This window comes from Atopobium deltae (assembly GCF_001552785.1).
Taxonomy (GTDB): domain Bacteria; phylum Actinomycetota; class Coriobacteriia; order Coriobacteriales; family Atopobiaceae; genus Atopobium; species Atopobium deltae.
In genome coordinates this window covers 1-57,671 of sequence record NZ_KQ959484.1, presented here as the reverse complement: position 1 = coordinate 57,671, position 57,671 = coordinate 1, and the positions used below count along the sequence as shown (strand labels likewise).

At 52.2% G+C, this 57,671-nt stretch carries 54 protein-coding genes and 4 tRNA genes; 49 read left to right on the top strand and 9 right to left on the bottom strand.

Translation table 11 applies throughout. The features are described from left to right. Positions 1-3: 3 nt before the first annotated feature. From aroA to HMPREF3192_RS00745, 3 genes are read right to left on the bottom strand one after another with little or no spacing between them, the layout of a single operon-like run. Complete coding sequence (aroA, locus tag HMPREF3192_RS00755; protein ID WP_066304506.1) at positions 4-1,326, bottom strand: 3-phosphoshikimate 1-carboxyvinyltransferase; 1,323 nt, start codon at positions 1,324-1,326, stop codon at positions 4-6. A gap of 35 nt (positions 1,327-1,361) precedes the next feature. Further along, positions 1,362-2,519 carry a 3-dehydroquinate synthase gene (gene aroB / locus HMPREF3192_RS00750; protein WP_082715510.1) on the bottom strand — a complete coding sequence of 386 codons (1,158 nt, stop codon included), beginning with the start codon at positions 2,517-2,519 and terminating at the stop codon, positions 1,362-1,364. After that, on the bottom strand, positions 2,519-2,779 hold the full coding sequence (locus HMPREF3192_RS00745; RefSeq protein WP_066304504.1) for a hypothetical protein: 261 nt from the start codon (positions 2,777-2,779) through the stop codon (positions 2,519-2,521). Before HMPREF3192_RS00745 ends, aroB begins: the two co-directional genes overlap by 1 nt. A gap of 253 nt (positions 2,780-3,032) precedes the next feature. On the opposite strand from HMPREF3192_RS00745, the gene HMPREF3192_RS00740 reads away from it, so the two are divergent. The 16 genes from HMPREF3192_RS00740 (at position 3,033) to rsfS (ending at position 17,937) form a co-directional block, all read left to right on the top strand. Further along, a tRNA-Arg gene (locus HMPREF3192_RS00740) sits at positions 3,033-3,108 on the top strand. A 70-nt stretch (positions 3,109-3,178) separates the two neighbouring features. Beyond that, on the top strand, positions 3,179-4,453 hold the full coding sequence (locus HMPREF3192_RS00735; RefSeq protein ID WP_269447669.1) for a zinc ribbon domain-containing protein: 1,275 nt from the start codon (positions 3,179-3,181) through the stop codon (positions 4,451-4,453). 110 nt (positions 4,454-4,563) lie between these two features. After that, positions 4,564-5,112, top strand: coding sequence for a peptidylprolyl isomerase (locus tag HMPREF3192_RS00730; protein ID WP_066304500.1), 549 nt, complete (start codon positions 4,564-4,566; stop codon positions 5,110-5,112). Between the two features lie 117 nt (positions 5,113-5,229). Next, positions 5,230-6,684 carry a tetratricopeptide repeat protein gene (locus tag HMPREF3192_RS00725; protein ID WP_066304498.1) on the top strand — a complete coding sequence of 485 codons (1,455 nt, stop codon included), beginning with the start codon at positions 5,230-5,232 and terminating at the stop codon, positions 6,682-6,684. 56 nt (positions 6,685-6,740) lie between these two features. After that, entirely contained in the window at positions 6,741-7,787 is a 1,047-nt protein-coding gene (gene mreB / locus HMPREF3192_RS00720; RefSeq protein ID WP_066304494.1) for a rod shape-determining protein, read from the top strand. A 26-nt stretch (positions 7,788-7,813) separates the two neighbouring features. Continuing rightward, a complete protein-coding gene (gene mreC / locus HMPREF3192_RS00715; RefSeq protein ID WP_066304493.1) occupies positions 7,814-8,758 on the top strand; it encodes a rod shape-determining protein MreC in 945 nt (314 codons plus the stop codon). Between the two features lie 14 nt (positions 8,759-8,772). Further along, positions 8,773-9,393 (top strand): rod shape-determining protein MreD, encoded by a 621-nt coding sequence (gene mreD, locus HMPREF3192_RS00710; RefSeq protein WP_066304492.1) that lies wholly within the window; start codon positions 8,773-8,775, stop codon positions 9,391-9,393. Positions 9,394-9,401: 8 nt separating this feature from the next. Beyond that, positions 9,402-11,441, top strand: coding sequence for a penicillin-binding protein 2 (gene mrdA / locus HMPREF3192_RS00705; protein ID WP_066304491.1), 2,040 nt, complete (start codon positions 9,402-9,404; stop codon positions 11,439-11,441). A 98-nt stretch (positions 11,442-11,539) separates the two neighbouring features. Continuing rightward, the gene (locus tag HMPREF3192_RS00700; protein ID WP_066304488.1) at positions 11,540-12,775 is read left to right on the top strand and encodes an FtsW/RodA/SpoVE family cell cycle protein; all 1,236 of its coding nucleotides are present in this window, start codon (positions 11,540-11,542) and stop codon (positions 12,773-12,775) included. A 12-nt stretch (positions 12,776-12,787) separates the two neighbouring features. After that, a complete protein-coding gene (locus HMPREF3192_RS00695; protein ID WP_066304487.1) occupies positions 12,788-13,723 on the top strand; it encodes a DUF697 domain-containing protein in 936 nt (311 codons plus the stop codon). A gap of 224 nt (positions 13,724-13,947) precedes the next feature. Then, positions 13,948-14,322, top strand: a complete 375-nt coding sequence (rplU, locus tag HMPREF3192_RS00690; protein ID WP_066304485.1) for a 50S ribosomal protein L21 — start codon at positions 13,948-13,950, stop codon at positions 14,320-14,322. Positions 14,323-14,360: 38 nt separating this feature from the next. Next, the gene (gene rpmA, locus HMPREF3192_RS00685; RefSeq protein WP_066304484.1) at positions 14,361-14,615 is read left to right on the top strand and encodes a 50S ribosomal protein L27; all 255 of its coding nucleotides are present in this window, start codon (positions 14,361-14,363) and stop codon (positions 14,613-14,615) included. 185 nt (positions 14,616-14,800) lie between these two features. Continuing rightward, positions 14,801-16,192, top strand: coding sequence for a GTPase ObgE (gene obgE / locus HMPREF3192_RS00680; RefSeq protein WP_066304479.1), 1,392 nt, complete (start codon positions 14,801-14,803; stop codon positions 16,190-16,192). 11 nt (positions 16,193-16,203) lie between these two features. Further along, entirely contained in the window at positions 16,204-16,866 is a 663-nt protein-coding gene (gene nadD / locus HMPREF3192_RS00675) for a nicotinate-nucleotide adenylyltransferase (protein ID WP_066304477.1), read from the top strand. Positions 16,867-16,873: 7 nt separating this feature from the next. Then, positions 16,874-17,590, top strand: coding sequence for a bis(5'-nucleosyl)-tetraphosphatase (symmetrical) YqeK (yqeK, locus tag HMPREF3192_RS00670; protein ID WP_231723319.1), 717 nt, complete (start codon positions 16,874-16,876; stop codon positions 17,588-17,590). Next, positions 17,587-17,937: a ribosome silencing factor gene (gene rsfS / locus HMPREF3192_RS00665; protein ID WP_066304472.1), complete on the top strand. Its 351-nt coding sequence runs from the start codon at positions 17,587-17,589 to the stop codon at positions 17,935-17,937. The genes yqeK and rsfS overlap by 4 nt, the downstream gene beginning before the upstream one ends. On the opposite strand, the gene dinB is transcribed toward rsfS, so the two are convergent. The 3 genes from dinB to HMPREF3192_RS00650 all read right to left on the bottom strand — a co-directional run bounded on the left by dinB (position 17,924) and on the right by HMPREF3192_RS00650 (position 21,349). Continuing rightward, complete coding sequence (gene dinB / locus HMPREF3192_RS00660) at positions 17,924-19,225, bottom strand: DNA polymerase IV (protein WP_066304471.1); 1,302 nt, start codon at positions 19,223-19,225, stop codon at positions 17,924-17,926. The genes rsfS and dinB overlap by 14 nt on opposite strands. Before the next feature lie 90 nt (positions 19,226-19,315). Further along, on the bottom strand, positions 19,316-20,572 hold the full coding sequence (locus HMPREF3192_RS00655; protein ID WP_066304470.1) for a sensor histidine kinase: 1,257 nt from the start codon (positions 20,570-20,572) through the stop codon (positions 19,316-19,318). Positions 20,573-20,668: 96 nt separating this feature from the next. After that, the gene (locus HMPREF3192_RS00650; RefSeq protein WP_066304469.1) at positions 20,669-21,349 is read right to left on the bottom strand and encodes a response regulator transcription factor; all 681 of its coding nucleotides are present in this window, start codon (positions 21,347-21,349) and stop codon (positions 20,669-20,671) included. Between the two features lie 389 nt (positions 21,350-21,738). On the opposite strand from HMPREF3192_RS00650, the gene rpsP reads away from it, so the two are divergent. The 13 genes from rpsP to HMPREF3192_RS06555 all read left to right on the top strand — a co-directional run bounded on the left by rpsP (position 21,739) and on the right by HMPREF3192_RS06555 (position 36,010). After that, positions 21,739-22,056 (top strand): 30S ribosomal protein S16, encoded by a 318-nt coding sequence (rpsP, locus tag HMPREF3192_RS00645; protein ID WP_066304468.1) that lies wholly within the window; start codon positions 21,739-21,741, stop codon positions 22,054-22,056. A gap of 110 nt (positions 22,057-22,166) precedes the next feature. After that, entirely contained in the window at positions 22,167-22,514 is a 348-nt protein-coding gene (locus HMPREF3192_RS00640; protein WP_082715521.1) for a KH domain-containing protein, read from the top strand. Positions 22,515-22,523: 9 nt separating this feature from the next. Next, entirely contained in the window at positions 22,524-23,141 is a 618-nt protein-coding gene (locus HMPREF3192_RS00635) for a ribosome maturation factor RimM (RefSeq protein WP_066304461.1), read from the top strand. A gap of 54 nt (positions 23,142-23,195) precedes the next feature. Beyond that, on the top strand, positions 23,196-24,056 hold the full coding sequence (gene trmD, locus HMPREF3192_RS00630; RefSeq protein ID WP_066304458.1) for a tRNA (guanosine(37)-N1)-methyltransferase TrmD: 861 nt from the start codon (positions 23,196-23,198) through the stop codon (positions 24,054-24,056). A gap of 2 nt (positions 24,057-24,058) precedes the next feature. After that, positions 24,059-25,033 (top strand): signal peptidase I, encoded by a 975-nt coding sequence (lepB, locus tag HMPREF3192_RS07060; protein ID WP_331696481.1) that lies wholly within the window; start codon positions 24,059-24,061, stop codon positions 25,031-25,033. 81 nt (positions 25,034-25,114) lie between these two features. After that, positions 25,115-25,993: a glycine--tRNA ligase subunit alpha gene (locus tag HMPREF3192_RS00620; RefSeq protein ID WP_066304456.1), complete on the top strand. Its 879-nt coding sequence runs from the start codon at positions 25,115-25,117 to the stop codon at positions 25,991-25,993. A 4-nt stretch (positions 25,994-25,997) separates the two neighbouring features. After that, a complete protein-coding gene (gene glyS / locus HMPREF3192_RS00615; RefSeq protein ID WP_066304454.1) occupies positions 25,998-28,145 on the top strand; it encodes a glycine--tRNA ligase subunit beta in 2,148 nt (715 codons plus the stop codon). Between the two features lie 41 nt (positions 28,146-28,186). Then, complete coding sequence (locus HMPREF3192_RS00610; protein ID WP_197414518.1) at positions 28,187-29,068, top strand: pyruvate, water dikinase regulatory protein; 882 nt, start codon at positions 28,187-28,189, stop codon at positions 29,066-29,068. 348 nt (positions 29,069-29,416) lie between these two features. Then, positions 29,417-32,188, top strand: coding sequence for a pyruvate, phosphate dikinase (gene ppdK, locus HMPREF3192_RS00605; RefSeq protein WP_066304453.1), 2,772 nt, complete (start codon positions 29,417-29,419; stop codon positions 32,186-32,188). A 150-nt stretch (positions 32,189-32,338) separates the two neighbouring features. Further along, on the top strand, positions 32,339-33,454 hold the full coding sequence (locus HMPREF3192_RS00600; RefSeq protein WP_082715506.1) for a deoxyguanosinetriphosphate triphosphohydrolase: 1,116 nt from the start codon (positions 32,339-32,341) through the stop codon (positions 33,452-33,454). A 123-nt stretch (positions 33,455-33,577) separates the two neighbouring features. Beyond that, on the top strand, positions 33,578-34,558 hold the full coding sequence (locus HMPREF3192_RS00595) for a DUF6273 domain-containing protein (RefSeq protein ID WP_066304452.1): 981 nt from the start codon (positions 33,578-33,580) through the stop codon (positions 34,556-34,558). A gap of 196 nt (positions 34,559-34,754) precedes the next feature. Continuing rightward, entirely contained in the window at positions 34,755-35,096 is a 342-nt protein-coding gene (gene rplS, locus HMPREF3192_RS00590; RefSeq protein ID WP_066304449.1) for a 50S ribosomal protein L19, read from the top strand. Positions 35,097-35,728: 632 nt separating this feature from the next. Continuing rightward, on the top strand, positions 35,729-36,010 hold the full coding sequence (locus HMPREF3192_RS06555; protein ID WP_082715505.1) for a DUF4230 domain-containing protein: 282 nt from the start codon (positions 35,729-35,731) through the stop codon (positions 36,008-36,010). Between the two features lie 200 nt (positions 36,011-36,210). Here the strand turns inward: HMPREF3192_RS06555 and HMPREF3192_RS00585 are convergent, their stop codons facing one another. Then, complete coding sequence (locus HMPREF3192_RS00585; RefSeq protein WP_197414516.1) at positions 36,211-37,170, bottom strand: tetratricopeptide repeat protein; 960 nt, start codon at positions 37,168-37,170, stop codon at positions 36,211-36,213. 818 nt (positions 37,171-37,988) lie between these two features. Here HMPREF3192_RS00585 and HMPREF3192_RS00580 point away from each other — a divergent pair. The 16 genes from HMPREF3192_RS00580 to HMPREF3192_RS00505 all read left to right on the top strand — a co-directional run bounded on the left by HMPREF3192_RS00580 (position 37,989) and on the right by HMPREF3192_RS00505 (position 55,506). Beyond that, positions 37,989-38,927 carry a ribonuclease HII gene (locus tag HMPREF3192_RS00580; RefSeq protein WP_082715504.1) on the top strand — a complete coding sequence of 313 codons (939 nt, stop codon included), beginning with the start codon at positions 37,989-37,991 and terminating at the stop codon, positions 38,925-38,927. A gap of 202 nt (positions 38,928-39,129) precedes the next feature. After that, positions 39,130-39,636 (top strand): YraN family protein, encoded by a 507-nt coding sequence (locus HMPREF3192_RS00575; protein WP_066304447.1) that lies wholly within the window; start codon positions 39,130-39,132, stop codon positions 39,634-39,636. A 1-nt stretch (position 39,637) separates the two neighbouring features. Continuing rightward, on the top strand, positions 39,638-41,278 hold the full coding sequence (locus HMPREF3192_RS00570; protein ID WP_066304445.1) for a YifB family Mg chelatase-like AAA ATPase: 1,641 nt from the start codon (positions 39,638-39,640) through the stop codon (positions 41,276-41,278). Next, positions 41,275-42,192 (top strand): DNA-processing protein DprA, encoded by a 918-nt coding sequence (locus HMPREF3192_RS00565; protein ID WP_066304443.1) that lies wholly within the window; start codon positions 41,275-41,277, stop codon positions 42,190-42,192. The genes HMPREF3192_RS00570 and HMPREF3192_RS00565 overlap by 4 nt, the downstream gene beginning before the upstream one ends. 31 nt (positions 42,193-42,223) lie before the next feature. Beyond that, positions 42,224-43,603 carry a methylenetetrahydrofolate--tRNA-(uracil(54)-C(5))-methyltransferase (FADH(2)-oxidizing) TrmFO gene (gene trmFO, locus HMPREF3192_RS00560; protein WP_066304580.1) on the top strand — a complete coding sequence of 460 codons (1,380 nt, stop codon included), beginning with the start codon at positions 42,224-42,226 and terminating at the stop codon, positions 43,601-43,603. Further along, a complete protein-coding gene (locus HMPREF3192_RS00555; protein WP_231723317.1) occupies positions 43,596-44,657 on the top strand; it encodes a tyrosine recombinase XerC in 1,062 nt (353 codons plus the stop codon). The genes trmFO and HMPREF3192_RS00555 overlap by 8 nt, the downstream gene beginning before the upstream one ends. A 271-nt stretch (positions 44,658-44,928) precedes the next feature. Beyond that, positions 44,929-45,741, top strand: coding sequence for a 30S ribosomal protein S2 (gene rpsB, locus HMPREF3192_RS00550; RefSeq protein WP_066304441.1), 813 nt, complete (start codon positions 44,929-44,931; stop codon positions 45,739-45,741). A gap of 76 nt (positions 45,742-45,817) precedes the next feature. Then, positions 45,818-46,693 (top strand): translation elongation factor Ts, encoded by an 876-nt coding sequence (gene tsf / locus HMPREF3192_RS00545; protein WP_066304440.1) that lies wholly within the window; start codon positions 45,818-45,820, stop codon positions 46,691-46,693. Between the two features lie 154 nt (positions 46,694-46,847). Next, positions 46,848-47,576, top strand: coding sequence for a UMP kinase (gene pyrH, locus HMPREF3192_RS00540; RefSeq protein WP_066304439.1), 729 nt, complete (start codon positions 46,848-46,850; stop codon positions 47,574-47,576). A gap of 102 nt (positions 47,577-47,678) precedes the next feature. Continuing rightward, positions 47,679-48,224: a ribosome recycling factor gene (gene frr / locus HMPREF3192_RS00535; RefSeq protein WP_066304438.1), complete on the top strand. Its 546-nt coding sequence runs from the start codon at positions 47,679-47,681 to the stop codon at positions 48,222-48,224. 1 nt (position 48,225) lies between these two features. Beyond that, positions 48,226-49,008, top strand: coding sequence for an isoprenyl transferase (locus HMPREF3192_RS00530; RefSeq protein ID WP_082715501.1), 783 nt, complete (start codon positions 48,226-48,228; stop codon positions 49,006-49,008). Then, the gene (locus HMPREF3192_RS00525; RefSeq protein ID WP_231723316.1) at positions 49,008-49,913 is read left to right on the top strand and encodes a phosphatidate cytidylyltransferase; all 906 of its coding nucleotides are present in this window, start codon (positions 49,008-49,010) and stop codon (positions 49,911-49,913) included. Before HMPREF3192_RS00530 ends, HMPREF3192_RS00525 begins: the two co-directional genes overlap by 1 nt. Further along, positions 49,910-51,199, top strand: a complete 1,290-nt coding sequence (gene dxr, locus HMPREF3192_RS00520) for a 1-deoxy-D-xylulose-5-phosphate reductoisomerase (RefSeq protein ID WP_066304436.1) — start codon at positions 49,910-49,912, stop codon at positions 51,197-51,199. Before HMPREF3192_RS00525 ends, dxr begins: the two co-directional genes overlap by 4 nt. After that, a complete protein-coding gene (locus HMPREF3192_RS00515) occupies positions 51,196-52,605 on the top strand; it encodes a M50 family metallopeptidase (RefSeq protein ID WP_066304435.1) in 1,410 nt (469 codons plus the stop codon). Before dxr ends, HMPREF3192_RS00515 begins: the two co-directional genes overlap by 4 nt. Positions 52,606-52,619: 14 nt before the next feature. Further along, positions 52,620-53,744: a flavodoxin-dependent (E)-4-hydroxy-3-methylbut-2-enyl-diphosphate synthase gene (ispG, locus tag HMPREF3192_RS00510; protein WP_066304434.1), complete on the top strand. Its 1,125-nt coding sequence runs from the start codon at positions 52,620-52,622 to the stop codon at positions 53,742-53,744. 46 nt (positions 53,745-53,790) lie between these two features. Then, complete coding sequence (locus HMPREF3192_RS00505) at positions 53,791-55,506, top strand: proline--tRNA ligase (protein WP_066304430.1); 1,716 nt, start codon at positions 53,791-53,793, stop codon at positions 55,504-55,506. A gap of 84 nt (positions 55,507-55,590) precedes the next feature. Here the strand turns inward: HMPREF3192_RS00505 and HMPREF3192_RS00500 are convergent. Together HMPREF3192_RS00500 and HMPREF3192_RS00495 are read right to left on the bottom strand one after the other, a co-directional pair. Next, positions 55,591-55,666, bottom strand: a tRNA-Ile gene (locus tag HMPREF3192_RS00500). 111 nt (positions 55,667-55,777) lie between these two features. Then, positions 55,778-55,853: transfer RNA gene (locus HMPREF3192_RS00495), tRNA-Ala, on the bottom strand. A gap of 398 nt (positions 55,854-56,251) precedes the next feature. Between HMPREF3192_RS00495 and HMPREF3192_RS07080 the strand changes: the two genes are divergently transcribed. The 4 genes from HMPREF3192_RS07080 to HMPREF3192_RS00485 all read left to right on the top strand — a co-directional run bounded on the left by HMPREF3192_RS07080 (position 56,252) and on the right by HMPREF3192_RS00485 (position 57,494). Further along, positions 56,252-56,413, top strand: coding sequence for a TM2 domain-containing protein (locus HMPREF3192_RS07080; protein WP_082715500.1), 162 nt, complete (start codon positions 56,252-56,254; stop codon positions 56,411-56,413). A 320-nt stretch (positions 56,414-56,733) separates the two neighbouring features. Further along, positions 56,734-56,856 carry an LPXTG cell wall anchor domain-containing protein gene (locus HMPREF3192_RS06695; RefSeq protein WP_156422804.1) on the top strand — a complete coding sequence of 41 codons (123 nt, stop codon included), beginning with the start codon at positions 56,734-56,736 and terminating at the stop codon, positions 56,854-56,856. Positions 56,857-56,927: 71 nt separating this feature from the next. After that, positions 56,928-57,365, top strand: a complete 438-nt coding sequence (locus tag HMPREF3192_RS00490) for a Dps family protein (RefSeq protein ID WP_066304429.1) — start codon at positions 56,928-56,930, stop codon at positions 57,363-57,365. Between the two features lie 54 nt (positions 57,366-57,419). Further along, a tRNA-Val gene (locus HMPREF3192_RS00485) sits at positions 57,420-57,494 on the top strand. Positions 57,495-57,671 lie beyond the last annotated feature (177 nt).

Sequence of the window (57,671 nt, the reverse complement as noted above, 5' to 3'; positions counted from 1 at the left end):
CTCCTACGACTCGTCGATGACGTGCACTTGTCCGCCCAGCGCCTGATAATCCTCAAAGAACTGCGGATACGATTTACTGACGCACGAAGCATTTTTGATAATAACGTCTTGCATACAACGAGTCGCCGCAATAGCAGTCATCATTGCGATGCGATGATCATGCGCCGCGTCAACCACACCACCTGTGAGCTGCGGCACTCCTTGAATTACAAGGCTGTCATCCACGATGCGAATGTCAGCGCCCAAAGCCGTGAGCCCCGCGCACACGGTTTGCAAACGATCCGACTCTTTAATGCGCAGGCGTGCTGCGCCGCTAATGGTTGTAGTGCCTTCACCGACAGAGGCAACCACCGCCAAAGGAGGTACCAAATCGGGAAAGTGTGCCACGTCAATATCACAGGCACTAATGTGATCATGCACGGCTGTTGCCTGGTGTTTTTTGCGAGAAATGCGTGTGCCAAAGCGGGCAAGCGCTGCCATAATGGCGCGATCGCCCTGAGCACTCGTGAGATTAAGACCATCAACGGTGAGACCGCTGCCGCCAACGGCGCCTGCACAAAGCCAGAAGGCCGCATTAGACCAATCGCCTTCGACCGAAACCTCCTCGCAGGAACAAAAACATGCATCTTTGTCGACGGTATAGACCACGACGGGGTTCTTGTCAGCATCGAGCTCTTCTGTTTCTTGCACGATTACCCCAAACTGCTTCATGGCTTGCAGCGTGAGCTGGATATACGGGCGTGATTCGACGGGCTTCGTCACTACCACACGCACCTCTTCCTTGAGCAAAGGCGCTGCCATGAGCAGGCCACTGATGTACTGCGAGGAAATATTGCCAGGCATATAAAACGTTTGGGGGCGTATCGAACCTGCTACGACCAGCGGATTATTACCTTGTGGGCTTAAACGTGCGCCCGCCAGCACCAACTGTTCGTACAAGGGCGATAAGGGCCGCTTTGGAAGCTTACCCTGCATATACAGGGCGGCGGGGGTCCCGAGTGCGCAGACAACAGGAAGCATAAAGCGCAGGGTAGAGCCTGATTCATTGCAGTACAGCTGCGCGGTTGGATGCCAGAGGTGGCGTGCAAGGCCGTGAGGGCGCTTTAAGGGGATGACGCGAAAGCCCGTTTTGGTTTGCGTAATGCGCGCTCCGAGCGCTCGCAAGCAGCTCACCGTTGCCATAATGTCGTCGGATGTGTGGGCGCAGTCAATGACGCAGGGCTTATCGGCCAGCGCCGCACACACAAGTAGGCGATGCGCGATCGATTTAGAGGCAATGGCACAAACGGTGCCAGCAAGCGGTTGTGGGGTTATGCGTACGTCCATAGTGCTTTCCTTTGTTGTGCGTTATACGTTGTGCATTATGCGTTTGTGCTGCTGGGTGCGCTCGCACTCAAACAGCCCTTGTCTATAACTTGTTTAAGTATATCGGTACCGACGGTTTTTATTGTCACGTGGCCAATCTTGGTGGGCACAACCAGATGAGCCTTGTCAGAGAGGCGCTTTTTGTCTCGACAGGCATAGGTAAAGAGCACGTCGTGATCCAGCGCTGTGTCCGTGGGAAGTCCGTGAGCGGCCACGACTGTCTCGATAGTGTCTAGCAGCTGTGGTGTGCACCAACCCAAGCCCACGGCTCCGCGAACCATGCAGCATAGGCCCGCTGCAACGCAACTTCCATGTCCCAATTCAAAATGGCTGGCTGCCTCAATAGCATGTCCGATGGTGTGCCCCAGATTGAGCACTTGCCGCAGACCCTCTTCGGTCTCGTCAGCTTGGACGACGTCTCGCTTGATCGTAATATTGCGTGCGATGATGTCGATAAGTTCATCGTGCGTGTAATTATGTTGCGTCAGCGCTTTGGCGCTGAGCTGCGAGAAGAGCGTCGGGTCGGCAAGTACGGCATGCTTGATGACTTCGCCGCAGCTATCCCGAAAAAGCTCAGCAGAAAGGGTATCCAAGCAGCTCACATCTGCAATGACGGCGCGCGGTTGCAAAAAGACGCCAGCTAGGTTTTTACCTGCTTCAAGGTCAATAGCCGTTTTGCCGCCCACCGAAGAATCAACCATAGCAAGCAGTGACGTGGGCATCTGGATAACATCAATGCCACGCAAATAGAGCCCCGCCGCAAGTCCTGCAATGTCGCCTACCACGCCGCCGCCCAAGGCAACCACCACGTCCTTGCGAGAAAGCCCTGCTTGTGCAAGACCTTCAAGCAGATCCGAAAGCGTATTGATGCGTTTAGAGGCCTCACCTGCGGCAAAGTTGTGTGTATATACGGTAAAGCCTGCGGCAACCAGGCTCTTCTCGACAGTTGCTGCATACAGCGGCTCTACGTTCGTGTCACTTACCAGATACGCCTTTGTTGCATCGGCTGAGCGAACGCTCTCGCGCACGAGTTTGCCCGCGTGTTCAAGGATGTGTGCACCAATAAACACCGTATAGCTGGCCGAAGTCGCTTGCACGTCAATGATGCGTGTATGTGTTCCTACCTGCACCCCAGAAATCTTCACATCGCTCATTATTGCGCCTCAGCCTCTCTTTTTAGACGATTGCCCTCGGCAAGCAGCGCCTGCAAACTATGCGCATCACCTGCATCGATCGCATCTTTATACGCCTGTAGATTGTCGATAAGCATCGCAATCTCGTGCGACAGATTGTCAGCATTTGCCAAAAACAGCTCGTACCACATGGGCGCATTAAGACGGCCACGCGTGTTAGATCTTTGTAGGATCCTGCCGAGAAGCCCGACGGTGTTTGGTACATAGCTGGTATTTGTCATTATGCTCGCTTTTACATCATATGCGCTTCTTGTGCTTAACTCATACGTAACCATTCGATAATACCCTTGATTTTATCGTCAGATGCGTTGATATGGTTATCGTATACGTTGATGAAACATTTTTACTGAGCCTGCTATGGAAATCACGGTATACTAAAGCTTACGGACTACGGAAGTATCAGTTGTGTCTTAATGACTGCGGTCAATCCGTGGTTGACGATAGTCGGTCGTGGTCGACGGCATTGGCCGAGATGCCCTCATAGCTCAGTGGATAGAGCGTTCGCCTCCGGAGCGAAAGGTCGTGGGTTCGATCCCCACTGAGGGCACCAAATAAGGTGTTACCAGGTAAGCTTTTGCCAGGTAGGTTTACCAGGTAGGTTAGTTTTGCGGAGGTTTCCCGTGATTTGCCCATTCTGTGGCACACATATTGTGCAGGCAAGTCTACGTTGCCCTGCCTGCCACGCAAAAATGGATCCTACTATGTCGTTTCCTTCGTTAGAGCTGCGCTATTGCAAAAGCTGCGGTGCTCTTCTCGAGGTAAACGAAACCACCTGCCATGCCTGTGGTATGCCCTCTTTGCCAAAGCCAAAACCAGTAGAAGTGTCACCTGTTACAACATCTGCAAGTTCGAGTCCTAGCTCCGCGCCAGCTTCTCAAGCTCAAGCTGAGCTTGAAGATGCCTTCCGTAAAGCAGAATTGGTGCATCGTGCCCAGCGAGCACAACAGATTAACCAGCTCCCACAGATAGATGACGTTTTGCAAGGCGCAGAGACCCAAAACGCTGACCATCAATACGAAGATGAACTGCAGCAAGACGAGCAAATTCCGCAAACATTCCCGCAAACGATTCCGCAGACGCTCCCGCGCGTCGAAGCCGCCCCACAGCTTGAAGACGACTTCAATACCAAGGCAGACCTCGATCTGGATGAGCCCATCAGCGAAGCCGAGGTCACGCATGCTATTCCGCGTATCGAATCCGCGCTGCCTTCAAGCTCCGATAATGGCTATGCCTTCGAAAGGCTCCCGCACCTGCGTGCAGTCTTTATTGCCGCGGCAGCAGCGGTTGCACTTATTGGCGGGTTTATTATGATGCTGTGGCATCCCTGGAATCCCGATGTCTTTCGTCCCCGCAATCAGGTCGAAATGGATACTACCAAGGCTGGCTTTCCCGGGGTTAAACATAAACTAAAGGGTCAGGATACGCAGCCTGCGGCTCCCACCAATCCAGCCACTGCGGACGAGACCACCAAAAAGAAGCTGCAAGAGTGCTACAAAAAGCTTGGCACCCTCGCGAAAAAAATTGATGATCACGGCAATAGCTTTGACTCGGTTGCCTACAGTTCCGATACGCAAAGCATCCGCAAGCAGACCGAAGCCGCAAACGCCTTGGCTTATGAGGCTAGTAACCTGATCAACGAGATCAAAACCTTGGATACGACGACGGGCACCTATGTGCAGCAGATTAAGGACCTGTTAACCCTGGGCAGTTACCTGCGCAATCGTTGTGACGCCTACGTAAAGGCGTGGAAGCTCGTGCGTAAGTCCAATAATGTGCAAGCACAAAAAGATAAAATCGATGCCATTCTCCACGGCAACAACGGTGGGGGAGGTCAAGATGGCTACAAGGCATTGTTTGACGAGAATTACGAGAGTATGAACCCTGCAACTTCGTAAGCATCGTGATGTTTTCAAGGTCAGTATATGAAGGGGTACCCTTGCCTGGGGTAGTGCTGGTACACTAGTTCAGATAGGTTTAAACGAGTAGAGCGTTGGAAGGAAATGACGTGGGCTTTTTCTCGGATCCGTTATATACGCCTGAATATGTTTTACAGGGCGACGAGTATGCCGTCTTTACTACGAACAAAGGCGTTATTCGTGTAAAGCTCGATACCCAAGGCGCACCCATTCACGCCGCCAATTTTTGCGAACTTGCAAGCTCGGGATTTTATGATGATCTGAAGTTTCATCGTTATGTTCCGGGCTTTGTCATTCAGGGTGGCTGTCCCAACACGCGTGATATGACGAGTGACGATGTGGCAAAGGGTCGTGCAGGCGCCGATGGCATGCCTGGCACGGGAGGTCCTGGTTACAGCATTAAGCACGAGTACGGCACCAATCCTTCCAACCTTCATAATGATGGAGCCCTTGCAATGGCACGGTCTTCTCATCCCGATTCTGCTGGTTCGCAATTTTATTTTTGCCTTGGACCACAGCATGGGCTGGATAGCGGTTACACCGTTTTTGGGCAAACCGTCGAAGGTTTTGACGTGATTGCATCTCTGCGTGCCGGAGATGTGATTGAGTCTATTCGTATTGAGCATGGTGCAGCATAAGGTGCACGCACACAGTGCCAACACGTCCGCCTGTACACCCGCACACGCAACGCATACGGTGTACGCAGATGATGGTGTAGCATACACTATGTAGGCACAATACCTAAAAGGAGCGCTATGGATCAGCAAGCATATAAAACAGCGCGCGAGGCGTATCAAAAAGGGGATTGGACCTCAGTTGTTCTCGCGCTGCCAGCGGTAAAAAATTCCGATGAGCTATTTGGTGCAGCAGATCACCTTAAGGGTAATGCCCTCATGAAACTCGGTCGTTTTGATGAGGCAGCCGCCGCCTATTCCGACGCCTTGCGTGACGAGGCGTACGGCAAGCGTGGTGCGCTGTACTGCAACCAGGGCCGTGCCTTTATGGCAGCGTCGCGCTTTCAGGAGGCCGTGGCAGTTTTGAACTTGGCTTTGCAGGACACCGCTTACAAGACGCCCTATAAAGCCCAGCTCGCGCTTGGTGCCGCACACCTGCGTCTTGGCAATGTGCGTGAGGCGGGCATTGCTTTTCGTAATGCTGCTATCGATGAGGCAAACCCTAATCCTGCCGATGCCCTGACTAGCTTGGGTTCGTGCTTTATGCAACTTGGTCGTCCCATCGATGCCATTGAGGCCTATCGCACCGCCCTTGATTTCTCGACGCCTCTGGCGAATCAAAATGCTATTTATGCGCAGCTCGGAGATGCCTACGTTGCCGCTAACCGCATGTCCGAGGCGCTTGACGCCTTCAATAATGCCACTGCCGATAAGACCCTGACCTTGACGCCTTCTCAGCAGGCAGCCTACGAGGCAGCACAAAAGGCGATGACAGCGATCACCAATCGTCAACCGTCCGAGACCGACGCGCTTTTGCAGGCAGCAGGTTACGGTGGTACGGGATCCTATGATCCGCTCGATCCGCTGGGTAAATCAGGCGAAATGATGCCTTCCCCCGAGGATACGGGCTTTTTCTCGGTCAGCGAAAGTGAGCTTATTGCTGCCGAGAAGGACAACAAAAAGGTGCGCCGTAAGCACCGCCACTGGGGCCGAAAGATTCTTATCACCTTGTTTGTGCTTCTTCTGCTCGCTGCGGCGGCTGGGTGCTTTGCCTTCTACAAGGGCTATGGTTACCCCACACAGGAAAGCATCGCGACACAGCTCTTCTCGTCTCCTGTTTCTGAAGAGAAGATCAAGCCTTTGCTAGCGACTGCGCTGTCGGATGATGCGCGTAACGAGATCATGGCGCTTCTCCCCGAAAGCTCCAAGGTGTCTATCTCTGGTGTTGATCGCTCGATGAGCTCCAGTAAGGTGCACCTGACGGCTACCTTGCCGCAAGGTGGAACGCAGGACTTCATTGTTGAGTTTGTGCGCGATGGCATTTCGTGGAAGGTCAGCGCTGTGAAGCCGCAGTACGCTTCTGAACTCAAGAACTCGAGCGCAATTTCGTCGAATTCGAGCAGCTCGTCCGAGGCGGAGTCGTCTTCTGAAGCGGGCTCCTCGCAGCAGGGAGGCTCCTCCGACGCAGGTTCGCCGTCACAGGGTGGCTCCTCGCAGCAGGGTGGCACGTCTGATGCGAGCTCTTCTTCACGCTAGCTTTTGTCGTAATAGTAGTAGGTTTGTTGTTGTAACTCGCATGAAGGATACCAGATATGTCCTTTTTTGATTCGTTATTTGGTGAATATGGTGGCGATCTCGCCATTGACCTTGGCACCGCAAACACCCTCGTGTCGGTGCGCGGACAGGGCATCGTCCTCAACGAGCCCTCTGTTGTTGCCATCGATAAAGATGCTGAGCGCGTTCTGGCCGTCGGCTCTGACGCGAAGCGCATGGTTGGTCGTACCCCTGGTTCCATCACGGCTGTGCGCCCCCTCAAAGATGGTGTTATCGCCGACTTTGACGTGACCGAAGTTATGCTCCGTTATTTTATCGAGAAGGCCCGTGGTTCTCGTCATTACCCCTGGTCGCCACGCCCGCGTGTGGTCGTGTGCGTTCCCTCGGGTGTTACTTCTGTCGAGAAGCGCGCAGTGTTTGAGGCCACTATTTCGGCGGGTGCTCGTCAGGCCTACCTGATTGAAGAGCCCATGGCCGCAGCTATTGGTGCCGATTTGCCCATCGAGGACCCAACAGGTTCGATGGTTGTCGACATCGGCGGCGGTACCACCGAAGTCGCCGTTATTTCTATGGGCGGCATCGTGGTGTCGCAATCCATCCGCACAGCGGGCGACGAGTTTGACCAAACCATTCTTGAGCATGTACGTGATGCCTACAATCTTTCGATTGGTGAGCGCACCGCCGAAGACATTAAAATCAAGGTTGGCTCAGCCGCGCCTTTGCGAGAAGAGCTTGACGTCGAGGTCAACGGTCGCGATGTCATTAACGGCCTTCCAAAGTCGGTGCGTATTGAGTCCGAGGAGATTCGCCGCGCGCTGGATCGTCCCTTAGACGAGGTGACCAAAGCTGTAAAAGATGCACTGGACGTGACCCCGCCTGATCTTGCCAGTGACCTGATGTATTACGGCATTTTGCTTACGGGCGGCGGCGGCTTGCTGCGTGGTTTGGATTCTCGTTTGCGTGACGAGACGGGCGTGCCTGTCAACGTGAGCCCAACAGCGCTCGAGAATGTCGTCAATGGTTGCGCACGCGTCCTTGATGCGAATGCCCTGTCGGGTGGATTTATTCAAACTGCAGGCAAATAACAATCGCGCAAGGTGGACTTTCGCGTATGGTGAGTTTCTCGCGTACAAAAGGCGTCGGCAGCGTCAAAACATTCAAGCATATAAAACATGGTGGTGCTGGTGCTTCTGGCAGCGGCGCATCGGGTCGTGTAACCATAGTGTTATGTGTCATTTCGCTTATCGTTTTTACCTTAAGCGCTCGTGAAGCGCCGCAAGGCCCCATACACACGACTAAAGCATTTCTCAGTGTTGCGACCACACCCGTGCGCCAGGTTGGTGCGTTTATCTGTTCTCCGTTTACGGGACTTTCTCGTGTGTTTACCAATATTACGGCGAGCGAGAATACTCTCAGTGAGCTGCAGCAGGAAAACGCAACACTGCGCGCGCAAAACGCGCAGCTCGTGGAGGCAAAAAAATCCGCCGATCGCCTGCAAGATCTTCTCAAACTCAAGAGTGCCTACAAATTGCAATCTCTTGCGGCGCATGTCATTTCGAGCTCGACCGATTCCTGGACGTCGACCATTACGATCGATAAGGGCTCTACCTCGGGCTTAAGCGTTGGGATGCCTGTCACTGATTCGACGGCTGTGATTGGGCAAATTTCTTCGGTGGGGCCAAACTCTGCAACGGTGCGACTCGTAAGCGATGAGTCATCGTCAGTGTCGGCCATGATTCAATCAAGTCGAGCGCAGGGTATGTTGGTGGGCTCGGCCGACGGAAGTCTGCGCATGACGCTCGTGTCGGTCGATCAAAGTGTTTCGGTGGGTGATACCGTTGTAACCAGCGGTTTGGGTGGCGTTTACCCCAAAGGCCTTCCTTTGGGCACTGTTTCGTCTGTCGAGAAGAGCGCCAATGGCAATTACTATGACATTGCCGTCAAGCCAATTTCTTCGAATGGCTCCTTTGAGGAAGTGCTCGTGGTTACGGCTGTGAGCGACGAGCAACATGCCAGTGCCGAAGAGGTACAGGCTGCTGATGGACGCAAATCCTAAAGGAGGTGTAAGCGTTGCAGGTACATGATACAAACAAAAATCGTAGAAGGCTGATTATCGCTGCTCTTCTCTGCATAGTGCTGCACCTGGTGTTTGCGCCTCATATTGGCATTTTTGCAGCACGCATCAACGTGTGCTTGCTGGTCGGTCTGTGGTGTTCGTTGCATATTGGTGGCACCACCAGCGTGGTTGCGGGTTTTTGCTTTGGGCTTTTGTATGACCTTACGACTTCAGGCCCCGTTGGACTTATGGCTTTTGAGTTGACGCTGTTGAGTTTTGCCTTTGGCTCGCAAGAGCAAAACAAGCTCTCGTCATCGCAGAGCATTCTCATTCAAAAAAGTGCACTTGCTATTGTCCTCGTTGAGCTTATCTATAGCCTCGTACTGTTGATGCTGGGACATACTCACGATATCGTGGGGCTCCTTCTGTGGCGCACCCTGCCCGCAATCCTTATGGAAGTGCTTGTATTTGCGCTGGTCGTAGTAGGTATTTTCTCCAGAATAAGCTCGTCGGCAGCCTTCTTTAGCGCCAAAATTTCTTCGACAAAAACCTTGCATCGTGGTGGTCAGGGCCTGTCCTCCAAGGGTGCATCCCCGAAGGGCTCGTCCAAATTCTCATTGGGCAAGAAACTGTAGGGGCAGCTATGTCACTTGCCTCCATCATTGTCACCATCATCATATGCTCGCTCGTCATCTTAGGGCTTATCGCGCTATTCATCATGCATGGCTCAAACACGCGCTTTACCTTCGATATTGGCGGTCAAGCGCCGCACGCCTCAGGCGGGCAGGACCAGTCGTCCGAAAAAGGCTTCAAGACCCGCCTGTACGGGCTGTCGCTCTTCTCGGGCGGCATTTTTGCTGCCCTTCTCGCCAAGCTCTGGAGCATGCAGCTGGTATCCTCAACGGAGTACACCAAGCTGGCCGAAAAGAACCGCACACGCTCCATTGCCACGCCAGCACAACGCGGGCGCATTTTGGATCGTAATGGCGTTGAGCTCGTCACCAATCGTTCGTCATTGACGGTGGTTGCAAAAAGCGATGTGCTCAATAACGACGTAACGCTGCAGCTTTTGGCCAATCTGTTGGGTATGCCTAAGATCGCGGTCAAGCGCAAAATTCAAGATACCTCGGCAGGCGCACAAAGCCTGCGTGTGGTTGCGACTGACGTCAGCCGTCAAGTGGTGGCCTATCTGGGCGAACATGCTGACTTTTTTGAGGGTGTGTCGGTCGAGGATCGCTCGGTGCGCACCTATCCGCAGGGCAGCCTTGCCGCGCACGTGCTTGGCTACACGGGTGCTGTTACCCAAGATCTTATCGATAAGGTCGACAAAAAAGATTCCAGCGCGCCGCACTACGAGCTCGGCGATATTGTGGGTCAGTCGGGCATTGAGTATCAGTACGAGTCGGTGTTGCAGGGCGTTCACGGCGAGCAAAAGGTCTACGTCGATGCTCGCGGCAAAGTTATTGACTACTCAACATCGGTCGCCGCTATTCCTGGTTCCGACATCACGCTAACCATCGATGCCACCATTCAAGCGGGTGCCGAGAAGGGCCTCGCGCATGCCATCGAGCGCTCTCGTCAACGGGGCAATAAGGATTGCAAGGCGGGTGCCGTGGTGGTTATGGACGTTACCAATGGGGAAGTGCTTGCGATGGCAAGTGCTCCCACCTACGACCCCAGTGTGTTTATCGGTGGTATTTCGAACGATGACTGGGCCGAGCTGTCCGATAAAAATCACGCGTATCCCCTCATGAATCGCGCGGTCGATGGTGCTTACATGGCAGCGTCAACTATCAAGCCTTTTATTGCCCTGTCGGCGCTCGATAATGGCATTGCCAGCGAGGATTCTGGTTACAACTGCTCTGGTTTTTGGACTGGCTTTGGCAAAGCCGCAGGTCAGTATTGTTGGAACCATCGCGGCCACGGCTATATGACCCTGCAAAAAGGTATTACGTTTTCGTGCGACGTCGTCTTTTACGAGATTGGAAAAAAGTTTTGGCAGGCCGACGAGACGCATAAATGGGGCATGCAAACCACCATGAAAAACTGGGGCCTCGGTGCCAAAACTCAGATTGACCTTCCGCACGAGCAGCAGGGTCGCGTTCCCGATCCGCAGTGGAAATACTCATTTTATAACTCTGCTGCCGAGGGGGATCGTCGCTGGAAAGGTGGCGATAATACCAACCTCGCGATCGGCCAAGGCGACCTGTTGGTCACACCGATCCAGCTTGCAAGCGCCTACATGGGCGTAGCAAATAGAGGCACCATCTACAAGCCTCACCTGCTCAAAAGCGTGCAGTCGCATTCGGGTTCTGGCACGATTTTGCAGTCCAAGACCAAAGTGCGCCTGGAAGTAAAGCAAACAGACGCGCAGTATGCGCTATTACAGCGCGCGCTCGAGGGCGTCATTTACGAAGAGGATCGCTCCTTTGCATCGCACTTCACAAACCTTCCCGTGCGTGTCGCAGGCAAAACGGGTACGGGCGAGCGCAAGGGCGAGGACCCCACGGGTTGGCTGTGTGCTTTTGCTCCTGCCGATAAACCCAAGTATGTTGTTGCAGCAGTTGTCGAGAAGGGCGGCTTTGGTGCAACGTCTGCCATGTATGCCGTTCGTGATACGCTGGGAGCTATCTACGGCGTTCCCGACACCGCGTCAGGAGACAATGATGTTAGCTTGCACTAGTACGTGTCTGGGGGCTGCGATCTACTTGAGCGTGAATGCTGTGTCCTGCAGGGCCTTGGTCGCACACGCGAGTCTTTCCATGAAGCAGGAGCTCTAACATGGCGATGAAAACACCAAAAGATAGTCTTTCGGATGTAGGCGTAGGTAGCGTCTTGTCATCCCTGTTTGGTGGAAAAGCAGGTAACGCTCCCGAACATGCACGCATACGGCCCAAAAGTCGTCGCCTTGAGAATATCTATCTACCGAACGCTATTGCGACCTTGTTGCTGTGTTTATACGGTCTTATCGTCGTGTGGAGCGCCTCTTTGATGATTCCCGAAGCCTCCTGGCCGCGCCAGTTGGTGGGCGTTGTCATCGGCCTTCTCGGCGCCTTCTTTATGTGTCGCTACGATTATCGAAATCTCGCTAATGTGACGACGTTGCTGCTCATACTCGATATTGTGCTCATGCTTCTGCCCAAAGTGCCAGGCTTGAGCTATTCGGCAAAGGGTCTGACGGGTTGGGTGCAGATTCCCTTTATTCACATGCGCTTCCAGCCCTCTGAGCTCGCCAAACTGGTCACCGTCTTTTTGATGGCGGCCCTCGGTGCGCAGTACAATGGCAAAATCGAGACTCTTAAGGATTACGTGCGCCTTTGCGCCTATTTGCTTGTGCCCTTTGCGCTTATTTTGACGCAGCCCGACCTGGGTACGGGTTTGGTCATTTTGGTGTCGGGCGCGGCTATTATTATCTGTTCGGGAGCGAAGCGCTCGTGGGTGTTGGTTACGATTGCGTTGATCATTGCGGGTTCTGCCTTGATTATTATCACGTCTATGACTCCAGGTTTGCCGCATCTGCTCAAACCCTACCAGCTCAATCGTTTGCTGGTATTTGTGGACCCCAACTTGAGTCCCACCGACGACGGCTACAACCTCTTACAGTCAAAAATTGCGGTGGGTTCGGGTGGCTTTTTTGGTAAAGGCATCGGGAATGCGACGCAGGCGGGTGGAGGATTTTTGCCCGAGGCCCATACGGACTTCGTGTTTGCCCTGCTCTCCGAAACCTTTGGCTTTGCGGGTGCGCTGGTGTTGTTAGCGCTGTATGCCGTGTTAATCTTCTCGACCATTCGTTTGGCGCTCGCGGTGGAAGCTCCTTTTGGTAAGCTTGTACTCGTTGGTATTGTTGCCATGTGGTCGTTTCAGCTGCTCGAAAACATGGGAATGTGCATTGGCATCATGCCCATTACGGGTATTCCGCTGCCCTTTATCAGTTTTGGATCTTCCTCGATGGTGGCGCAGCTCTTAGCGGTGGGCATTGTGCAGAGTGTGTATCTGCATCGCACCAAGGCCGCATAGGAAAGGGGAGTCATGCACAATTTGTTGTCTTCGACGATGTTTCAGGCGGCAAAAAAGCTTACCCAAAAGCAGGCTGCACGTCAGATCTCAGTACATATTTTTGTGGACTCCACGGTTGATGGCGCCCTTCGTGAGACTATCAAGGAGCTTTTTATTCCACAGAGTATCCACGCGCAGGTGGTGGTACGTCGCGTGCCGCAGCATTTCTCGGCTGGCGCGACTGCGACATCGGCCTCGACCACAACATCGACTGCAGACGCCAGTGACCCCGTCGCTGGTACTACAGCGTCCGCAGAACCAAAGCTGCATCCCCTCACGGCTGATGTCTGCCTCGTTCTGAGCGCACGCGAGCTTGATGATGTTGCTACGCTCGTGAGCTGCTATGCCAAATACGGCGTTCCGACCGCTGTTGTGGCACGTACGAGCGTTGAGGCTCCACATGCCATTGCAGGCGCTGTGCACAACACGGTAGGTATCGTGTGCGGAACCGACCCCGAAACCCTGACGCAAAAACTCGCGTGTTGGGTGGTCGATACCCTTGACGAGAAAATCAGCGCATTTGTGCAGGCGTTTCCCTTTGCGCGCAAGGAAAAAATCCGCCAGCTGGTCGCAAACTGCGCTTCGCAAAATGCTATGGTTGGGGCAGTCGCGTTTATTCCCGGAGCCGATATGCCTGTCATAACCGCTAATCAGCTTCGTCTTGCGCTGGACATTGCACAGCTCTATGACAAGCCTCTTGACGCGAGCCGCTTACCAGAGTTGGGCTGCGTCGTGGGAGCAGGTGTTGTGTACCGAGGCATTGCACGTTCGCTGGTAGGGGTGCTTCCCGTGGTAGGACCGCTCATAAAAGCGTCGGTGGGCTATGGTGGCACCATTTCGACGGGACGCACGCTGGAGGCGTATTTTGAGCGCACGAGTAACGATGGCGACTTAGTCGTGGATGTCTGATGAACCTTATCTATGAGGTGTTTTCTCAAAAAGCGTTTCTCGTTATCCTTATGAAGGTTCGCAAAACGCATACTAAAAGGGTTGCACGACGCACACAGGCTCGCACAAATGAGTTTTTGTAGTGAATACCATAAGTTAGGTGTATTTTTTTGTTGACCTCGCTGGCTAGCGATGTTAAAGTTACCAGCTGTTGCACTCACTCATAGCAATGAAGGGCATTAAACATGTACGCAATCATTACGACTGGCGGCAAGCAGTATAAGGTTGCCAAGGGCGACGTCATCGACGTAGAGAAGCTCGACGCGCAGCCTGGCGATAAGGTTAAGCTTGACGTCTTGCTTTTCAACGATGGTAAATCCATTGTTGTGGATCCCGAAAAAGTTTCGAAGATGACGGTACAGGCAGAGGTAGTTGAGCAATTTAAGGGCACAAAGCAGCTTGTCTTTAAATTCCACAAGCGTAAGCGCTATCACCGCCTGAAGGGTCACCGTCAGAATCTTACAAAGCTTTCTATCGTGAAGCTTCCTGCTAAACCTCGCGCTGCAAAGACTGCAACAAGCGATGCAGCAAAAACTGATGCAGCCCTAAAGGCAGAGTAGTTCGAGTATTTCCTCGTTGAGTAGAAGGTAGGTTTAATATGGCTCACAAGAAAGGTCTCGGCTCCTCTCGTAATGGCCGCGACTCTCAAGCACAGCGTCTTGGCATTAAGATTTATGGTGGCCAAGCAATTAAAACTGGTCAGATCATCGTTCGTCAGCGCGGCACCCACATCACCCCTGGTGTCAATGTAGGTCGCGGTAAGGACGATACACTCTTTGCCCTCGTTGACGGTAAGGTTGAGTTCAAAAAGGGTCTTAAGCACACGGTATCCGTTATTCCCGCTGAGGCTTAAGAGCGCCGATGAGCGCCGCTTGAGCTCGAGTCGCGCAAGGCGTACAAGTCTCGCAATTGCGCAATCACGCCAACCGCGCGCTGTGTGCTCAGGCAAAATATGTATGAATGACACAAGACCTCCGAGCATCTCGGGGGTCTTGTTGTATGATATAGACAGCGTTTGAGCTCGTTTGAGGAGCGTTAATGTTTACCGATATTTCTCATATCAATGTGGTGGGGGGTGACGGCGGAGCGGGCTGTATGTCCTTTCGCCGAGAAGCATTTGTTCCCAAGGGTGGTCCCGATGGCGGCGATGGCGGCCACGGCGGCAATGTCATTGTCGAAGCCACTTCGCAGCTCTCTTCTCTGATTGATTATCGCTTCAAGCACCACTTCAAGGCCGAACGCGGCACACATGGTAAAGGTGCTCGCAAACATGGCAGCCGTGGTGCCGACCTTGTGCTAAAGGTGCCCCTGGGTACCGTGGTACGCGAGCTTGATCCACAAACGATGGAGCCCCTCTACGACATAGCCGACCTGACGCAGCAAGGCGAGCGCGTGTGCGTAGCACCTGGTGGCGTCGGTGGTCGAGGCAATATTCATTTTGTGACGTCAACCCGTCGTGCGCCTGCGTTTGCCGAGAAGGGCGAGCCCGCGATCCCGCATTGGATTGAGCTCGAGATGAAGCTTATGGCCGACGTTGCCCTTATCGGCATGCCTTCGGTGGGTAAAAGCTCGCTTATTGCACGCATCAGCGCAGCTCGACCCAAAATCGCAGATTATCCGTTTACAACGCTGGTGCCCAATTTGGGTATGGTGCGCGCTTTGGATCATAGCTCGTTTGTGGTGGCCGATGTGCCTGGGCTTATCGAAGGTGCAAGCCAGGGTAAGGGCCTTGGTCATGAGTTTTTGCGCCATATCGAACGCACCGCCATGCTCGTGCACATTGTGGATGCTACGGGCGGATTCGAGGGTCGCGACGCGGTCGATGACTATCGCATTATCAACACCGAGCTCAAAAATTATGCTGCTGAACTCGCCGATCGTCCGCAAATTGTGGTCGCTAACAAAATTGACATGCCCCACAGCAAGCGCTCGCTGGAGCGCTTGCGTGAAGCGGCGCTTGCCGACGGGCATCAATTCTTTACGATTTCGACCCTCACGGGTGAGGGCTTAAGCGAGTTTGTAGGTAGCTGTGCTCAGATGGTCCAAACCTTGCGCCAGGAGCTTGCGGCCCAGCAGACGGCTGAGCAGACCAGCGTGCAGGCAAAGGTCGCAAATTGGGAGCTGCAGCGCCAGCAGCGCGATAAGCGCTATCACATCAATAATTTGGGTGGTGGTGTTTTCCAGCTTACTGGCACGACCGTCGAGCGCATGGTTGTGCAAACCGACTGGGACAACGACGAGGCCATCCTGTATTTGCAGCATCGCTTCGAGCGTATGGGCATCGACGACGCCCTGTACAAGGCAGGTTGCCGCAACGGTGACGAGGTGCGTATCTTGGGCTATTCATTTGAGTTTGGCGGCTTTGATGACGAGAAGCCCGATGATTTTGACGAGCTTACCGATGATGACGACGAGTTGTACGAGGAGTAGGGAAGCTTTTCGTGTTGCAGCATGAACTAGAAGCACTTGATCTGCCCGTGCTCGGCGAAGATACCTCGCGAATCTATCGCTTGGGTATTATGGGCGGCACGTTTGATCCCATTCACAATGGACACCTTGTTGCTGCAGAACAAGCCTTTGGGGACTTGCAGCTCGATTGTGTGGTCTTCATGCCTGTAGGTAACCCTGCCTTTAAGCAGGACATTCGCATAACACCTGCTCTTGATCGCTACGCCATGACCCTGCTTGCAACCGCCGATAACCCCCACTTTGTGACAAGTCGTTTCGAAATCGACCGCAGTGGTGTGACCTATACCGTGCACACCTTGCAGGCCTTGCGCGAGCTGTACCCCGCAAATGTCGAGCTATATTTTATTACGGGCGCCGACGCTATTATTGACATCGTCAAATGGCATGAAGCACATAAGATTGCCCAGCTTGCGCGCTTAGTGGCGGCGACCCGCCCTGGGTATAATCTGGACTACGCCACCGACGTCATCTTTAATTCCAAGATTGCTTTCGACGTGACCTACCTTGAGGTGCCGGCGCTGGCGATTTCATCGAGTTATTTGCGCGACAGAATCAAGCAGGGGCAGTCGCTGTCGTATCTGACGCCCCCTTCGGTTATTGGCTATATTGCAAAGCGTGGTTTATATGTCGAGTAACAAGCAATTGAGTAACGAACAACACACTGTCTCTAGCGTGCAGGTGAGTAACGAGCAGTCGACTGACAAGCAACAAAATTTTATCTTCGGCTCCTTGCTTCCCCTTATTCGTGACGAGAATTCCGAGCACGCAGAACTTCTCGACCAGCTTGAAGTGGATATGAAATTACGTATGTGTCATCACCAGCAGCGCCTTGCGCACAGTTTTTCGGTTGGGCGCCTCGCGCAAACCATGGCGCAGACCTACGGTGTTGATGTCTTTCACGCGGGTGTAGCAGGGATTTTGCACGATTGGGCCAAGGTGTTGTCCCATGAGGAGCAGCTGGCGCTGGCCGATTCGCTCAAGCTTGATTTTGGTGTGCCGCACCAGTTGGTGGTGCCTTTGCTGCATGGCCCAATCGCGGCGCGCCTGTTGCCCAAAGTCTATCCGTGGCTATCGGCCGATACCGTGCAGGCGATTGATCGACACACGGTTGGCGCTCATGATATGAGCGATCTCGATAAGATCGTGTTTAGTGCGGACGCACTCGACCCCCTGCGTGGGAATATTCCTAATCTAGTGCGCATCCGCGAGCGCATTGGAAAAGCGCCGCTCGATGACATTTTTTGGGATACGTTTGTCGAGGGCATTATCTACGTGCTCCAAACGAAGCGCTATTTGTATCCTGCTACCCTAACGCTGTATAACGACTTAGTACAACAACACACGAAGGAGTTTTCATGAGTGTAACCCCCTTTGAGCTTGCAAAAGTTGCGGCCCTTACCGCAGACGAGAAAAAAGCGACCGACATTGTCATGCTCGATCTGAGTAAGGTTTCGGATGTCGCTGACATTTTTCTGGTATGCACCGCAGCAAATAAGCGCTTGGCGGACGCACTCGTTGACGAAATCGAGAAAAAAGTTCGTATCAATTGTGCCGAGAAGCCCGCGGCTATTGAAGGTCGCACCGAGGGTAGCTGGATTTTGATGGATTACGGCGCCGTCTTAGTGCATATCTTCTTGCCTGAGCAGCGTGAATATTATCGTTTAGAAAAGCTCTGGGGCGATGCTCCTCAGCTTAGCTTTGCTTAGGCGTATCGCTCGTCATGTGCTTATAACGCAGGTCATAGCCATAGGATAAGGTCTGCGAACCAAAACGTTTACGCAGCTCGTCATAGGTTTTTGCAAGTTTTTGTTGGTGGGCAGCATCGTTGGTCTTCTCGTCAGAAAGTGCATCAAGATTTGCGTCAAACAGCGACAGCTGCTGTGGGCGTGACTCGCGCGGATCGCCAAAGTCACTCACACTAATGCCAATAAGACGCACGGGATAGCCTGGCTTCCACAGGTGGTCAAGGAGCTTTTGAGCGCTCGCGGCAAGCACAGACTGCATGCAGCTGTTTTCTTTGAGTTGCATTTGCGCGGTTTTTTGCTGGCCCACATGGAATTTAAGCTTGAGGGTTACGGTATGCCCTGCAAGCTTTTTTTCGCGCAAACGCGCTGCCACCAGGCCCGCGATGTGGCTGATGGCAGAGATAATTTCTTCGCGCGTATGCAAATCCTTTGCAAAGGTTCGCTCAGACGAAATTGATTTGATGGGGCTGGTATCTGCAAAAAGATTGACGTGACTGACCTCGTTGCCACTTGCGCGCACGATCATCGTTTGGGCGACCACGCCAAACTGCGCCTGTAAAAAAGCGGGGTCGGTGCGGGCGAGTTGTCCGAGGGTAAAAATGCCCATACGCTTGAGTTTTTCGTCTGCAGCTTTGCCAATGCCGCTGAGTGCGCGGACGGGCAGCGGCGCCAAAAATTGTGTCGTTGCCTCACCAGGAATGACGGTCAATCCGCGCGGCTTGTCCTGTTCGGATGCAATTTTAGCGACTGTTTTGTTGCGCCCCAGACCAATGGAACAGGTGACGCCGAGTTTCTCGACACGCTTTTGTATGCGCATACAAATGGCGGCAGGGTGTTCGTTAGAGAATCTACCTGGGGTTATATCAAAAAATGCTTCGTCGATGGAAACCTGCTCGATGCGCGGAGTTTCTTCGAGAATGCAGCTCATCACCGCGCGACTCATCTCGTTGTAGCGGTCAAAATGCCCAGGCGTCCATATGGCATCGGGGCACAGCCGTCGCGCCAGCGCGCTGGGCATAGCGGAGTGCACGCCAAACTGGCGCGCCTCATAGGAGGCTGTCGATACGACACCACGTTTTTCAGGGGAGCCGCCTACAATGACGGGTTTGCTGCGCCACTCGGGATGATCGAGCTGCTCGACCGAGGCAAAAAAGGCGTCGAGGTCGAGAAGACCGATGGCGGGACCGTCCCAAGTCAGGGCGCCCGCACCAGCGGCTTTGTTGTTCGGTATGTCAGAAGTATGTTTCATACTTCTAGTTTACAGCAGTTTTCAGCGGGGCTGACATAATCCATGGCTACAAAAAACGACGCCGCGAGTTCGCCGCGCGCAGCAACACCGCTACAGCGTAATCGTAAACGTCGTGCCGTCCTGTTTGGTGCTTGTGACCGCTATCTTGCCATTGTGCTCATAGACAATGTTTGCTGCGATGGATAGCCCCAGGCCGTAGCTGCTGGTTTGTTGCAGCGTGCGCGCCTTATCCGTGCGATAAAAGCGATTAAAAATGTAGGGAATTTCTTCGGAGGCAATATAGCTACCCTTATTGTTGATTTGCAGGATGCAGTGTGTTCCGCGTCGCAAAAGTGTCACGGTAATGGGGGAGTTTTGGGAAGAGTACTTGCAGGCATTGTCAATGATGGTGCCTACCATGCGCTCCAAGGTTTCCTCATTACCAAAAACGTGCAGGTCATCGGTGATGTTAGTGATAATCGTATTACCACGCTCAAAGGCAAGCACTTCAAATTGCAGACAGACCTTCTCGACCAGCTGCGAAAAATTAAGGTTCTGATGCGGATGCGCCGAAATACCCTCGGCGTTCGCGGCGTCCATGCGCGCCAGGTCCAGCAGTGCCTGCACGAGCTCCTTCATGCGATACGCTTCGTTAGAAATAGCCGTTATCCAGCGCTTATCCTCATCAGAAATTGTATTGGTATTGTTGTCCAAAATTTGCGTATTAGCGAGAATAACGGCGAGTGGTGTCTTTAATTCGTGGGATGCGTCAGCGATAAATTGGCGTTGGGTGAGCCAGGCCTTCTCGATAGGACGCGTTGCCCAACTTGCTACAATTTGTGCCACCACCACGAGCATACCCATAATAACCACAAACAAAAATACATCGGTCAAGAGATGCTGCTGCAGGGTAGCGTCCAAAACGGAGGTATCAACAATGGCAATGCGTAAGTCACCATTCGATAAACGGCGCACTTTCCATTTGATATGGGCATCACGAATAATTCCCGTCTCATTTTTTGTTGCTTTATGTGCTTTGATAACTGAGTGGATAAGTTTGTCACTGACAGACGAATACTCAGGATCCTCTCGCACAATTTTTCCATGGGGGGTAAAGAGCACTCTTGACATTAGTGCATGCGAACTCAGTCGATTCTCTGGGCTTTCGGTTTTCGTGTTAAGTTCGGTTTTACCGATAATGAGATGCACGCCACTCATATCGCTGATCCCATAATCGAGGGTCAGGTCAATGGAGTTGTTCATCAGGTTGTAGGTGTTATAAAACGAGCTACAAAGGACAAACAGCAAGATAATACCGAGCAGCGTGCTCGTTAAAATTACATAGGTTCTCTTGAGTCGTTTAAGCATGATTACGTACTACTTATGCATATACTGATCTACGATCTGGCGGCCATAAGCAAACTATCTATATACCAATTACGCATCGTAGCGCTACGCAAGCGCTTATGCGCCAACGATTTGCTCGAGGCGATATCCAAGCATACGCAGCGTTGTGATGTGTACGCTGGATTCCAGGTGCGTCAGTTTCTTGCGCAAGAACGAAATGTAAGCCTCAACGGAATTCTCGGAAGACTCGCCATCGATGCTCCAGACGCGCGAAAGCAAATCCTGCTTTGAGGTGATACGACCCTTTGCATTCATGAGCATGGACAACACTTCATATTCTTTTTGTGACAGGTGCACCGAATTCTTGCCGCAGCTCAAGTCATGGGTCGAGACATCCAAAAGCAAGTCACCGAAGTCGATCTTATCGACTACCACTTCGCCTTGACGACGGGTAAGCGCACGCACACGCGCGACAAGCTCGATGCTTTCGAAAGGCTTGGTCATGTAATCATCCGCGCCAGCGTTCAAGCCCTCGACCTTATCGGCAATTTGTGTACGAGCCGTGAGCATGAGGACGGGAAGAGAATTGTTCTTCTCACGCAGCTTGGATACCAACGTCATGCCATCCATTTCGGGAAGCATGATGTCCAGCACCATAGCGTCAAACTTACCGCTCATGGCAAGTTCAAAGCCCGCTTTGCCGTTGTGCGTGGCCTCTGTCTTAAAGCCACAGTCATCCAAGATTTTGCAGATGGCGTCAGACATGTTTTTCTCGTCTTCACACACTAAAACGTTCATAGTACCCCCTTGTCCAGTAGGTATTATACCATTATAGCACTATATTAAATAAACCTGTTATAAACCTTTTATAAGGTACTACAAAACCGCCAAAAATTCTAGTACTTTTTCAGTTATGTAAAACCATCAAATAAATAATAGTTTTCTTAAATTTGTTCCCGTGAGTTTTCCGCACTTAGGGCGTGGGGCGCTCCTTAGGACACTGCGCAGGACGTTCCTTACATTTTTTGTGATTCACATCGTGTTTCAAAAACAATACTTTTCATTCGCAGGTATTTGTCATAATATTGTCTATTGCTTTATGGAGAAATGCTTTATAAAGTACCATACTGTATGGCGGCAATTCATCCTTACTACCCGCGCCGCATTCGTTTAAGAGGAGTTTTACTTTGGCAGTCAAGATTCGTTTGGCACGTCACGGTGCCAAAAAGCGTCCGTTTTACCGTGTTGTTGTCGCTGATGGTCGCATGCCTCGCGATGGTCGCTACATTGAGTTGGTTGGTCGTTACAACCCTCTTACCACCCCTAAGACTATCGAGATCGATCTTGAGAAGGTAGACGCTTGGGTTGCTAAGGGTGCTCAGCCTACCAATGCCGTTTCTCACCTTATTGACATCGCTCGTGGCAATGCTCCCGAGCCTGTCAAGAAGGACAAGAAGTCCAAAAAGCAGATCGCTAAGGACGCTGCCGAGAAGAACGCTGAATAATGATGGATTTTGATGCGCAAAAGGAGCACACCGACACTTTTGAGCAGCAAGAGCAGCTAAACGATTTGTACGACGCTAATGTCGCGTATGATGATGCGGCTAGCGACGTTGTGTATGATGACGCGTACAAGAAGAACGACGAAGTCGCTGACGACGCACCCGCCGCAGATGTCGCAACTGCTGACGCAGATGTCGTTACCCCCGGCGAGGCACTGCCTTCTGATCGTGTTGCCGACCTTGTTGAATACGTGGTGTGTGGCCTTGTTGACGACGTCAACGCTGTCTCACTTGATGTGATCGATAGCGCGCAGGGCACGCTCATTGAAGTGACCTGCTCCGAGCAGGATACGGGCAAAGTCATTGGTCGTCGTGGACGTACCATCAAAGCAATCCGTACCCTTGCTCGTGCCTTAGGTCAGCGCGTGGGTACATCCGTTGACGTAGAAGTTTTAGGATAAGGCATTGTTTTGTTTGAAGAGCTTACTGCAGTAGCCCGCGTAGCAAAAACATATGGAAGCAAAGGGGAGGTTGTCGTAGCAACTACGAATAACCTTCCTTTTCTTTTAGCGCAACATATGCGCGTGTGTATTTTGCCACCTGAGCTTACGGGACATAGATGGTTTACGGTTAAGGCCATCCAAGGCGACGACGCTCATAATGATGCCCACGATGACGCTCATAATGATGCTTCCGCCGCTGTTGGTGCCACCGCTCACGATGCGTTTCACGCAAGGTCGGGTGTGGTAGTCAGCTTTAACGAAGTGACCACCATGAATCAGGCGCAAACCTTAGTGGGAAAAACTATCTGCGTTCCCACACACGCGCTTCCTGAAGACGTGGTGCGTTACAACGCCGCCGATCTTATCGGAACTCGTGTCATTGATGCAAACTATGGCGAGCTTGGTACCATCGATGACATTTTGTTTGGCCCCACGCAAAACGTATGGGTTATCCAGGGTCGCTATGGTGAAATTTTGCTTCCTGCGGTCGACGAATTCATCGAAGGATTTGACGAGGCTGGCAGTATTCGTGTGTGCACTCCCACTGGGCTTATCGAGAAGCCCGACGAAGGTGAGAAGCACTAGACGGCACGCACGCAGCAGTCGTTGAGAGTTGTTGGGTATTGAAGGAATGTGGTCATGAAACCTCGCTATGAAGCACTTTCGGTATTTCCCGAAGTCTTTGAAAGCTATTTTTCGACGTCCATCCTGGGTAAAGCACAGGAGCGTGGACTTTTTTCCTTTACTGCTCATGACTTGCGCAACTGGACGCATGATCGGCATCGCAGTGTTGATGATGCGCCCTTTGGTGGCGGCGCTGGCATGCTTATGAAGCCCGCTCCCATTTTTGAAGCGCTGGATGATTTGACGCAAGGCACAGAGCGGTCTTCGTCCCCGCAGACATCGACCGGGTCCGAGCAAAAACCATACGTGATTTTTTTCACGCCTGCCGGAACACCCTTCACCCAAAAGGTTGCCGAACGCCTCATCCAGCATGAGCATGTAATTTTTGTCTGTGGCCGTTACGAGGGAATTGACCAACGCGCCTATACGCTCGCAGACGAAGAGCTGTCGCTTGGTGACTACATCTTAACAGGCGGCGAGCTTGCGACGATGGTGGTAGTGGACGCGCTTGTACGCCTGCTACCTGGTGCTTTGGGTGACCAAGCCAGCGCGCAAGACGAGTCATTTTCGTACGGTCTTCTCGAATACGAACAATATACCCGCCCCGCATCGTATTGCGGCCTCGACGTTCCCGACGTGCTTCTTTCGGGCGACCACGCAAAAATTCGCACCTGGAGATGTGAAAATGCTCTTAAGCGTACCGCTTTGCGTCGACCTGATCTGCTTGAAGGCCTTACACTATCTGATGAGCAGCTCGAGTTTCTCGACAAACTTGCGCAGGATGAGAGGTTCGGCGAGGACGAGAAGCCCGTGTTTGTCTCCGAGAAATTCGCGGCAAACGAGCGGCTCTCACAGCACGATACCCATGAGGAATAGCAATGACCGACCACGATAGCCACGATACATATATGCATAAACCCGGTATTTCGGCGCACAGAAATGCCTCGATGTCGCAGCGCATTCCGCGTCCTGAGGATGTTTCGAGCAGCACGGCTGTTTCGGTCTTTACTGCCGACGGCGGAACTGATGACTCTGTTCCTGCGACTGACGTCACTGCTGCTACCGTTGGCGCTGACGCCTTGGCTTCCACCAGCGAGGGTGCTGTCAACGCTGGCACACCCACTGTTAACGCTGACGTTCCCGACGTCGATACTGCCGATGCGGTCGCGCCAAAGCGATATAGGCCTGCGCACTTAAAGCCAGGTGTTGCATTGGATAACGCGTGGGACGATGCTTCCGACGGTGCTACCGCTGCTACTGGAGCCACCATGCGCGCCACCGCCGCTGACGCACCCACCGCACAAGCGCAGCCAAACAAGCGCACTGGACAAATTTTGCATACTGCTGCGGTAATTATCGGCGCTGTGCTTTTAGCACTGTTTATCCGCATGTTTGTTGCCGAAGTCTTTATCGTGCCTTCGGGATCAATGCTGCAGACCATCCAACTTGGTGATCGCCTTCTTGGCGAAAAAGTGAGTTACCGCTTCACAAAACCCCATAAAGGTGACGTAGTAACCTTCAAGAGCCTCGAAGACGCTTCAACGATTTTGGTGAAGCGCGTGATTGCAACCGAGGGTCAAACGGTCGATCTTATCGACGGGAAAGTCTACGTCGATGGCAAACCCCTTGATGAGCCGTATACTTCTGGAAAAGAATCGTATCCGTTAAATCAAAGCATCGTGCCTGGTGGAATCACGTATCCGTATAAGGTGCCGAAGGATCACGTGTGGGTTATGGGCGATAATCGCACGAACTCGCTGGATTCTCGGTATTTTGGGGCGGTGCCGACGCAAAGCATTACCTCGCGCGTTCTGTGCATTTACTGGCCGCTTCATGACGCGATGCCCCTTTAAAACGACCGAACATTGCCCTTCTCGGCAACCGACCGAACAAAACGACCAACCAAACAAACGACAGGAAGAGGTACTACGAATATGAGCACACGAGCGCTTACGTTCCAAGATATGATCTTGGAGCTCCAACAGTATTGGGCGCAGCAGGGTTGTACGCTTATCCAGCCCTACGATAGCGAAGTTGGCGCAGGTACCTTCCACACCGCCACTTTGCTTCGCTCGCTGGGACCGTCCGCGTGGCGTTGCGCGTACCCCCAGCCTTGTCGTCGTCCGGCGGATGGTCGCTATGGCGAGAACCCCAATCGCATGCAGCATTATTATCAATTCCAGGTGATTATTAAGCCTTCGCCGACTAACGCGCAAGATCTGTATCTGGACTCGCTCAAGGCAATTGGGCTGGATCCTGTCAAGCATGATGTGCGCTTCGTTGAGGACGACTGGGAGAGCCCCACGCTGGGTGCTTGGGGTCTTGGCTGGGAAGTCTGGATGGACGGTATGGAAGTTACGCAATTTACGTACTTTCAGCAGGTTGGCGGCATTGAAGTCAATCCCGTTCCTGTCGAGATAACCTACGGTTTGGAGCGCATTGCCATGTACGCGCAGGGCGTCAACTCGGTCTATGACATTGTGTGGAGTTATTTGCCCGACGGCACGCCCATGCACTACGGTGACGTGTTCTTGGAAAACGAGCGCGAGTTTTCGACCTACAATTTTGAGCTTGCCAACATCGACATGATGCGCCGCAAATTTGATGAGTACGAGCAGGAATGTCATGCCTGCCTTGACAAAAAGCTTCCCCTAGTTGGCTATGACTGTGTCATGAAGTGCAGCCATGCCTTTAATATTTTGGACGCACGCGGTGCCATTTCGGCCACCGAGCGCGCGAATTACATTTTGCGTGTTCGCACGCTTGCGAAGCTTTGTTGTGAGTCGTATTTAGCAGAAGTAGCAGGGAGATAAAGTTATGAAAGCGATCACCGCTCCTATCGAAACACAACCCACCGCAGCTCAGGATTTTTTGCTGGAAATTGGCACCGAGGAAATGCCTTCTGCGCCGCTGATTAACGCCGCAAAGCAGCTTCCTAAACTTGCAAAGCAAGCCTTGGACACAGCAGGACTTGCGCATGGCGCGATGCGCGTCATCAGCTCGCCGCGCCGCCTTGCGATCATTGTCGATGCTGTAGCGAGTAAAACCGATGAGATTCACTCTTCGAAGCGTGGACCCGCTGCTTCAATTGCCTTTGACGACAATGGTGCACCCACCCGCGCGGCCGAGGGTTTTGCACGTAAATGCGGCCTTGATGCCTCGCGGCTCGTGCGCAAAACGGATAGCGACGGACGCGAGTATGTGTTTGCCGAGGTATTTGTTGCGTCGCGCGATGCCTTGCCGATTTTATCTGCACTTTCGCACGATCTTATTGCCAGCATTGAATGGCCCAATTATCGCAGCCAGCGCTGGGGGAGTGCCACCGAAACTTTTGTGCGCCCTATCCGTTGGATTTGTGCGCTGTTTGGCACCACGCCCGTCGAGGTGCGCTATGCCGACGTTATTTCGGCTCCCACGACGCGTGGCCATCGCGTGCTGTCCAATGGCGTCTATGAGGTGAGCTCGCCCGTGGTCTATGAATCGGTCCTCAAGCAGGCGCATGTTCTGAGCGCCGAGGCGCGTCGCGAGGCCATCCGCGCGCAAATTGCCGAGATCGAGCAGACCCGCCCAGGCGCCCGTGTTGACACACCCGCCAAAATTTTTGACGAAGTCGTCAACCTTTGTGAGTGGCCCACCGTAATGGTCGGCACCTTTGACGAGGAGTTTTTGGCCGTCCCGCACGAAATTATTTGTGAGTCGATGCTCTCGAATCAGCGCTATTTTCCTACCTACGATAAGGATGGCAAGCTGACGCGCGAATTTGTCATTGTCTCGAATGGTGACCCCGCGTGCGAGAAGACCATCGTGAATGGCAACGAGCGTGTTGTGCGTGCGCGTCTGGAGGACGCGAAATTCTTCTACGAGTCGGACATGAAGGTGCCGCTCGACGAGTTTGTGCAGCGCCTTGACCGCGTCGTCTTCCAAAAAAAGCTTGGTACTATGTTGCAAAAGGTCACGCGTATTGAAGCGCTCGTCGGTGCTGCCGCAACGCAGCTCGAGCTTGACGGCGCTCAAACAAAACTCGCGCTTCGTGCAGCGCACTTGGCCAAGGCCGACCTTGTCAGCCAGGCCGTTGTGGAGTTTACCTCGCAGCAAGGCGTTATGGGTGGTTACTACGCGGGTGCGCAGGGAGAAGATTCTGAGGTCAGTGCTGCGATTGCCCAGCACTATCGCCCTCGTTTTGCAGGCGATGCGATTCCTGCCAACCTGTATGGCCAGCTTGTGGCCCTTGCCGATAAACTCGACACGATTGTTAGTTTGTTTGCAGTGGGTGAGCCACCGACGGGTTCATCCGATCCCTTTGCGCAGCGTCGCGCCGCATTGGGCTGCATTGCCATTTTGCGCGAGCTGCCGAAGCTCGATGCCGCTGCTCTTATCGACGCCGGTCTTGATGCGCTGGCGCAGCAAGGGATTGCGTTTGAGCTGGGTCGCGCCCGAGACGAGGTTCGCACCGAGATTGCGCAATTTATCGCGGGACGCTTGGCAACCATCGCAAAGGACGAAGGCGCCGCTCCCGACACAGTCGAAGCCGTGAGCGCAACAGGCGTCATCAATCCATCCGAATTTTTGGCACGTACGCAGGCCTTGGACGAAGCGCGCAACTACCAGCCCGAGCTCTTTTTTGACTTGGCAGCTGCCTACACGCGTGCAGATCACCTTGCAGACGCAAACCTTGGTTTGGATGTGGACACAAGCTTGCTCACCGAACCCGAGCAAGCCCTACTCGATCGCATGCTCGCGGTCGACACGCAGGTGCACGAAAGCCTTGTTGCATATGACTATGCCGCAAGCATTCACGCTTTGGCCCAGCTAAAAGAGCCCATCGATCGATTCTTTGATGAGATTATGGTTATGGACCCTGATGATAAGATAAGAACCAATCGTTTGAGATTACTCAACCGATTCTGTAGTATTTTTTCTGACGTTGCTCACATCGGAGCACTCGATCGCAAAAACAAGCGCTAGACGTCCTTCTCGACGAAGCGCAACAGAAAGGAATGTGTAACGTGAAGGCAAATTTTGATTTGGTCGATGACACGACAGGACAAGATATCCCCATTGTGCACATCCTGTCCGACTCCTTAGGCGACACCGCAAGCGAAGTGGTCAACGCGGCCGCCTGCCAGTTCCCATCCGAGTCCATTCGCATCGAGCGCTTGGCCAAGGTTTCGAGTTTGGAGCAGGTGCGCGATTACCTGGACAATCTCGAAAATCCTAACGAGAAGACCGCCGTGTTTCACACCATTGTCGACGCGCGCTTACGCGCTGATGTGCGCCGTGAACTCGATCATCGTGGTATTCCTTCCATCGACTTGATGGGACCTGCCATCACCATTATGTCCAGCTTGACGGGCGAGGAGCCCAAAAACATTCCTGGCGTTATTCACAACACCGATGATCGCTACTTCCGTCGTGTTGAAGCCATGGAATTCTTTGTCGAGCACGATGACGGTCGTAATCCGCAGGATCTGAACCAGGCCGATGTCATTCTCACTGGTGTTTCTCGTACCTCCAAGACGCCCTTATCGATGTATTTGGCTTTCTTGGGCTTTAAGGTTGCCAACGTTCCTCTGGCGCTGGGCGTCGAGCCCCCAGTGGAACTTCTGGAAGCAAGCCCTTCTCGCGTCTTTGGCCTAGTATCGTCCACCGACGTGCTCGCGGCCATTCGCCAGCGCCGTCTTTCGGATGACGCGGCCTTTGCCATCGCTGGCTCCTACGCTGATCCGCAGGAAATCGATGTGGAGCAGGAGGACGCGCGCAAGTTCATGAAGCGCCTCGGCTGCATCGTCATCAATACCGCAGGTAAAGCTGTTGAGGAAACCGCTTCCGAGATCATCGAGCACATCGAGTCGCTGCGTAAGTCTCGTCAGGCCGCTGCGCGCAAGTAGCCGAGAAGATCACGTCCACGCGTCGCGATCGCGAACACAAAGCGTCCACAAAAACGCAATCAAAACTGCAAGAAGAAGGTGTTATTTGTACACCTTCTTCTTTTTCTATAAAGACCTTGTGTTTATTTGGCTATCTTTTTCCGTCTACGGAAAAAATACCCCTCCGACCGGTTTATACACTTTTACCAGCACCGGTATTGCAAAATTAAAGGGAGGCTGATTGCGTTTGCACGTCGAGGATCTTCTCGACAGATTTTCGAGGTGGCGGTCTTCTCGACAACGCAGTGCAAAAAAGCCTCTGTTCGGTACGTTGCATACAGTCGTATGCACAAGACTCAAGGAGTGTAGATGACCGGCACAAAGCATGTCTATTGTTTTGGTAATGACGCATCAGGCACTGATGTGACCGAAGCAGCAGGCGCAACTGTTGATGAAGCCAAATTTATTGTTGGCGGTAAGGGTGCTAACCTGGCCGAGATGGCGCGCATTGGCCTCCCTGTTCCTCCAGGATTTTCGATCACGTGCCAGACCTGTGTTGCGTTTTCGTCCGCAGGTAACCGTTGGAACGATTCAGCAGTCTTGGACGAGATTGATGCTGCGCGCGAAGATCTTGAGAAGCGCATGGGTAAAAAGCTTGGTGACGTAGATGACCCCCTGCTGGTATCCGTTCGTTCGGGTGCTCCTTTCTCCATGCCAGGTATGATGGATACCGTATTAAATCTGGGCTTAAACGATGTCTCGGTCGAAGGTCTTATCGCCCAGACCAACAATGCCCGCTTTGGTTGGGATTCGTATCGTCGTTTTATTCAAATGTTTTCCAATGTCGTGATGGGTGTGGACGCCGATTTGTTCGAGAATGCGCTTACGTCTCGCAAGCTCGCGAAGGGTGTCAAGAGCGACACGGACTTGTCTGCCGATGATCTCAAAGACTTGGCAAGCGAGTTTAAAGAGATTTTTGCGAAGCATGTTGATGGCAAAAAGCATCCCGAGGTTGCCGATGCCACAGGCAAAGTATCGTTCCCACAGGATCCAAAGCTGCAGCTCAGGCTCGCGATCGAGGCTGTGTTTGGCAGCTGGAATAATGCCCGCGCAATTTTGTACCGTAAACAAAATAAAATTCCCGATGACCTGGGCACCGCGGTCAACGTGCAGGTCATGGTCTTTGGTAACAAGGGGGACACTTCGGCCACAGGCGTTGCCTTTACACGCAATCCCGCCGACGGCACCAACGAACGCTATGGTGACTTTTTGATTAATGCCCAGGGCGAGGACGTTGTTGCTGGTATTCGCAACACCGAGCCCATTGCTGACCTGTTGAAGGTTCCCGCACTCAAAAAGGCGGGTAAAGAGCTCTTCCACATTTTTGAGGTGCTGGAAGATCACTACCGCGACATGATGGACATCGAATTCACGATTGAGCAGGGCAAATTGTGGATGCTCCAGACGCGTGTTGGTAAGCGCACGGCCTTATCGGCCTTAAAGGTCGCACTTGATATGGAAAAAGAAGACCGCATCTCCCGAGAAGAGGCCATCTTGCGCGTCGACCCTGCCCAGCTCGACCAGCTCTTGCACCCGCAACTCGATCCCAGGGCCAAGCTTGATGTGCTTGCAACGGGTCTTAATGCCAGTCCTGGTGCTGCCGTGGGCGAGGTGGTCTTCTCGTCAGATGAAGCAGTGAAGCTCGCTGAGCAAGGGCGACCCTGCATTTTGGTTCGTTGGGAAACCAATCCCGACGACCTCAAAGGCATGGTCGCAGCCGAAGGCATTCTGACCAGCCACGGCGGCAAGACCAGCCACGCTGCGGTTATCGCCCGCGGTATGGGTGCGCCCTGTGTTTGCGGTGCTGAAGCGCTCAGGATTGATGCAACGCGCAAAGAGGCTCGTGTGGCGGGCACCAAGGTGGTGCTGCATGAGGGCGATGTCATCACGATCGATGGTACGACGGGCCGCGTGGTGCTCGGCGCCGTTGCGCTGGTACGTCCCGATTTGACGGGCGATTTGGAGACCATTTTGAGCTGGGCGGACGAGATCTGCATGGATTCGTCTCGCGGACGCAATATTGGTGTTCGCGCAAATGCCGATAACCCCGCCGACGCGCAGCTCTCTCGCGATTTTGGTGCTGAGGGCATTGGCTTGTGCCGCACCGAGCACATGTTTTTGGGTGAACGCAAGCAGATTATTCAGTCCTTCATTTTGGCCGAAAGCGAGGGCTTGAAGGAAAACGCCTTAGGGCAGCTGCTCGATGCACAAAAGGGCGACTTCCTCAAGATGTTTGAGGTCATGAATGGCAAGACCGTTATTGTACGCTTGCTTGATCCGCCGCTGCATGAGTTTTTGGACGATCCTCGAGAGCTTGCCTGCGACATTGCACGCATGGAGGAGCGCGGTGCCTCTAAGGAGGAGCTTGCGCCCAAGCGCGATTTGCTTCGTCGTATTGATGCGATGAGCGAGGCCAACCCCATGCTGGGTCTGCGTGGCTGCCGCTTGGGCATTTTGTATCCTGGCATCGTTGATATGCAGGTTCGTGCTATTGCTACCGCAACTGCCGAGCTTCGCAGCCGTGGTCTGGATCCGCAGCCCGAAATTATGGTGCCCCTTATTTCGACCGCCGAAGAGCTGGTGCAGCTGCGTGAGCAGATCGAGAACCTCATTGCCGACATCGGAGCACGCTTTAGCCTTGATTTAACGATTCCCATTGGCACCATGATCGAGCTTCCACGAGCAGCGCTTGAGGCCGAAGAGATTGCCAAACATGCTGACTTCTTCAGTTTTGGTACCAACGACCTGACACAAACAGCCTTTGGTTTTTCGCGCGACGATGTCGAAAGCGCCTTTATCCCCACCTACCTGCGCCGCAAGATCCTTGCATACAATCCGTTTGAAACGCTCGACACGGGTGTCAATAAGCTCGTCAAGATTGCGCTCGAGGGTGGGCATGCTTCCAACCCGAAGATTGTTTGCGGCGTGTGCGGCGAGACGGGCGGCGATCCCGAGTCCATTTACATGTATTACGACGACGGCGTCGACTACGTGAGTTGCTCGCCGTATCGCGTGCCCATTGCGCGCTTGACGGCGGCGCAAGCCAAGATCAAAGCCAACGGTGGCGCGCAAGGGCGTTGAGCTCCAACGGTGGCGCGCAAGGGCGTAAACCCCTGTTAGACGTCTGTTAGATGTTTGTACTACCTCATGCCTCTTATCAATGCACGTCATCGCGCTTGGTAGGAGGCATGTATATACTTTTGTAGGGAGAGACCAGCGAAAGGAGTGCTTATGACAGATACCGCCGATGACGGCTTAATCCTCGCTGTTCGAGTCGCACGCCCCACGCGAGCCACGCGTGAGCTGCTTGAAGCCCGCGAGCACCAGATCTTATCGCCCTGGGCGGCTTTTTCTGATCAAAGCCGCGGTCGTTCTCGCGCCGAAGAGTCCGATTGCTACCGAACGAATTTTCAACGCGATCGAGATCGTATCCTGCATAGCAAGAGCTTTCGGCGCCTGGCGCACAAGACGCAGGTGTTTTTGGCACCCGAGGGCGATCACTATCGTACGCGCTTGACGCATTCGCTCGAAGTGATGCAAATTGCACGCTCCTGTGCGCGTGGTCTGTGCCTCAACGAGGATTTAACCGAGGCAATCGCCTTGGGGCACGACTTGGGTCACACTCCGTTTGGGCACACGGGGGAGCGCACTTTATCACGTGCCCTCGAGCAGTATCGCGGCCTAGAGCCGTCCGAGCTCACCGCTCATGACGAGCCGACGCTGTTTAAGCATAACGAACAAAGTGGGCGCATCGTCGAACTTCTGGAGAAGGACGGTCGCGGTCTTAACCTGAGCTGGGAAGTTGTCAACGGCATTGTGTGCCATACGGGCCCTGTTAAGGCAGCCACGCTCGAAGGGCAAATCGTGTGCTTGGCGGATCGCATTGCCTACGTGACGCACGACATTGATGATGCCTGCCGTGCGGGGCTTTTGCGAGAAGATCAACTGCCCGCAGCCGCCTGCGAAATTTTGGGTTCGACGGGATCTGCGCGCATCAAAACGATGATCGAGGACATGATTGCCGCTAGCGCTGGTCACGATACCATTCGCATGTCAGATGCCGTGTACGATGCTATGATGACCCTGCGAGCCTATCTCACCGACACCATTTACAGCAATAGCGATGCTAAGGTCGAGGAGCCTAAGGCCGATCAGCTGCTCGAGCACTTGTTCTTTTACTTTATCGACCACGTGGATCAGTTGCCCGATGAGTATCGAATTCACGATGCCGATAAACCCGAGGTGCAGGTTGCAGATTTTATTGCAGGCATGACGGATCGCTACGCCATCAGAACCTTCCAAAAAATGATGGTTCCTCGCTCATGGTGCATGGGTGGTTCAGTGTGATGGTAGTGGTGTCGTCTGTGACGGCGACTACAGCGGCGCGGGCAGCAGCGTAAGCGCCATGCTTGGCGTCAGTGCTCGTGTGCGACACGCTAAGCAAAAAGCGTTTTTGAGAAGAGGTTTACCGTGCAAAAAGCAGGAAAAATCATTCACTTCGTTATTGGCCTACTCTTTGTCTCGTGCGGCATTTATGCAGCGTACATAGGTTTTACTGGCCAACCCATACCCTTTGTGCAGCCATACATCGACAAGGTCTTCTCGCAGCAGCGCGCGGACACGCCCGCCGCACCAAAGCCAAAAGACGAAAAGAAGCAGCACATTTATGCCTACAGTTTTGATGAACTGGCGGCTATCTCGAAGCGCATCGCCGCAGCGTCGTCTGACGAGGAGGCGCGCGCCATTGCGAAGGACTATCATCTGCTTAACGAAGATGGGTCGCTTACCAATGAGGGCATTAATCTTAACCTGCAGGACGGGCGTGTGATGCAGGCGCAGCTCGTGGGTATTCGTCATGACGAGAAGGCCGACGGCGCGGGCAAGGCAGGCCTTACGTTTGTGACGACTGACGCGAAGGATCTGCATGCTATGAACGACACCAATGACACGGCTGGCGGTTGGGAAAAAAGCGCCATGCGTGCCTGGGTCAACAAGGAGCAGTTCGAGCTGCTGCCCGCCGACCTGCAAAAGCATATCGTTGCTGTTAAAAAGTCGACGAACAATTCGGGCGATGCGCGTGATGCATCGCAGGTCACCACTACCGATGACAAGCTGTGGCTCTTATCGTCAGCCGAAGTTTGTGGCACGCTTGATTGGTTTAGTCACGAATATGGTAAGAAGCTAGGCCACCTTGACCAGGTCATTAATGCCGAGGGAACGCAGTATGAGCGCTATCGCGCTGCAGGTGTGAGCGCGTATTCCGATCCACATCAGACGTTAATCAAGAGTTATCAGAGACAGGATGTTGCCTGGTGGTATCGTTCGCCGTTTGCCTTTGTGTATAAGAACCTCAAGCAGCGTTACTTTTATAACGCACTGCCGACGGGGTATCCGTATGCCTATTCCGTTCCGAGCGAGAAACACGGTGTTGTGGTAGGTTTTTGCATTTAAGCGCCGTCCGAGTTTTTATGCTTGCGTTTGAAGGATTGTCTTGGGTATACTAAGCAATCGTGTGTAAACCTATGTGTCGTTGTATTTAAGCGATCGTGTGCGCGCTGCTCTTGACATGCATTTTGTCTTGCTGCTGCGCGGTACTTTCCGATGTTGCTTTTAACGCTACTCGGCACCTCTAGAGATGAGGATTTTCATGGACTATATTCGTGCTCTTGAGCGCCAGCAGATTCGCGAGGATGTTCCCACCTTGCGTGTTGGTGACAATGTAAAGGTTCACTATCGCATTAAGGAAGGCGATCGTGAGCGTATTCAGGTCTTCCAGGGCGACATCATTCGTTTGAGTGGCGCTGGTTCTCGCGAGACCTTTACCGTTCGTAAGATTAGCTTTGGTATTGGCGTTGAGCGTACCTTCCCCGTACACAGCCCCAAGATTGCTAAGCTTGAGGTCGTTCGTCACGGTGACGTTCGTCGTGCTAAGCTTTACTACCTGCGCAACCGCGTTGGTAAGGCTGCTCGTATTCGTGAAAAGCGCTAAGGTTTTTTGCGCTTGTGCCGCGTGTAGCGTGTAGCACTCATCGCGCAGACTCTTTTTTGCGATCTGACTCCGCTACGAGCCCATTAGATTTGTTTGCAATAAACCGCCTCGATTTTCGGGGCGGTTTTGCGTTAGCTCGCCAGAATGCGCCACTGAGAGATTATGAACGGTTTTAGGTCTTGTACAGGTCTCAATACCACGTACAATGTGGGCAGTATGTTTGTTCTAGTTGGTGTTGTCCTTCCTCTAAAATTCGATTCTCATCCTACAGAATATTTTGCGATATCTGATCTTAAAAATGCTGTTAACATCCAACAACTTTCAACTGTAGACTATGTCTACCATGGTATTGCTGATAGATTTTTGCAATTACCTTTATTGTTGCTAGGTTGTTGGCTTGTGTTCCTGACCCAGCTGCAAATTTTTAGGGTTATAAAAAATTGCTGAACTTGCAACCTTGATTGTGCATTTCATAATGTAGCGGAAATTAAAAACCTAGGCACAAATCTCCTTTTTGGCACTATTAATCTGAGTTACAAAAAAGCTTGGTTCGAGTATGATGGAAAAATTACACTCGGAATTGATGTCAAAAAAGTTAAAATCAGCAAGTCTGGTAAAAACAATGTGGTGCAATCGCGATTCCCAATGCGCAAGTGCTTGGTAAGCCTGATGCGGATGTTGGATCTTTTTCCGATGTTTATTCTGATAAGTTATTCTTCACACCCATTACCTCTTCAGAACATACTGAGGCATATAAATTAGTTCAAAAAGAGATGAAAAAAGCTGCAGAAAGCAATCAGAATTTGCTAGATCAAACCAAAGAGCATGCAAAAATTTTGTTGGAGCAGTATGTTAAACGCGTTAATAAGGCTTATGGTGTCGAGTATAAAGTAGAATTTGTTGATGCAAAGTAGTGGCAGGAGATCTTCTCCTATATATGTGAATTCTTACACGGCTAGATGAAATACAACCTCTGAGTTCTTTCGAGCTCAGAGGTTGTTGCATGTTTTCTATGAGTTCTCGTTAGTGGTTGGCGAAGCTTAGCAGGCGAGGTAGTGATATTCTCGCCAGCCGCAAACTTATCGTTAGTAGTGACCTTCTCGGTGGGACGACGCTAGCGGATGTACAAAAATCCGTCGAGTTCGTCACGCACACGTTCTTGCAGGTCAATCGTCTGACGCAGGCGATTTTGATAATAGCTCATGCCCTTCTCGATAGAAATGCGCAACCCAATTTCGGCGACAGAAAGCAGGTGCAGTGCCTCCAATAAATCAGCCTGCGAAATGCGGGGAAGGCAACTTTCATCAGTAGACGCGCTATCAGCAGAAACATCGCCAGTGGGGTCGTCGGGCTCAGCGTCCTGCGAATCGTTCTCAAAGATAATCGGCGGAATGGAGTCGACAATCTGCTTTGCCAGGCGGAAAGCGGCCTGCGCATCAAACTCAATGTCCTCGGATTCGCTATAACTGCGCCGCCACAGACGCGTTGCCTTCGTGGGGTTCTGCTCGACAAAATGTCCTGCAGCGTACATATCACCGAGCTTGTAGAGCGCCTCTGGATGGCAAGAAATCGCCGCAGCGTAGGCGTATTGTTGAAAAGCCTTCGTGTAATCGCGTTTGCCACAGCGTCCGTATTCGTAAATGTAGCCCAGATTAATAGCCGCCTGAATGCAACCGCGCTCGGCTCCCAGCGCATACAGCTCGGCAGCGGTCTCGTAGTTTTGCTCGATAAGGTCGCCAGTATAATACATAGAGCCGAGGTTGTTCAGGCAGTCGGGGTTCTCTTCCTGCAGGATGTAATATTTGTGGCAGTTGACCACCAAGGTGCCAACCTGCGCGTTATCTTGACCTGCCTCGCCGATCAGCACGTGCGCCTCGTCAATAAAATGAAAAAAGTCCTCCACGTTTCCCGCAAGCGTCACGTGCGCCAGCTGCTTAAGGAGAATGTGTACGTCCTCTTTGTAGCGCACATTCAGCTCGTCAAGCGTGCTAAAAGGGCGCGCCGTTTTGATTTGCTCATAGTGGCGGATAAATTCGACATCCTGTTCGGTTGCTTTGAAGTCCTGAAGTGCCATCTTATGCTCCTTACTGCGAATGTTACGCTTACGTGTGGTGCCGCGCGAGACGATGTTGTTGTGCGCCGTGATTTGCATCTTTATATTTTACGTGCTCTTACACGTTCTTACACGCTAGTTTATAGTATGCCATGCGCATAAGACAGATCTCTTCTTATCATGACCCAGTGCTCTAAAAGGTCGGCCGTGCTCTAAAAGGTCAATTAGGATGAGATGATCGCCTTTGCAGCCTCCAGCCAATTTTTCCACTCGAGAGCCAAATGCAGGCAATGGTCGCGCACGATATACGAGGGATAGAGCGCGGGAAACTCCACGAGCGTTTTTGCCTCAAGACCCGCGTCGGTGTTCTTAAACTGATGACGAATTCCGCAATAATAACTCCGTTTTTGAGCTTCGCCACACCCACCGACTCATACGGATAGGACTCATCCCGCGCGCTTGTCAAAAAACTACTCTCGCCAAAGTCGATAAAAAATTGCAGTGGAACGGGACAACTACCAGCCCTTTCAATAACTTCAAATACGGAGCCCCTGCTCAGAAGGGCGTAGTGCTCAGAATTAGCATTGTTGTTAATGCGCCGAATCTCGGGCGTGTCGTTCGTGATAAACGATTGGGCGTGCGGCGCGCATCTTGGGCGGTCTGGACTATTGTACGGGTGGGGGCATGCTCGAAGGCGTATCCAGAAGGAGTTTTAACCAAATAGTTGCATATAAGCGGATGCATATAAGCGAGTCTGATTATCTCGCCACGCGCAACAGCCGCTGCTCATTTTGGTGTGGTAGCATAACAATGTGAATAGGCAATCATATGGGGATCGTATGTCACGTTTTAATGCTGAACAATTAGATGCCGCGCAATTGGGGAGTGCTGGCTCAAGCACGCACACAACAACCACAAGTCAAAGAACTTCTCGTACAAGCGGAGCGCATCCAGGTTCTTCTCGCCTAGGTGGAGCGCATCCAGGCACCGCCCGCGAGATAGTTGCGCTTTTCTCTGATGCGACGCTCGAACAGATTCCAGAATTATGCAAACGTTACCGAGAAGATCCTCGCTTGCAGGTAAAACATGCACTTGCCTCGGCGCGACGTCGCTACGATAAGGAGCAAGCCGAGCGTGCGCGGGTGCGCGCCATGTACGAGCGTATGGAGGCGTTTGCACCAACTGCGTCATCGGATTCGTCAGCCTCCTCCACTATTATTGTGGGAATTGATGAAGTTGGACGAGGGGCGCTTGCGGGGCCATTAACCGTGTGTGCGGTCGCACTACCTGCGGATCCGATTATCTGGGGCCTTAATGATTCCAAGCGGTTGACCCCCCACAAACGAGAGCTTTTAGCTGCGCAAATCTCTGCACGCGCGCTTGCTATTGGTACAGCACATGTCGAGCCGCAACGCATAGACGAAATTGGCATGGGTGCCGCCGTACGCTTCGCAATGGCGCAAGCTTTGAAGGACACCCAGCTCGAGCCCGACGTGGTGTTGATCGATGGCAATCCCGTGCATATTCATCCCAAAGAGCACTGCATCGTCAAGGGTGACGCGCAGGTCGCATGCATCGCCGCTGCATCCATTGTTGCCAAGGTCACCCGAGATGCGCTCATGGTGGAATATGACGCGAAGTATCCGCAGTATCACTTCGCCCATTCAAAGGGCTATGGTTCGGCCGAGCATATTGCCGCGATTAAAGCCTATGGTTTAACGCCGCTGCATCGCGTGTCGTTCTGCGGCAATTTTCTTGAAACACCGTCGCTGTTTTAAGGCGGTGCATGGCTTTCGGCAGGCCTTGCCTATGATTGTTTGGTGGCAACCAGTGTTTGTGGTTGTTGTCTGTTGTTCCCTCACCGCCTGTGGTCTTATCTGTCGGCAACCAGTGTTTGTGGTTGTTGGAAATGTGTTAGATAACCCTGTCATCCTCTGATTAAGAACGTTTGCTGTAAAGCGCTTAAGAAAGAGGATGGATATGGAAATTACCTTGCCTGAGGCTTTGTCTATTACCAAAGGTCGCCTATTCGATAAATACATCGAGAAGTACAGCGCTGCTGAAGTCGGTCGTGAAGGTGAACATATTGCACAGCAATACTTGATGCAGCGCGGCTATACCATTCGGGGCATCAATCTGCGTATTCAAGGCGTGGAAGTCGATATTTTTGCTCGAAGTAATCATGATGATCGTATTCATAAAGAGGTTTGCGCTGGCGTGTGTGTTGATGATTCGGTGCAGCTCGGCGAACATGTGCTGGTAGAAGTCAAGACAAGGCTGTGTTTAGACAGCGATGAGAAGAGCGTCTTTCCAGAGATTGCTGTCGACAAGAAAAAGTACAAGCGCTATAAAAAAGCTGCCCAGTATTTTGAGAATACCTTTGATGAGATTACGAGTGTTCGTTTTGATGTTATATCCATACAGATTTTGAGCAATAATCTTGCACACGTTCATCACATGATTGATGCCTACAACTTGGATGAGTAGCATGAGTGCAAGTATTCACACAGCAATTTTACGAGGTATTCAGGCCATACCCATTGAAGTAGAGGTGGGAACCTCTCGTGGGATTCCAGGGCTTACCATCGTGGGGATGCCCGATGTCGCAGTGCTGGAAGCTCGTTCTCGCATCCGCTGTGCGCTTCGTGCATCGGGCTTTCACATTCCACGCCTTCATATCACGATTAATTTATCGCCCAGCGATATACGAAAAACGGGCACAGCCCTTGATCTTCCTATTGCCGCAGGTATTTTGTGTGCAACACAGCAAATTAGAGCAGATACAATAAAGGATTTTTTGCTTGTTGGCGAGCTTTCCCTCGATGGAACGGTGTGTCCTGTTCGTGGGGAAGCGGCATATGAGCTGCTGTGTCAACAGCAAGCATTAACGCTGTGTGGTGCTGTGCTGGATGCACAAAAAGCCTGGTGTATCCATGCATTAGCTGATTTACGGAGCAAGCCGCGTATAGAGAATGCTTCCGCAATACGAAACAACCTAAGCTCTGAGGTCGCCTTGCATGGTGACAACGATGCACGTGGTAGCGCCAGAAGTATGTATGGACATGAGTTGGGTGAAAAGGATGGACGAGAGCTCGGGGATTACAACCAAGTGTTCGGGCAAGAACTCGTCAAACGCGCACTTGTGATTGCCGCTGCGGGAAAACATGGTCTTTTAATGATTGGGCCTCCAGGAGCGGGAAAGACAATGCTTGCCCGTCGTTTGCCAAGCATTTTACCTTCGCTTGATGCAGCAGAAATACAAGAGGCAACGCTGGTTCATTCTGTTGCAGGTATTCCCATACAAAGCCTTCAGGAGGGAAAACGTGCCTTTCGGGCGCCTCATCACGCTATTTCACTTGCAGGTATGGTTGGGGGAGGACGACCCATGTTGCCTGGAGAGATTTCCCTTGCTCACAAAGGTGTTTTGTTTTTAGACGAGATCCCCGAATTTCCTTCTCACACCTTGCAAGCCTTGCGGCAGCCCATGGAGCAAAAAAGCATACGACTCGTTCGGGTGGATGGCATCTATGAATTCCCTTGTGATTTTGTGCTCATTGCTGCTGCGAACCCTTGTCCTTGTGGTTATTACGGTGATTCAAAACATCGTTGTACGTGTTCTACGAGTACCATAGAAAAGTACCTAGGCAAGCTTGGCGGCCCTCTTATGGATCGTATTGATTTGCAGGTAGATGTGGCACGCCCAGACTCCAAAAAAGTGATTACAGGGCAAAAGGGTTTAAGTACACAAGCTATGCGGGAGCAGGTGTTACGCGGAGTAGCGTTTAGAAAAAAACGCTTGGAGCAAGAGTGTTCCATGAAGGCAACGCGAGAACAAGATACACTCAGCAAGACCTCGGACGCTGCTGCGGTCAACACCGTTGCAAACGCTGCAAGTGTTGTCAGCGCTCGAAACCCAACAAAAGCAAAAAAGGATTCTCCCACAAAGGACTTCTCCAATGAGGCTCGTCATGCTTTAGCAGCGCTTTGTGATTCGTATGCCCTTGGTGGACGTGCCATTACTCGTACCATTGGAGTTGCGCGCACCATTGCCGATTTGGATGAACGTATGACTATTGAAGCTGATGATGTTATCGAAGCCGTATCTTACAGAATGCGCGGTAGTTTATGAGTAGTAGGTTTATCCTTTATCGAAATGAGAGGGAGTGGCCTTCTGTGCTAGAAGTACTTCCCGAGTCGTATACGGTGTTACGTGGTTGTGGCAAGCAAGAACTTCTCGGTAAGCCCGCGCTTGGCATTATTGGTGCTCGGCGCTGCACGCCGTATGGTATTGCTATCGCACAGATGGCGGGTCGCATTGCTGCTCAGAGTGGGGTTGTGGTGGTTTCTGGTGGTGCTATGGGTTGCGATTATGCTGCGACCCGTGCTGCGCTTGATGCGTCAGGGGAGGTGATTATTGTATCGGGTTGTGGTGCCGATGCTATTTACCCCAAGACCTCAAGCGACATTTTTAATGAAGTAAAAGCAGGAAAAGGCGTTGTCATTTCTTGCGAAGCGTGGGGTCAAGCACCTCGACGCTATGCGTTTCCCAAGCGTAACAAGCTTATTGCAGCACTTTGTCGTTGTTTGTTGGTAACCGAAGCGGGAATGCCTTCAGGTACTTTTAGTACTGCGCAGGCTGCGAATGATTTTGGAAAGACCGTATATGCGGCACCAGGGTCGATCTTCTCGCCTCAGTCGCGGGGAACAAATAATTTAATAGAATCGGGAGCGTGCATTATTACCGATGAGGTTGCCTTGGAAACAAGACTGAGTTTAGATTTTGGTAAAAGTCGTTTGGTTGCTCAAAATACACCACAGCAAGTCAGTAAAATGTTAAGTGCCCTTATCGCAAGTCCTATGCGACCTGATGAGCTTGCGTTGCGTTTGGATCAAAATATTCTTACGATTATTCGTACGCTTACCGAGTATGAAGCGAAACGTCTGGTGCAGCGTTTACCAGATGGGCGGTGGTGTGCAACGGCTCAAACCTATATGCCACCACAGTTTTTGGAAGCTGATTTAGAAAAGCATGATGATACGTGATGATGCGTACATACGTAACGATGGGAAGTCTATGAGTCCAGTGCCAACAGTAACGATTGTAGGAGCAGGCCTTGCTGGTTGTGAATGTGCATTACAGCTGGCGAATCGTGGGGTGCAGGTGACGCTGTGTGAACAAAAACCTCACGAGAAGAGCCCTGCGCATCATAGCGATGGCTTTGCCGAGCTCGTCTGCTCGAATTCCTTTAAATCGTTGCGTGCCACCTCGGCAGCAGGACTTCTTAAACATGAGCTTCTGCATATGCATTCCTATCTTATGGAATTTGCGCTCCAGGCACGTGTTGATGCTGGTAGTGCTCTTGCTGTTGATCGAGACAAATTTTCTTCATTGGTTACCGGGGCAATCACGAAGCATCCAAAGATCGAAGTTATTTCTGAGCAGGTTGTACGCATTCCTGATGAGCCCTGCATTATTGCGGCGGGGCCTTTGTGTGCAGATAAACTCTTTGAGGCCATTATTGGACGTGTGGGTATTCAGGCAAGCTCGTTTTATGATGCCGCTGCGCCCATTGTGGATGCGGATTCCTTTAATCGAGACATTATTTTTGAGCAGTCACGCTACGATACGGTCGGTACAGGTGACTACTTAAATTGTCCTTTTACAAAACAGGAATACGAAGCATTTATTGAAGAGCTTCTTGCAGCACCACGCGTCATTAGCAAAGAGTTTGAACAAAAAGATCTCTTCTCAGCGTGTCAGCCGGTCGAAGAAATAGCTCGTACGGGCATTGATTCGTTGCGTTTTGGCACAATGAAGCCTGTGGGGTTGGTTGATCCTCGCACCCAAAAGCGCCCCTGGGCGGCGGTGCAGCTTCGTTGCGAAAATCAGCACAAGACGGCTTACAACATCGTTGGCTTTCAGACGAATCTTACCTGGCCTGCACAAAAAGAGGTATTTCGTATGATTCCAGGCTTAGAGCAGGCAGAATTTTTCCGCTACGGTGTTATGCATAGAAATTCGTTTATTGATGCGCCGCACGTCCTAGATGCCACCTTTGCCTTACCGAATACGTCGCTACGTTTTGCAGGACAAATTACGGGAACCGAAGGCTATGTGGAAGCAATCGCCTCGGGTTTGTTGGCGGGACTAAATAGCTATGCTGCGCTTACTGGCAAGCCTTCTGTTGTGCTTCCCACAACGGGCGCGTTTGGATCGTTGGTGAGCTACGCCACAGATCAGGCTACAAAAAATTATCAGCCAATGCATGTTAATTTTGGCATTTTCCAGCCTTTAGCGCAGCCAATAAAGAATAAAAAGCAGCGTTATGCTGCCTATGCAGATCGTGCTCTTGCGGATTTGAAGGCCTACATGCTTCACCGCGACGATATCTTTGATCCTTCGTGGCGAAGCAATATATCCGATCTTGCGGGGGAGGTGATGCTCAGTGAGTGACGATGTGGAGAAGCGTGATATGACGCAGCAAGCAGCGCAACATGATGCATCACAGCAGCCCTCAGCGCAACATGATGCGGCACTGCTGCGCGATGCTCGCCAAAAAGAATTTACAACGTGCATCGCGCAATTTATAAATTTTGAGCAAACCATTCGCAAGCTTTCCGAGCACACGATTAAGGCTTACGCGTCAGATCTGGATGCCTTTATGGGATGGATCTCGCGAGAGGGGATTGATCCGTATAACATTTCTCATCGTCAACTGAGGCTCTACTTGCTGGAGCTTACGCGAGCAGCATATTCAGAACGTACGATTAACAGGCACCTTTCGGCTATGCGCTCGTTATACAAGTGGTTACAACGAGAGGGTCTGTGTGTCCATGATCCCGCAAATGCGATGACAAGCCCCAAAATCCCGAAGACCCTGCCCAAGGTCATGGATCTTTCCTCCGTAGGAAAACTGTTGGATAGCTGTGTTGGTACAGATGCCATAAATCTTCGTGATAAGGCCTTTTTAGAGCTTTTGTATGCCAGCGGTGCTCGTATATCCGAAATCGCAAACCTCATTCCTGCGGATATTGATTTTTCGCAAAGGCAGGTTTCACTGTTTGGTAAGGGCTCAAAACAGCGTATTGTTCCGTTGTATCAAAAGGCGCTTGACGCTGTAAAAATCTACTTGCACGATGCCCGTGGCGATCTTCTCGCAAAGACGCTAACCAAACGTCTTGCCAAACAAGGGTCTTCTCGGCGACAAGCGCAGCCGTCAAAGCTGTTTATCTCTTCTCGAGGGAACAACATGTCTGCGGCGGCCTTACGCAAGGTATTTGAACAGCGTGTTATGCAAGCGGGTCTTGACCCCTCGCTCACGCCGCACGCCATGCGTCATACCTTTGCAACGCTTATGCTGGATGGAGGAGCGGATCTTCGCAGCGTGCAAGAACTTCTCGGCCACGAGAGCTTATCGACAACGCAAATTTATACGCACCTTTCGATCGATCGTTTGAAGCAAGCAACCTTGCAAGCACATCCGCGCTCGCAGACTAAACCACGATAGCAGCTCGTATCCGCAACCAACGTCGAAGTAGCAGCTCCCTGTGCCAGTCACACCCGCAAAATCGCCGCAAAACCGAAATAAATGTGTGGATAAAACTAACGGTTTATAAATGGGCTTCGAGCTGGTATACTCATCAAGTTGTGCAAACCTGCACACATTCATTACACACGCATGGCGACCTGTTTGCCTGGTGCCTTAAGCGACAAGCCACGTTTGAGGTGGTTAAACAGGGTTGATACCATGCGGAGGCAAACCAACTGGAGGTTATATTATGGCTGCAAAGATTAGCGTAAAGACTTTGCTCGAGGCCGGTTGCCACTATGGTCACCAGACTCGTCGCTGGAACCCAAAGATGAAACCATACATCTTTGGCGAGCGCAACGACATTTACATTCTTGACTTGAAGCAGACCATCATTGGTGCTGATAAGGCCTACACTTTCTTGAAGAACCTTGCTTCCAAGGGTGGCACCGTTTTGTTTGTTGGTACCAAGAAGCAGGCGCAAGAGTCCATCGCTACGCAGGCAACTCGCGCTAATATGCCCTACATCAACCAGCGCTGGCTCGGTGGTATGCTCACCAACTTTGTAACCATGCGTTCTCGTATCGATCGTATGGAAGAGCTCGAGGCCATGGTTGAAGATGGTCGTATGGCAACCCTTCCTAAAAAAGAGCAGGCCGTTTTGACCAAGGAGCTCGAGAAGCTCCAGCGTAACCTTGGTGGCGTTCGCGACATGAAGTCTGTTCCTCAGGCCATTTTTGTCGTTGACACCAAGCGTGAAGAGCTTGCTGTCCGCGAGGCAAATCGTTTGCACATTCCTGTCGTTGGTCTTATCGATACCAACTCTGACCCTGACGTTATTGACTACGGTATTCCTGCCAACGACGACGCTATCCGCTCGGTTTCTTTGATGGCTGAGCTTATGGCTGACGCTGTTCTTGCTGGTAGCGGCAAAGAGCAGATCTCTGAGGCCGAGATGACTGGCACTGCCGGCACTGATGCTTCTGATGACGCCGCAGCCACCGCTGGCGAGAAGACCGACGAGGTCGTCGCAGACGCTCAAACTGATGCAGCTGCTGAGTAGTATTTGCTACGACGATTGATTCCGCACGACGAATTACGTTACGAAGATTGATTACGAAGACCTAAAGGAGATTTGTATGGCACAGGTTACCGCTGCTCTTGTTAAGCAGCTTCGTGAGATGACCGACTCTCCTATGATGGAGTGCAAAAAGGCGCTTGTTGAGGCCGATGGCGATCTCGAGAAGGCCGTTGATGTATTGCGTAAAATGGGTGTTGCCAAGGCCGTAAAGCGTGCTGGTCGTGACACCAACGAAGGCACCATTGCTGCCTTTATCGCTGCTGATGGCAAGACGGGTGCATTGCTTGAACTCACCTGCGAGACCGACTTTGTTGGCACCAACCCTAAGTTTACTGGCTTTGCCACTAAGCTTGCTCAGGTTGTTGCCGAGCAAAATCCCGCTGATGTTGACGCCCTTAAGGCAGCTGAGCTTGACGGCTCTACCGTTGACGCCGAGCTCACCGAGATGATTCACGTCATCGGCGAGAACATGAAGGTCGCTCGTTTTACGCGCGTAAGCGTTGAGTCTGGTGCTTTGGCAAGCTATGTTCACAGCAATGGCAAGCTCGCTGACATCGTTACCTTTGGCTTTAACAACACTGCAACCGCTGACAACGACGAGTTCAAGGCCTTTGCGCATGACGTTGCTATGCAGGTTGCCGCTGCGGCTCCCGTAGCAGCACGCCGTGAGGACGTTCCCGCTGACGTAATTGCTCACGAGAAGTCCATCTACATGGCACAGGCTGCCGAGTCTGGCAAGCCCGAGGCTATCCAGGAGCGCATGGCACAGGGTAAGCTCGAGAAGTTCTACAAGGAGACCGTCCTGACCGAGCAGCAGTTCATCAAGGATGGTTCGGTCACCGTTTCCGAGCTTGCAAAGAAGGTTTCCAAGGCCGCGGGTGATGACATCCAGGTTTTGGCATTTGATCGCTATGCCTTTGGTGACGAGAACTAAATTCTTTTTGCCTTTTTTAAGAGCCGGCGTCCGTGTGGATGTCGGCTCTTTTTCTATGTAAAGTGTCCGCTTATGGGTCTTAGTGCCCTTTACGTCGCATGCTTTGATAGAATGAGCTAGATGTATACCTGAGCGCTTAAGGAGGTCGTAAGTCTTGTCTGACTATAAGTATAAGCGTGTATTGCTTAAGCTGTCTGGCGAAGCGTTAATGGGTACGGGTGAATACGGTATCCAAGCCGAGGTGCTCGATCGCCTAGCGCAAGAGATTAAGCCCGCTTACGATAAGGGCGTTCAAGTTGCTATTGTCGTGGGCGGCGGCAACATTTTCCGCGGACTTGCAGGTGCTGCCTCAGGCATGGACCGAGCACAGGCCGACAGCATGGGCATGCTTGCAACGGTCATGAATAGCCTGGCCTTGCAGGACTGTTTTGAGCGCCATCAGATGATGTGCCGCGTGATGACCGCCATCGAGATGCATGAAGTTGCCGAAAGCTACATTCGTCGCCGCGCGATTCGCCACCTCGAAAAAGGTCGTATCGTCATCTTTGCCGCAGGTACCGGCAATCCCTACTTTACAACCGATACGGCTGCAGCCTTGCGCGCCTGTGAAATCGACGCTGAGGTCCTCATGAAGGCCACCAAGGTCGATGGCATTTACGACAAAGACCCCGTGGTGCACACCGACGCGCAAAAGTTCGACGAGATTTCGTATCACTCGGTGCTGACCAAAAACCTGAAGGTGATGGACGCCACCGCAACGGCTCTATGCAGCGACAATAATATGCCTATGCTGGTATTTAATATCGATCAAAAAGGTGTCTTTGAAGACGCCTTAAAGGGTAAAAATGTTGGTACGACGGTTGTCGAAGACGGTGCCGAATAGCGCATCGAATAGCGGTGCCGAATAGCGAATCGAAGACGGTGCCGACAAACCTGCCGAGAAGGGCGATCTTCTCGACACGTCAATCGAAGAAAAGAGTGAATCATGAGCGAATATATTGACAAGGCCACAAGCAATATGGAGAAGTGTATTGACGCTTTGGCTTCAAACTTCTCTAAGGTTCGCACGGGCCGCGCGAATCCCCACATTTTGGACTCCATTATGGTGGATTACTATGGCGTGCCCACGCCGATTACGCAGCTCGCGGCCGTGAAGGTGCCCGAGGCGAGCATGTTGGTTGTCGAGCCTTGGGACAAATCGGTTCTTAACGCCATTTCCAAAGCAATCGAAAGCTCCGATCTTGGCATTACCCCAGGTAACGATGGTGCTTGCATCCGTCTACCGTTCCCGAAGCCGACGGAGGAGCGCCGTCGTGAGCTTGCACGCGAGTGCCGCCAACTCGCCGAAGAGGCACGTATTTCTATCCGTAACGCCCGCCGCGACGCCAATGGCAAAATCGAGCGCGACGAGGAGCTTTCGGAGGATGATGTCCATCGCCAGCAAAATCAGATCCAAAAGCTGACCGACAACTATATCGAGAAGATTGACGAAATGCTCAAAACCAAAGAGTCTGAGGTCATGGAGATCTAGCGTGCACAGAGATGAAGCTAAACTTCGTGCATACTTTGCCGATGCTCCCACCGATATTTCGCTTGCAAGCATTGACCAGCAACGTCTGCCTTCGCATATTTCCATCATTATGGATGGCAATGGTCGCTGGGCTCAAGCTCGTCATATGGATCGAGCCCAAGGCCACAAAGCAGGCGTGGAGTCCTTGCGCGAAATTATCACCTCATGCGTTCGTTTGGGCATAGAAGTGCTGAGCGCGTATGCCTTCTCGACAGAAAACTGGCAGCGTCCGCAGCATGAAGTGAACCTTCTGATGCAATTGTTTGCAAAAACGCTCATCCAAGAACTGCCTCTTTTTGAGGAAGAGAATGTCCGTCTTGTCTTTTTGGGCGACTTAACTGCGCTTCCGCAAAAAACACGTCAAACGTTTGAATTGGGCCTTGCACGTACCTGCCATAATACAGGCATGATGCTTGCGCTGGCAGTCAATTATGGCGCTCGCGCAGAGCTGACGCGCGCAGCAAAGCTCATCGCCCGCGATGTACAAAACGAGTCACTTTCGCTTGACGATATCAACGAGGATTGCGTTGCGACCCATTTGTATACGGCGGACTTGCCCGATCCCGAGCTTCTCGTGCGCACCTCTGGTGAGCTTCGTCTTTCGAACTATTTGCTGTGGCAGCTTGCCTACACCGAGTTTTATGTGACAGATACTTTTTGGCCCGATTTTGATCGCTGGGAATTGCTGCGCGCGATTCAGAGCTTTCAGCAGCGGCATCGTCGCTTTGGGAAGGTGGGTGTGTAATGAGCTCATCTTCGTTTGGACGCACGGGCGAGAAGACCGCCGAACAGCGCATGACGAAGCGCCCGCAGGGTGCCGCCGACCACCAACTCAAAGGCTTTGTTCTCGATCGCCAGCTGATCGTTCGCAGCGCCTACGGCCTTGGTTATGCGGGCATTACGTTTTTGGCATTAGTGCTGGGCACTTGGCCAACCGTGGTGCTTACCTGTAGCTTTAGTGCGCTTTGTAGCTGGGAATTCTTTAAACTTGCACGCATGCACGGTCGCATGCCCAACGAACTTCTCGGCGTGGGCGCAGCCGTAGCGTTTCCCATCGCGACGCATTTTTCGCTTTACTGGATCGCCATCGTTTTTTATCTGCTGATCATTGCAACAGGTATTTGGTTTGTCGTCACCCCACGCGCCAATATTTTTGATGTCTCGGTCACCATTTTTGGTGCTCTGTATACTGGCTTGCTCTTATCGGCCATCGTCCGCATTCGCGTGGTTAATCCATCTGCCGTGGGCGGCGTGCTGACCTTTATAGCGCTCGCATCGATTTGGATAAACGATAGCTTGGCCTATCTGGTGGGTACGCGCCTTGGCAAACACAAAATGGCTCCTCGGATTTCGCCCAAAAAATCGTGGGAGGGCTTTATCGCGGGCATGCTCGGCTCAGTGGCCGTGTGGGTCTTGCTGTCGTACACCTTACTTCCCATGAACCTGTACCTCGCAGTGATGACGGGGGTTGTAGCAGGCTTTATGGGCGTATGTGGGGACTTGTTTGAATCTCGCATTAAACGGGGTGTGAGCGTAAAAGATTCGGGTAATATAATGCCCGGACATGGTGGCATGCTCGACCGCTCTGACTCTCTGTTGTTTGGTCTAGCTGCCGCACTTTTTGTTTTACTTCTAGGTGGGGTAATTTGAGTATTTTACATACACCGCAAGATGCATCGCAGTTTGCGTCGCAGCATACGTTGCAAGATGCATCGCAGCCCTTGCATGTCGCCATTCTTGGTGCGACAGGCTCGGTGGGCTTGCAAGCGTTGGACGTCTGCCGCAAACATGCCGATAAACTGCAGGTTGTGGCAATGTCGGCGCGCAATTCGGTTGAAAAGCTACTTTCGTTAGCACAGGAGTTTGGCGTCACTCAGTTGGCGTTTTCAGACGAGGCGCAAAAGGATAATCCCGCGATTTTGAAGTGGGCTGACTCTCAACGGCAGCATCCCGTAGCCACACCGCAGACGACATCTGTGCCCGCGCCGCAGATGTCGTCGCTCGCAATCGGCTTTGGTTCGCAAGCTGTGGCAGACCTTGCTGCGCTTGAGGAGGTGGACCTCGTGCTGGTAAGCGTGGTTGGAGCTGCAGGTATTTTGCCAGCCTACACCGCTCTTATCAACGATAAGATCCTCGCACTCGCCAACAAAGAAGCGCTCGTCTGCGCTGGCGATCTTCTCATGCCGTTAGTAAGGCCAGGTAAGCTCATCCCTGTTGACTCCGAGCATTCCGCCATTTTTCAATGTCTGGCGGGTGTTCCGGCATCGCAACTGGCACGCATTTGGCTGACCTGTTCGGGCGGCCCGTTTTACGGAAAAACCACCCATGAACTGCGTGATGTTACTGCCGAGCAAGCGCTGAAGCACCCCAACTGGCGCATGGGTCCCAAAATCACCATCGATTCGGCGACGCTGATGAACAAGGGCTTCGAGGTGCTCGAGGCGCATCACCTGTTTGGTGTGCCCGTCGACGACATCACCGTGCTGATCCAGCGCCAAAGCAGCATTCATTCCATGATCGAAAACACCGATGGCTCGGTCATCGCGCAGCTTGGCCCCTCGGATATGCGCAATCCCATTCAGTACGCCTTTAGCTATCCCGAGCGCTGGGATCCACCCGCAAAGCCGCTGGATTTTTGTCAGATGGCACCCCTTGAGTTTGGTAAGCCTGACGAGAAGACCTTCCGCTGTTTAGCGCTTGCCCGCGAAGCGGGACGACTTGGAGGATCTGTTCCTTGCGTTGTGAATGCTGCAAACGAAATCGCGAACCTAGCATTTCGACAGGGGAGGATCTCGTTTTTGCACATCGCCGACGTTGTCGAACACGTGATGAACCGTATGGACGCACAGGCGCTTACGTCTTTGGAGCAGGCGCTGGAGCTCGATCAGCAGGCTCGAAAGCTTGCGACTGAATACACGCATGAGGTTGCCCTATGACACAACAATTGCTGACTATACTTTCGGCCGCCTTTTGGGGCGTGCTCGTGCTCTCGCTGCTGGTAACCGCCCACGAGGCAGGTCACTATTTTGCAGCACGAGGCTGTCATGCTCGCGTCACTGAATTCTTCATCGGGCTTCCATCGCGCTGGCGCTTAGCATATCGCAGCAAAAAGCATGGCACGCAGTTTGGCATAACGCCCATCCTGCTTGGCGGCTATACGCGCATTTGCGGCATGGGTGCAGCGAATAAGCCCTACCTTGCCGAAATTTTTGCTTACGTGCAGGAGCACGGGCGTGCAAGCGTGAGCGAAGTCGTTGCTGCGCTTGGTTGTACAGAAGATGAGGCATACGACGCATTTGAGCTGCTTGTTGACTGGGCGTCGCTGGAAGCCGCTGCTGACGAGCAGCCTAGCGAACAGCCTGCTGCCGTGCCCACTACCAGCAGCGCCACACTTCCCGAAACCTATCGCACAACACTTCGTGACGCCGCACTGCGTACGCAATTTGACGATGGTTTTGATCGGTCTTCTCGGTTGTATGAGCCTGGTAGCTTGCAGCCGCTCCCGATGCCAGCAGAAGAGTTTTTGCAGTGTGAGCGTGCAAACACGTATTGCGGAAAAGGCTTTTGGCAGCGCTTTGCCATGATTTTTGCGGGTCCCGTAGCGAGCCTTATTACGGGTGTGCTGCTCATGGTGCTGGCGATGAGCGTTTTGGGCCGCAGCATGGGCGTCAACACCAACACACTGGGGACCGTGGATGCCAATTCGCTGGCAGCTAAGGCTGGTCTTGCCTCGGGTGACACGATCGTCGCGATAAACGATACCAAGGTTTCGTCCTTCTCGGATATTTCTGTGGCTTTACGCTCGGGCTTCTCGGCAAAAAAGCCCTTTACCATAACGTATACGCCTGGCGGTGGTGCCAAGGATGTCGCTGCACAAAAAACCGTCACCATCACGCCGACGGAACATGACAAAGTTTTGGGCATCCGCGCGCCTGTAAAGCATGTTCGTTTGTCGCTGGCCGACTCGGTAGCATTTACCTTTGATTATGTAGTTCAGGTGGGGAAGTTCGCCCTCAAACTGATCACGCCGACGCAGACCATCGGGGTCGTATCTCAGTCGTCATCGGTCATCGGTATTTCGCTCATGGCCTCGCAAGCTGCAGCATCGGGCATTTCGGAGCTCTTCATCTTTGCGGCAATGATTTCTATTTCGCTTGCGCTGATGAACATTTTGCCCATACCACCTTTGGACGGTGGCAAGCTGTTCATTGAATGCATCCAGGCACTTATGGGTAGACCCCTGAGTGAGAAAACGCAGATGTACTTTTCGTACGTTGGCGTTGCTCTGTTTTTCCTGCTCTTTATTGCGGTGGTCGGAAACGACATCCTGCGCTTGCTGTAGGTGTGATATGCGTCATGATTGTTTCGAACCTTCACAGAATTCCTCGTGCCCTCACGCGGCAGGTCTTTGTTGGTCCTGTTGCGGTTGGTGGGGGAGCACCCGTGAGTGTGCAATCGATGACCACAACCGATACGGCCAACGCCGCTCAAACCCTCGAGCAAATCCGCGTTCTTGCTGATGCTGGCTGCGAAATCATCCGTGTTGCCGTGCCCACCAAGCATGTGTTGGACGGCTTCAAGCAGATTTGCGCGAACTCGCCGCTGCCCGTTGTAGCCGACATTCATTTTGATTATCGGCTCGCGCTGGCGGCAACCGCAGCAGGCGCTGCGGCGCTGCGCATTAACCCTGGCAATATCGGTTCGTTTGTCAAGGTCGACGCTATTATCGACGAGGCGCAAAGCGCTCATATTCCCATTCGCATTGGTGTCAACGCAGGCTCGCTCGCGCGAGAGTTTGACACGCGCCAGGACATGACGCTTCCTCAAAAACTGGCGGCGTCCGCGCTCTCATTTGTGCAGCATTTTGCCGAGAAGGGCTTCGAAGACGTTGTCGTTTCGGCCAAGGCGCATGACGTGGTGACCACCATTCAAACCTATCGCCAGCTCTCGCGCGAGCTGCCCTGTGTGCCACTGCATATCGGCATTACCGAGGCAGGCACCAAATTCCAGGGGACGATAAAATCGGCCGTGGGCTTGGGTGCGCTGCTCGAAGAGGGTATTGGCGATACGATGCGTGTGTCGCTGACAGCCGATCCTGCCGACGAGATCAAGGTTGCTTGGGAAATTATGGCGTCGCTGGGGATGCGCCGTCGCAATCCCGAGCTCGTGAGCTGTCCTACCTGCGGACGAACCAAAGTAAATCTGATTCCCATTGCCGAAGAAGTGCAGCAGCGGCTGCAAAAGATAAAAGTTCCCATTTCGGTGGCGGTCATGGGCTGCGCGGTTAACGGCCCTGGAGAGGCGCGCACGGCCGATATTGGCGTGGCTTGCGGTGTGGGCCAGGGCGTCGTGTTTGTCAAAGGACAAACTCTGCGACGCGTTCCCGAGGATCAAATTATTGACGCATTGTTTGAAGAAATTGATAAGCGTTTCGTTGCTGACACCAAACGCCTTGATGCTGATAAAATCTCAGATGCATAATGTTGATGCGTGCTACAACGCACTACGTAACCAGAAAGGACCCTTCGTGAAGTCATTTCATTGCATGAGTAAACTGTATGCACCCACGCTCAAAGAGGACCCCGCCGACGCGGAGTTGGTAAGCCATCGCCTGATGCTTCGCGCGGGTATGATTCGTAAATCTGCCTCTGGTTTGTACAGCTATTTGCCTCTAGCATGGCGTAGTTTGTTCAAAATCGAAGCCATCATTCGTGAAGAGATGGACGCCATCGATGCACAAGAAATGCTGGTTCCCATCCTGACCGACTCCGAGCTTTGGGAGCAGTCGGGCCGTTGGGATGTGTACGGCCCCGAGCTCATGCGTATGCACGATCGTCACGAGCACACCTTTGCACTGGGTCCCACCCACGAAGAAACCTTTGTGGACCTCGTGCGCAACGAGTTGCGTTCGTACAAGCAGCTGCCCGTGACCCTGTATCAGATTCAAGATAAGTTCCGCGACGAGCGCCGTCCTCGTTTTGGTCTGATGCGCGGGCGCGAGTTTATTATGAAGGACGGCTACTCCTTCAGTGCCAACCAGGTCAGCCTGCAGGAATGCTACGATCAGGAAAAAGACGCCTATGCGCATATTTGCGAGCGCATCGGCCTACGTTGCCTTCCCGTTGTGGCCGACTCTGGTCAAATTGGTGGCGATACCTCAGTTGAGTTTATGGCTTTGGCCGATGCTGGTGAGGCCGAGCTCGTCTACTGCGACGCCTGCTCCTGGGCAGCCGATGTCGAGGCCGCTACCGCCAACGTGACGCTTGCAAGCGCGGGCGAAGGAGAGCTTGTGCGAGTCCACACCCCTGGCGTCACCACGATTGCCGAGCTTGCAGACACATTGCAGCTTCCCGAAGCGGCGACCGTTAAAGCGCTTGCCCTTCTCGACGAGAAGGGCACCCCAGTGGTCGTTTTTGTCCCAGGGGATCACGACCTCAACGATTGCAAGGCCGAGAAGCTCTTTGGTGACTACCATCTCATGACTGACGAAGAGCTTGAGCAAGCCCAGCTCATCAAAGGGTTTATCGGCCCCGTAGGTCTGAGTGCCGACGTGGTGGTGTATGCCGATAAAACCCTGCAAGACAAAGCATTTTGGTGTTGTGGCGCTAACGAGAAGGACTACCACCTGATTCACGCCCAACAGGGTCGCGACTTTAGCATTAACAGCTGGGCGGACCTTATTTCGGCCAAGGCTGGCGACGGCTGCCCCAAATGTGACGCGCCGCTCAAGGCTGCCCGCGGCATCGAGGTTGCGCAGGTCTTCCAGCTTGGTACGAAGTATTCCGAGGCTATGCACGCTTACTTCATGGATGAAGACGGCAAAGAGAAGCCGTTTGTCATGGGCTGCTACGGTATCGGCGTGTCGCGCGCGCTATCGGCTATTATTGAGCAGTGCCACGATGAGCACGGTATTTACTGGCCCATGAGCGTCGCGCCGTACGAGGTCGAAATCGTCCCGCTGGACACGAACGATGATCTGGTGTGGCCCGCAGCGCAACGCCTCGCGCAGCAGCTTGCCGCACACGGAGTCGAAGTGCTTGTCGACGACCGCAAGGAGCGGCCTGGTGTGAAGTTTGCCGACGCCGATCTTATCGGCATTCCGTATCAGCTTATTTGTGGTAAAAAGGCCCTCGCGAATGGCAAGGTGGAGCTCAAGTGTCGCCAGACGGGCGAGCGTGTCGAGATAGCGCTTGATGAGGTTGTTTCGTATCTTGCAGAGAAGGTCGCCTCTGCGCGGGATTAGTGTGTACAGAGAAGCCCGACGCGGTGCGATTTGAGAAGGCCGATGCTGCCCGAGGTTAGTTTTAAATTGTGATGAACTGGTAAATGGTGGGCCCAGAGGGATTTGAACCCCCAACCCAGGGATTATGAGTCCCCTGCGCTAACCGTTGCGCCATGGGCCCATTTACCCAACAAACCTTCAAAAAAGCGTTTCACGTTTCAAAAGGTTTCAAAACCTTCAAAAGGTCTTCAAAAAAAGCGGCGGTTAAAAAAGCCGCCGCTTTCATATTCATTGGTGGAGAATAGGGGGATCGAACCCCTGACCTCATGGCTGCCAGCCATGCGCTCTCCCAGCTGAGCTAATTCCCCGTGGCTTGATTGCATTAAACACTATAGCAGAGCTTGCCCGTGGGTCAAGTAGCAGTTTTAAATTATCGTATTTTTTTCTTTTCCTGTTAATTTTTAAACTCATGTGTACACGTACTGATGAGTTTGCTAAGCGTACAAATGAGTCTGAGAATTTAGAAAATTTGCGTTCTTAAACCAAAAGTCGGACTTCACAAAATCAGACTTGACTCACCCTCCAAATGCTATTCTTCCCGTGAAAAGTTAGTAAAACTCGACTACAAAGCTTAAAAGGAGACGGATTTTATGGACAAGCAAAAAATCGACCTATTTTTGACTACTAATGCAAAATACTTTGAGTCTGCTTCAATTCCGATTATCAGACAAAAATTAGAAAGAGCTGATGACGATACTTTTTAAGTATTCAGGCTACAGAATTTAAAGATCCGACTACCATACTACTAGTGTCTATTTTTCTAGGTTCCTTAGGAGTTGCCCGCTTTATGCTGGGCGATACGGGTATGGGAGTACTAAAGATCCGTTTTTCTCAAAAAAGAAGAAGACTTATCCAATTTTTTAAATAGGCATAGAATTCCACTAATTTCTCTTTCTATCATCCTGTTGTTATTTGTTGTGTTTAGAAATTTGAATAATCCTCTACATTTGAATAATCCTCTACTTTATTAGTCCGGCTGGTTTAACGATATAAACTTTCTTAACTCCCATTCAAAATGAGTAGTCTTGTTCAAAGGTTTAAGAGCGAAGAGAACAAAGTCTCTGCTTGTGTCCGACCTGTCATACACAAGCGTGTCACAAATAAAAATATTTTGTTTGAGAAGTCTCAGACGGGGAATACAGTACTTGTGTACGTTCGGTACACAAGTAGTTGGAAAAGAGATGTTTTATGTCTGGATTGCTGCCTTACACAATGGATGATTTTAACGTCATTATTCCTATTGTCATCGGTCTTATCGCCGTGCTTGTTATTGTAGGAGCCATTGTGGTACGTAAGTCAAAAAAGAAGTAACAACACTAACGTAACAACACTAACAATTGACAGCAACAAGGATGTCGGCGTCTACCTAAGGAGGGGTTTGTATGAAACTTGAAAAAGAATTCAACGAGTACTTAGCAGATATGGCTGTACTTTCTATTAAGATTTCGAACTTGCACTGGAACGTTGTTGGCAAGAATTTCCTGGCTGTTCACAAGTACACCGAGGCTGAGTACGAAAAAGCACAGGAGCGCATGGACGAGGTTGCTGAGCTTATCCGCATGTTTGGCTTGGTTCCCGCTTCTACCATGGCTGAGTATCTGCAGCTTGCACATGTTAAGGAAGTTCCTTCCAAGCAGTACACCTGCGCAGAGGTTTTGGACACCTTGCTGTCTGACCTTGAGCTCGTTCGTAAGACTGCTACCGACTTGCGTAACGCTGCTGACGAAGAAGGCTGGTTCAGCACCGTTGATTTGCTTGAGGATCATGTAAATGACTACAACAAGCAAATTTGGATGATCAAGGCCATGCTTACCGAGTAAATTTTTGTGAATCGGTACTGCAGCGTGAGGGATTCTGCTATAGTATCTACGTCTGGGCGATTGGCTCAGTGGTAGAGCACTTCCTTCACACGGAAGGGGTCATCAGTTCGAATCTGGTATCGCCCACCATTTGAGCAGGTAAAGCGGGTAGTTTCTGATAAAAAATTCCTGACCAAAAGCGGGTCAGGAAAAAGGTCAGGAATTACCCGCTTTTTCATTCTTTTTTGCGTAAGGCGCACGCTTTATTTTTCTTTACTGTACAACACATTTCCGCCACAAATCCTCATCTTCATCTTTGCTGTAAAT

What these genes read in the sequence shown, in the direction of transcription:
- aroA (WP_066304506.1), bottom strand. Translation starts at nt 1,326, where the DNA reads ATGGACGTACGCATAACCCCACAACCGCTTGCTGGCACCGTTTGTGCC.
- aroB (WP_082715510.1), bottom strand. Translation starts at nt 2,519, where the DNA reads ATGAGCGATGTGAAGATTTCTGGGGTGCAGGTAGGAACACATACACGC.
- HMPREF3192_RS00745 (WP_066304504.1), bottom strand. Translation starts at nt 2,779, where the DNA reads ATGACAAATACCAGCTATGTACCAAACACCGTCGGGCTTCTCGGCAGG.
- HMPREF3192_RS00725 (WP_066304498.1), top strand. Translation starts at nt 5,230, where the DNA reads ATGGATCAGCAAGCATATAAAACAGCGCGCGAGGCGTATCAAAAAGGG.
- mreB (WP_066304494.1), top strand. Translation starts at nt 6,741, where the DNA reads ATGTCCTTTTTTGATTCGTTATTTGGTGAATATGGTGGCGATCTCGCC.
- mreC (WP_066304493.1), top strand. Translation starts at nt 7,814, where the DNA reads ATGGTGAGTTTCTCGCGTACAAAAGGCGTCGGCAGCGTCAAAACATTC.
- mrdA (WP_066304491.1), top strand. Translation starts at nt 9,402, where the DNA reads ATGTCACTTGCCTCCATCATTGTCACCATCATCATATGCTCGCTCGTC.
- HMPREF3192_RS00700 (WP_066304488.1), top strand. Translation starts at nt 11,540, where the DNA reads ATGGCGATGAAAACACCAAAAGATAGTCTTTCGGATGTAGGCGTAGGT.
- HMPREF3192_RS00695 (WP_066304487.1), top strand. Translation starts at nt 12,788, where the DNA reads ATGCACAATTTGTTGTCTTCGACGATGTTTCAGGCGGCAAAAAAGCTT.
- rplU (WP_066304485.1), top strand. Translation starts at nt 13,948, where the DNA reads ATGTACGCAATCATTACGACTGGCGGCAAGCAGTATAAGGTTGCCAAG.
- rpmA (WP_066304484.1), top strand. Translation starts at nt 14,361, where the DNA reads ATGGCTCACAAGAAAGGTCTCGGCTCCTCTCGTAATGGCCGCGACTCT.
- obgE (WP_066304479.1), top strand. Translation starts at nt 14,801, where the DNA reads ATGTTTACCGATATTTCTCATATCAATGTGGTGGGGGGTGACGGCGGA.
- rsfS (WP_066304472.1), top strand. Translation starts at nt 17,587, where the DNA reads ATGAGTGTAACCCCCTTTGAGCTTGCAAAAGTTGCGGCCCTTACCGCA.
- dinB (WP_066304471.1), bottom strand. Translation starts at nt 19,225, where the DNA reads ATGAAACATACTTCTGACATACCGAACAACAAAGCCGCTGGTGCGGGC.
- HMPREF3192_RS00655 (WP_066304470.1), bottom strand. Translation starts at nt 20,572, where the DNA reads ATGCTTAAACGACTCAAGAGAACCTATGTAATTTTAACGAGCACGCTG.
- HMPREF3192_RS00650 (WP_066304469.1), bottom strand. Translation starts at nt 21,349, where the DNA reads ATGAACGTTTTAGTGTGTGAAGACGAGAAAAACATGTCTGACGCCATC.
- trmD (WP_066304458.1), top strand. Translation starts at nt 23,196, where the DNA reads ATGAAACCTCGCTATGAAGCACTTTCGGTATTTCCCGAAGTCTTTGAA.
- lepB (WP_331696481.1), top strand. Translation starts at nt 24,059, where the DNA reads ATGACCGACCACGATAGCCACGATACATATATGCATAAACCCGGTATT.
- HMPREF3192_RS00620 (WP_066304456.1), top strand. Translation starts at nt 25,115, where the DNA reads ATGAGCACACGAGCGCTTACGTTCCAAGATATGATCTTGGAGCTCCAA.
- glyS (WP_066304454.1), top strand. Translation starts at nt 25,998, where the DNA reads ATGAAAGCGATCACCGCTCCTATCGAAACACAACCCACCGCAGCTCAG.
- ppdK (WP_066304453.1), top strand. Translation starts at nt 29,417, where the DNA reads ATGACCGGCACAAAGCATGTCTATTGTTTTGGTAATGACGCATCAGGC.
- HMPREF3192_RS00600 (WP_082715506.1), top strand. Translation starts at nt 32,339, where the DNA reads ATGACAGATACCGCCGATGACGGCTTAATCCTCGCTGTTCGAGTCGCA.
- rplS (WP_066304449.1), top strand. Translation starts at nt 34,755, where the DNA reads ATGGACTATATTCGTGCTCTTGAGCGCCAGCAGATTCGCGAGGATGTT.
- HMPREF3192_RS00585 (WP_197414516.1), bottom strand. Translation starts at nt 37,170, where the DNA reads ATGGCACTTCAGGACTTCAAAGCAACCGAACAGGATGTCGAATTTATC.
- HMPREF3192_RS00580 (WP_082715504.1), top strand. Translation starts at nt 37,989, where the DNA reads ATGTCACGTTTTAATGCTGAACAATTAGATGCCGCGCAATTGGGGAGT.
- HMPREF3192_RS00575 (WP_066304447.1), top strand. Translation starts at nt 39,130, where the DNA reads ATGGAAATTACCTTGCCTGAGGCTTTGTCTATTACCAAAGGTCGCCTA.
- HMPREF3192_RS00570 (WP_066304445.1), top strand. Translation starts at nt 39,638, where the DNA reads ATGAGTGCAAGTATTCACACAGCAATTTTACGAGGTATTCAGGCCATA.
- HMPREF3192_RS00565 (WP_066304443.1), top strand. Translation starts at nt 41,275, where the DNA reads ATGAGTAGTAGGTTTATCCTTTATCGAAATGAGAGGGAGTGGCCTTCT.
- trmFO (WP_066304580.1), top strand. Translation starts at nt 42,224, where the DNA reads ATGAGTCCAGTGCCAACAGTAACGATTGTAGGAGCAGGCCTTGCTGGT.
- rpsB (WP_066304441.1), top strand. Translation starts at nt 44,929, where the DNA reads ATGGCTGCAAAGATTAGCGTAAAGACTTTGCTCGAGGCCGGTTGCCAC.
- tsf (WP_066304440.1), top strand. Translation starts at nt 45,818, where the DNA reads ATGGCACAGGTTACCGCTGCTCTTGTTAAGCAGCTTCGTGAGATGACC.
- frr (WP_066304438.1), top strand. Translation starts at nt 47,679, where the DNA reads ATGAGCGAATATATTGACAAGGCCACAAGCAATATGGAGAAGTGTATT.
- HMPREF3192_RS00525 (WP_231723316.1), top strand. Translation starts at nt 49,008, where the DNA reads ATGAGCTCATCTTCGTTTGGACGCACGGGCGAGAAGACCGCCGAACAG.
- HMPREF3192_RS00515 (WP_066304435.1), top strand. Translation starts at nt 51,196, where the DNA reads ATGACACAACAATTGCTGACTATACTTTCGGCCGCCTTTTGGGGCGTG.
- ispG (WP_066304434.1), top strand. Translation starts at nt 52,620, where the DNA reads ATGATTGTTTCGAACCTTCACAGAATTCCTCGTGCCCTCACGCGGCAG.
- HMPREF3192_RS06695 (WP_156422804.1), top strand. Translation starts at nt 56,734, where the DNA reads ATGTCTGGATTGCTGCCTTACACAATGGATGATTTTAACGTCATTATT.
- HMPREF3192_RS00490 (WP_066304429.1), top strand. Translation starts at nt 56,928, where the DNA reads ATGAAACTTGAAAAAGAATTCAACGAGTACTTAGCAGATATGGCTGTA.